Raw genomic sequence first — 57,533 nt, forward strand, 5'->3', positions numbered from 1 at the left:
CCACCGCTTCGATTGGAAGCCGCGGACGAAGATGATCCTCAAGCGGATCGACCACGCCAACATCTTCCTGCTGATCGCCGGCACCTACACGCCGCTGGCTCATGCCGGACAGACTACGACGCCGCCCCGGGCCGACGCCGAGCGTCGCCGGGCTTCGAGGAGCGCCCCGGGTCGACTACCGTGTCACTGTGCCGAAGCCGAGACTGCCTGTGGGAAGGGACCTCCTCTACGGCGTCTACAAGAAGCGCCTCCGCTCGAGCCTTCCCCCCGACTCCCTGCCGAACCACGTCGCGATGATCATCGACGGCAACCGGCGCTGGGCGCGGCAGCGGGCCCTCGAGACCGCCGCGCACGGCCACCGGGCCGGCGCCGCCAAGGTGCACGAGTTCCTGCAGTGGTGCGACGAGCTCGGCGTGCGCCACGTCACCCTCTACCTGCTCTCGCAGGACAACCTCGTCGGGCGGGACAGCAGCGAGCTGACCGAGCTGATCGAGATCATCGCCGACCTCGCCGAGGAGGTCTCCCAGCAGCCCGACTGGCGCGTGCAGCACGTCGGCTCCGACGAGGGCCTCCCTCCGTCGCTCGTGGCCGCGCTCGACACGGCGGAGGCGCGCACCGCTTCCCACACGGGCCTGCACGTCAACCTCGCGGTCGGCTACGGCGGCCGGCACGAGATCGCCCAGGCCGTGCGGAGCATCCTGGAGGAGCACGGCAAGCGCGGGTCCTCCATCGAGGACGTCGCGGGCCTGCTGACCCCGGAGCTCATCGGCGAGCACCTGTACACCAGCGGGCAGCCCGACCCGGATCTGGTCATCCGCACCTCGGGGGAGCAGCGCCTCTCCGACTTCATGCTCTGGCAGAGCGCGCACAGCGAGTTCTACTTCATGGAGGCGCTCGGCCCCGACATCCGCGAGGTCGACTTCCTCCGCGCGCTCCGCGACTACGCCGGACGGCACCGCCGCTTCGGCAGCTGACCTCGCGGCTCCCGCCGCACCACCGACCGGAAGGGCCGGCATGAGCTCGAACGAGGCCACCTCCACCACGACCGAGGACTACCTCGCCGGCTTCGGCGAGGAGACCGGGTACCTCGACTTCGGCCGGGTGGGCCCGCTCTCGGCGACCGTCGCCGCCGAGCAGGAGGCGGCCGTCGAGCTGCTGGTGCGCGCGCGCAGCGGCACCCTCGACGAGCTGTTCCGGCAGGACGAGCGCGTCCGGGAGGCCGCGGCGGTGCTCGTGCGCGTCCCCGCCGACCGCGTCGTCTTCCAGCCCAACACCTCGACCGGCCTCCTGCACGCGCTGTTCGGCGCCTCGGGCGCGGTGCTGCTGTCGGCCGCCGAGTTCCCGAGCCTGCCGTTCGCGGCGGTGCGCTCAGCGCAGGCCCTCGGCTCGATGGAGCCCCGGTGGCTGCGGACCGAGCAGGGTCGGGTGACGCCGGACGCGGTCCGCGAGCAGCTGACGGACGACGTGACGACCGTCGCGGTGAGCCTGGTCGACTCCCGCACGGGCTACCTCGCGGACGTCGCAGCGATCCGCGACGTGATCGGCGACCGGATGCTCGTCCTCGACGCCATCCAGGGCTTCGGCGTCGTCGACGCGCCCTACGAGCTGGCGGACGTGGTCGTCACCGGCGGCCAGAAGTGGCTCCGCGCCGGCTGGGGGACGGGCTTCCTCGCGCTCAGCGAGCGGGCGCTGTCGCGGCTGACGCCGGTGCTCTCCGGCTGGACCGGATCGGAGCAGGCGGAGCCGTGGGACGAGGTCGCTCCGCCGCGCGGCGACGCCCGCGCGTTCAGCATCAGCAACCCGGACCCGATCGCCCAGGCCCGGCTCGCGTCGGCGCTGGAGGAGGTCGCCGCGGTCGGGCAGCCGACGATCGCCGCGCTCGTGGCGGAGCGGGTCAGCGCGATCGTCGATCTGGCGGACGAGTTCGGGCTGGCGGTCGTGGGCTCCCGCGGCGAGCACGAGCGCGCCGGCATCGTGGTCGTCGAGCCGGAGCCGGAGGAGCTGGCCCCGCTGGCCGCCTCCCTCGCCGCGCACGGGGTCACCGCGCGCCTGCGTCTGAGCACCGTCCGCTTCAGCGCGCACGCCGGCACCACCGACGAGACCCTCGCGCTGCTCCGCGCCGCCCTGATCTCGTCGGCCACGAGCATCGACTACTAGGCCCGATTCCGCGCGTTCACACACTGGTTACACATTCGTAGCGGTGAGAAGCACACGGATGTCATTCGCCGGGTTAGGTTCGAGTCATCAGGTACAGCGCCTGGTCGAGACGGCCACAGAAGTACGGCTCGACATCGCGCAGACGCCGAAGGGACACTGCGCGGTGCACGACACGCACCGATGAGACCGGCTCGAGGACATGAGCCGGGGGCTCCGGCCCCCGGAGTGTGGAGAGTCGTCGTGACAGTTCCCCAGGGCATGGATCCGCAGACCGGGACGCAGGGCGGCGTCCACCGCCGTGTCCAGCACGGCTCCTCGGATCCGGCCGATCAGCTCCTCCGCACCTACGTCCTGGACACCTCAGTGCTCCTGTCGGATCCCTCCTCGATGTTCCGGTTCGCCGAGCACGCCGTCGTGCTGCCGATCGTCGTCATCAGCGAGCTCGAGGGCAAGCGCAACGATCCCGAGATCGGCTACTTCGCCCGGCAGGCCCTGCGCCGCCTCGACGAGCTGCGCGTGCAGCACGAGCGCCTCGACTTCCCCATCGCCGTCGGCCGGGGCGGCACTCTCCGGGTCGAGCTCAACCACTCGAACATGTCGGTGCTGCCGAGCGGGCTCCAGATGGGGGACAACGACGCGAGGATCCTCGCCGTCGCGCTCAACCTGCAGAGCGAGGGCGCCGCGGTCACCGTCGTGTCCAAGGACATGCCGATGCGTGTGAAGGCCGCCTCCATCGGCCTCGCCGCGGAGGAGTACCTGGCTGAGCAGGCCCCGGAGTCCGGCTGGACCGGCATGGACGATGTGACGCTCGGCGGCGACGCGATGAGCGAGCTCTACGACCGCGAGCGGCTCTTCACGGACGTCGTGGCCGACATCCCGGTCAACACCGGACTCGTCGTCCACTCCGACCGCGGCTCCGCTCTCGCGAGGGTCACCGGCAAGCGGCAGATCACGCTGGTCCGTGGCGACAAGGACGTGTTCGGCCTGCACGGGCGCTCGGCGGAGCAGCGGCTCGCGATCGACCTGCTGCTCGACCCGGAGGTCGGCATCGTCTCGCTCGGCGGCCGGGCCGGCACCGGCAAGTCGGCGCTGGCGCTCTGCGCAGGGCTGGAGGCGGTGCTGGAGAAGCGCCAGCACAAGAAGATCATGGTCTTCCGGCCGCTCTACGCGGTGGGCGGCCAGGACCTCGGCTTCCTGCCCGGCGACGCGGCCGAGAAGATGAACCCCTGGGCGCAGGCGGTCTTCGACACGCTCGGGGCGCTGGTGTCGCAGAACGTGCTCGACGAGGTGATCGAGCGCGGGATGCTCGAGGTGCTGCCGCTCACGCACATCCGCGGGCGCTCGCTGCACGACGCGTTCGTGATCGTCGACGAGGCGCAGTCCCTGGAGCGGAACGTCCTGCTCACGGTGCTCTCGCGCGTCGGCCAGAACTCCCGGGTGGTGCTGACCCACGACGTGGCGCAGCGCGACAACCTCCGGGTCGGCCGGCACGACGGGGTCGCCTCCGTGATCGAGACGCTGAAGGGCCACCCGCTGTTCGCGCACGTCACGCTCACCCGTTCCGAGCGCTCCGCGATCGCCGCGCTGGTCACCGAGATGCTGGAGTCGAACGAGCTCGCCTGACGGGCACCCGGCGCGTCCGGCCCGCGGGATCCGAGGATCCCGGGGCCGGACGCGTCCCTCCCGGGCGCCGGGGCGTAGCGTGGACGGGTGAGCATCCTCGACGACGCGCTCCTCGAGCGCTTCCGCACCCGCGCGGCCGACTACGACGAGCGCAACGCGTTCTGCGCGGACGACCTGGAGGAGCTGCGCTCGATCGGGTACCTGGCGCTGCTCGTCCCCGAGGAGCTCGGCGGTGCCGGCCTCGGCCTGGAGCAGGCGGCCGCCGAGCAGACGCGCCTGGCGACCGCCGCGCCCGCGACCGCGCTCGCCGTCAACATGCACCTGGTGTGGACCGGGATCGCACGGCTCCTGCTCGAGCGGGGCGACGACTCCCTCCGCACGGTGCTCGTCGACGCCGCGGCGGGCCACGTCTTCGCCTTCGGCAACAGCGAGGCGGGCAACGACCTGGTGCTCTCGGACTCGCTGACGCGGGCGGAGCCGCTCGGCGACGGCGGCTACCGCTTCACCGGGACGAAGGTCTTCACCTCCCTCGCGCCCGCATGGACGCGCCTCGGCGTGTTCGGCCGCGACGACACCGGGACGGAGCCGCGCCTCGTGCACGGCTTCGTGCACCGCGAGAGCCCGGAGGCGCCGGTCGCCGGGCTCGAGGTCCGCGACGACTGGGACACGCTCGGCATGCGGGCGACCCAGAGCCGCACGACGGTGCTCGACGGCGTCGTCGTCCCTCGCGAGCGGATGATCCGCTCGCTGCCCGTCGGACCGACCGCCGACCCCTTCGTCTTCGCCGTCTTCGCGGCCTTCGAGCTGCTGATCTCCTCGGTCTACCTCGGTGTCGCGCAGCGCGCGCTCGAGCTCGCCGTCGCCTCGGTGGGCCGTCGGACGTCCCTCCGGGCGGGCGGGCGGCCCCTGGCGGAGGATTCCGAGGTGCGGCACCGGGTGGCGGAGGCCGGGATGCTGCTCGACGGGCTCGAGGCGCCCCTGCGCTCGGCGGCGGCCGACGTGGACGCGCTCGTCGACCGCGGTGCGCGCTGGTTCCCCTCGCTGGTCGGGGTGAAGATCCGCACCACGGAGGGAGCGCTGCACGTGGTCGAGAGCGCCGTCCGGATCGCGGGCGGCTCGGCGTACCAGCGCAGGTCGGAGCTCGGCCGCCTCTACCGCGACGTGCTGGCCGGGCAGTTCCACCCCTCCGACGACGCGTCGGCGCACGGTGCCTGGGCGTCGCTCCTGCTGGGACCGCTGCCTCCGCGCGACTGAGGCCGGGGGTCGGACCCACCGCTGCCTGAGCACTCCGGCGGGCCGCCCTGTGGAGAACTCCGACGCGCCCGTGGCGGTGCGCTCTAGTCTCGGCGGATGCTCCGCGGACCTCTGCTCGACCGGGCCGCCCTGCTCCTGGGCGCCCTGGTGCTCCTCCTGGTCGCCGCCCCGCACCTCGATCGGGCGCCCGGCCTCGTCCCGGTCGCACTCGCGAGCGTGCCGCTGGTGCTGGCGGACGTGCGCGGGCACCGGCTCCCGAACGCGATCACGCTCCCGCTGCTGGCGGTCGGAACCGCACTCGCGCCCACGGTGGGGACGCTTCTCGCCGTCCTCGCGACGGTGCTGTGCCTGGGCCTGCTGCACGCGGTGGGCGGTCTGGGCCTCGGCGACGTGAAGCTCCAGGCGGCCCTCGCGCCGCCGCTCGCGGCTCTCGGACCCGAGCAGGTCGCCGCCGCGCCCGCCGTCGGCTTCGCGATGGCCGGACTGGGGGTGCTCGTGCTGCGCGTCCGCGGGCGGGTCGCGTTCGGGCCGTTCCTGCTCGCGGGGTTCTGGCTGGTGCTCTGACGGCCCGCCCCCGCGCCGAGCGCAGGGACGGGCCGTCGGAGATCCGGACTCAGCCGGGGTGCGTCATCGACATGACGTCGAGGGCGCTGTCGAGCTGCTCCTCCGTCACCTCGCCGCGCTCGACGAAGCCGAGGTCGACGACGGACTCGCGGACCGTGATGCCCTTCGCCACCGAGTTCTTGGCGACCTTGGCGGCGGCCTCGTAACCGATCACCTTGTTCAGCGGGGTGACGATCGAGGGCGACGACTCGGCGAGCGCGCGGGCGTGCTCGACGTCGGCCTCGAGGCCGTCGACGGTCTTGTCGGCGAGCAGCACGGCCGAGTTCGAGAGCAGGCGGATCGACTCCAGCAGCGCCGTCCCCATGACCGGGATCGCGACGTTGAGCTCGAAGGCGCCGGAGGCGCCGGCCCAGGCGATGGTGGCGTCGTTGCCGATCACGCGCGCGCAGACCATGAGGACGGCCTCCGGGATCACCGGGTTCACCTTGCCGGGCATGATCGAGGATCCGGGCTGCAGGTCGGGGATCCGCAGCTCTCCGAGGCCGGTGTTGGGGCCGGAGCCCATCCAGCGGAGGTCGTTGTTGATCTTGGTCAGGCTCACCGCGAGCACGCGCAGCGCTCCGGAGGCCTCGACCAGCGAGTCCCGCGCGCCCTGGGCCTCGAAGTGGTTGCGGGCCTCGGTGACGGGCAGGCCCGTCTCCTCCGCGAGGCGCGCGATGACCTTCTGCGGGAAGCCGGCGGGGGTGTTGATCCCGGTGCCGACCGCGGTGCCGCCGAGCGGGACCTCGGCGACGCGGGGGAGCGCCGACTGCACGCGCTCGATGCCGAGGCGGATCTGCGCGGCGTAGCCGCCGAACTCCTGGCCGAGCGTGACCGGGGTGGCGTCCATCAGGTGCGTGCGGCCGGCCTTGACGACCTCGGCCCACTGCTCCGCCTTGACCTCGAGCGACTCGGCGAGCTGCTCGAGAGACGGGATCAGCGACTCGATCAGCGCGCCGGTGACGGCGACGTGGACCGAGGTGGGGAACACGTCGTTGGAGGACTGCGAGGCGTTGACGTGGTCGTTCGGGTGCACGGTGCGGCCGAGGGCCGTGGTCGCCAGTGAGCCCAGCACCTCGTTCATGTTCATGTTCGAGGACGTGCCCGAGCCGGTCTGGTAGACGTCGATCGGGAAGTGCGCGTCGTAGCCGCCCCCGACGACGAGGTCGGCCGCATCGGCGATGGCGGTGGCGATGTCGGCGTCGAGCACGCCCAGCTCGGCGTTGGCCAGCGCCGCCGCCTTCTTGATGCGGGCGAGGGCCGCGATCTGGGCCGGCTCGAGGCCCGCCCCCGAGATCGGGAAGTTCTCGACCGCCCGCTGCGTCTGCGCGGCGTAGAGGGCGTCGCGGGGGACCCGCACCTCGCCCATCGTGTCGTGCTCGATGCGGAAGTCGCCGGAGTCGTCGGTCGGGGAGTGATCCACCACGCTGTGTTCGTCCTTGTCTGATCGGTTGGTGCTGTGCTGTCCGGAGCCGCTCACGCGGGATCCGATCCCACCGCGCTCGGAGCGGCGGCGGAGGAGGCCGAGCCGGAGTCGCGCTCCAGCTCGGAGACGTAGGGGCTGAGCTCGGGCGGATCGATGCCGAGCACGACATCGGACATCACGGTGCCGTCCGAGAGCCGGTAGTTGGCGCCCACGAGGGCGAGCCGCCCGGTCGCGACCGCGTCCGCGATCAGCGGGGAGCGCTGGAGCAGCTCGGCGACCGTGTCGCGCAGGTGCTCTCGGCCGACGGCCAGCGCGTCCGTCGCCGACGGGTCGACGAGGACGCGGCCGTCCGGCTGAGCGCCCACGAGGCGGCGCACCGCGGGGATGATCGGCTCGATCAGGTGCTCGATGTGCGGGGGGAGCCGCTCGGCGCCGGGCGCCTGCGACTGGATCGCCGCCCGGACCGCTCCGCACTCGTCGTGGCCGAGCACGAGCAGGACCTTCACGCCGAGGACGGCGACGCCGTACTCCAGCGAGCCGATGATGGAGTCGGCGATCACCTGGCCGGCGTTGCGGACGACGAAGAGGTCGCCGAGACCCAGGTCGAAGATGATCTCGGCCGCGAGGCGGGAGTCGCTGCAGCCGAAGAGCGCGGCGAGCGGGGCCTGCGCGGCGGCGAGCTCGGCGCGGCGCTCGACGTCCTGGCGGGGGTGGCGGGGCTCGCCGGCGACGAAGCGCTGGTTGCCGCGGAGCATCTCCTTCCACACCCACGCCGGCGGGCGGGACTCGCGGGGGACGGTGCTGCTGGTTCCGAGACTCATCGGGACTCCTCCTGGCCGATCTGCGGGGTGATGGCGTCCACGACCCGGCGGATCTCGTCCGTCGGGGCCGTGCCGTAGACGAGGTAGGTGCTGGAGCCCTCCGTCGTCTCGAGTGCGTAGGGCGTGTTGCCGGTGTCGTCGCCGGAGTCGCGGTGGTCGTAGACGGTCCAGTCGCGGCCGTCGATCGTCTCGACGCCGGTCGCCGCCCGGCGGTCGAGCTGCGTCGCGACCCAGGCCGCGTCCGCGTCGAGCCCCTGGCTCAGGCCGATGTAGCCCGCCTTCGGGGTGATCAGGCCGACGTACCAGTAGTCGGTGCCGTTCTCCCGGCGGAGCTCGGCCGCGTTGGCCTTCCAGCCCTCGGGCAGGGAGGGCACGGCGAGCGTCTGCTCCTCGCCCAGCTGGACCTGCGCGGCGACGCGGGGGACGTCGACCGAGGAGAGCTCCACGGTGTCGCCGCGGGGGACGAGCAGGACGATGAGCGCCACGGCGCCCACGGTCGCGAGCAGCGAGAAGACGAGGTTGTTGACCGTCTTGCGCTGACGGTAGAGCCGGGAGTTCTCGGCCTTGCGGGCGGCCGTCTCGGCGGCGGTCTCCGGGCGCCCGAGCTCGGCGACGACCCGCGCCGGCTTGCCGCGGCTCATCCGGCGGCCGCCCCTCCGGAGCGGGCCGCGTCCAGTCGGGCGCGTGCTCCGATCAGCCACTCCTCGCAGCGGGCGGCGAGGGCCTCGCCCCGCTCCCAGAGGGCGAGCGAGCGCTCGAGGGTGGAGCTGCCCTGCTCGAGCTCGGAGACGACGCGGACGAGCTCGTCGCGCGCCTGCTCGTAGGAGAATCCCGAGACGTCGGAGTCGGTCGCCGGGGCGTCGGGGGAGTCGGGCATGGGTCTGATCCTATCGATCGGGGCTGAGGGGGGACGGGTGCCGCGACGGGCTCAGGACCGGCCGGCGGGATCGCCGGTGGGCCCCTCGGAGCGGGCGCCGACGGCCCCCTCCGCGAGCGTGAGGACGAGCGCGCCGCCGGACGGCGCGTCGCCGGGCGCCCGGACGACGTGACCGGCCGCGTTCTGGACGATCGCGTAGCCGCGGTCGAGGGTGTGCTGTGGGGAGAGGGCGCGCAGGTGGCCGTGCAGGCGCTCGACCTCGAGGTGCGCGCGTTCGAGGCGGCGGTCCACCAGCTCGGCGCCGCGCGCCACCCACCGGGTCAGCTCCTCGGAGTGCCGGTCGACCAGCACGTGCGGCTGGGCGAGCACCGGCCGCGAGCGCAGCTGCGAGAGCCGGTCGATCTCGTGCGAGACGAGGCCGCTCACGCGGCCGGTCATCCGCAGCCGGGCCTGCTGCACCCGCAGCAGCTCGTCGGAGACGTCGGGCACGACCCTCTTCGCGGCGTCGGTGGGAGTGGAGGCGCGCAGGTCGGCGACGTCGTCGAGCAGCGGGCGGTCGGCCTCGTGGCCGATCGCGCTGACGACCGGAGTGGAGCAGGCGGCGACGGCGCGCACGAGCGCCTCGTCGCTGAAGCCGAGCAGGTTCTGGAAGTCGCCGCCTCCACGGGCGATCACGATCACGTCGATGCTCTCGTCGGCCTCGAGGGTCCGCAGCGCCGAGAGCACCTCCGGGACCGTCCGGTCGCCCTGCACGGCCGAGTGGACGACCCGGAAGCGCACGGCCGGCCAGCGCAGCTGCGCGTTCCGCAGCACGTCCTTCTCGGCGTCCGAGTCCTTGCCGGTGATGAGGCCCACACCGTGCGGGAGGAACGGCAGCGGCTTCTTGCGGGAGGCGTCGAACAGGCCCTCCGACGCGAGCTGCCGGCGGAGCCGCTCGAGCTTCTCGAGCAGATCGCCCAGGCCGACGTGGCGCATCTCGAAGACCTGCATCGAGAGCGTGCCGCCCTTGACCCAGTAGTTGGGCTTCACCAGCGCGATGACCCGGTCGCCCTGCTTGAGGTCGGCCGGGAGGCGGCTCCGCACCGACGACCAGACGGTGAAGCCGACCGTCGCGTCTCCGGACAGGTCCTTGAGCTTCCCGTAGACGTTGCCGCCGGACGCGCCCCACTGGGTGATCTCGCCCTCGACCCACGCCGTGCCGAGCCGCTCGATCCAGCCCTTGATCTTGCTCGCGAGCAGGCCGACCGGCCAGGGGGCGTCGGCGGTGGGTGGGGCGTCGGTCATCGCTGCCTCTGCTCGGGGGACGGGGGAGGCGGGAGTGCCCTCCCGCGACGACAACGGTACGGGACGGGTCCGACACCGGGACGGCCCGGGCACAGGATGCACCGCGTAGAATCAGGGGGTGAGCCAAGTCCCGATCAGCCTGCCCATGCCGCGCATGCCCCGCGCCACAGGGCGTCTGCGCGACGTCCCCGTCGAGGGCCGCAAGCGCGTCCTCCTCGCCGCGCCCCGCGGCTACTGCGCCGGAGTCGACCGCGCGGTCGTCGCCGTCGAGAAGGCCATCGAGCACTACGGTGCCCCCGTCTACGTGCGCAAGCAGATCGTGCACAACGTGCACGTCGTCTCCACGCTCGAGAGCCAGGGCGCGATCTTCGTCGACGAGGTCGACGAGGTGCCCGAGGGATCCCACATCGTCTTCAGCGCGCACGGCGTCTCGCCGGCCGTCGTCCAGGGGGCGGCCGACCGGAACCTCCAGGCGATCGACGCGACCTGCCCGCTGGTGACGAAGGTGCACCGCGAGGCCGTCCGCTTCGCGCGCGACGACTTCGAGATCCTCCTCATCGGCCACGAGGGCCACGAGGAGGTCGAGGGCACCGCGGGCGAGGCCCCCGATCACGTCACCCTCGTCGGCAGCCCCGACGACGTGCCGAACATCGTCGTGAAGGACCCGGACAAGGTCGTCTGGCTCTCGCAGACGACGCTCTCGGTCGACGAGACGATGGAGACGGTCCGCCGCCTCCGCGAGCGCTTCCCCAACCTGCAGGACCCGCCGAGCGACGACATCTGCTACGCCACCCAGAACCGCCAGGTCGCGATCAAGAAGGTCGCCGCGGGCGCCGAGCTGGTCATCGTCGTCGGCTCCGCGAACTCCTCGAACTCCGTGCGCCTCGTCGAGGTCGCCCTCGAGTACGGCGCGAAGGCCGCCTACCGGGTCGACTACGCGAGCGAGATCAGGCAGGAGTGGCTCGAGGGCATCCGCACCGTCGGCGTCACCAGCGGCGCCTCGGTGCCCGAGGTGCTCGTCCAGGAGGTCCTCGACGACCTCGCCGCCGCCGGGTACGGCGACGTCGAGGAGGTCAAGACCGCGGAGGAGGACCTGATGTTCTCGCTCCCCAAGGAGCTGCGCAAGGACGTCGCCGGCAAGCGCGACGCCCGCGGCGTCGGGGGACGCATCAGCGCGGGAGCGGGCGCCTAGAGCGTTCCGGCCCGGACGCGGAAGAGGCCGCCCTCCCTCGGGAGCGGCGGCCTCTTCCGTGTCCGGTCGACCGGGGATCGACGCTAGACGTCGGTGCCCGCGCCGCCCTGCGAGCCCGACATGCGCGTGACGTACTCCGCGAACGTCGGGTCGCCCAGGATGGCGATCGCCGCGACGATAAGGGAGAGCAGAACGGTCGCCGCGATCCCGAGGATCGGGACGAGCACGGCGCGCTTGCCGGCGCGGAGCCGACGGATCGAGATCCACACCGCGAAGGAGACGATCAGCGACTGCGCGAGCGCCACCACGACGCCGAGGATCCGCGCGAGCTCCGGCGACGCGTAGGTGCCGATGCCCTGGGAGCGGTAGAGCTCCTGGAGGGTCGTCGCGAAGCTCGAGGGATCGAGCAGCGTCGGCACGGCGAAGAACACGCCGAGCGCGAGCAGCACGATCGTGAGCAGGCGGTCGACGGGATGCGCGACGGGCTTCGCGGCCGGAGCGGTCGCGGGCCTCGGATCGGTCTCCGACCCCCGCGGGTCGGGGACGACCACGGCGTCCTCCGGCGGCTGCCACGACCAGCCGGGCGGCGCGTACTCGCCGTACTGCGGCTCCGGACGCCCGGCGCCCGGCTGATCGTGTGCGTTCGTCACGGAGTGGTGCCCTACTTCCCGGAGTTCCCGGCCGAGCCGAGCTGACGGGTCGCCTCGGCGACGCGCGCGGCCATGGCGGTCTCGGCGATCTTGCCCCACGAGCGCGGGTCGTAGACCTTCTTGTTGCCGACCTCGCCGTCGACCTTGAGGAAGCCGTCGTAGTTCTTCAGCACGGTGTCCGCGACGGAGCGGCTGAACGCGTACTGCGTGTCGGTGTCGATGTTCATCTTGACGACGCCGTTGCGGACCGCCTCGGCGATCTCCTCGTCGGTCGAGCCCGACCCGCCGTGGAAGACGAGGTCGAGGGGGAGCGCGCCGGTGCCGTACTTCGCCTGCAGGCCGTCCTGGATCTCGCGGAGCAGCTCCGGGCGCAGGCGGACGTTGCCCGGCTTGTAGACGCCGTGGACGTTGCCGAAAGTGAGCGCGGCCATGTAGCGGCCCTGCTCGCCGAAGCCGAGGGCCTCGACGGTCGCGATCGCGTCGTCGAGCGTGGTGTAGAGGTGCTCGTTGATGTCGTGCGAGACGCCGTCCTCCTCGCCGCCGACGACGCCGATCTCGACCTCGAGGATGGCGTTGATGTTCTTGACGCGCGGGAGGATCTCCTTCGCGATGGCGAGGTTCTCGTCGAGCGGGATCGCGGAGCCGTCCCACATGTGCGACTGGAACAGCGGCTCACGACCGGCCTTGACCTCCTCCTCGGAGGCGGCGATCAGCGGGTAGACGAAGCCCTCGAGCGCGTTCTGCGGGCAGTGGTCGGTGTGGAGCGCGACCGTGACCGGGTAGTTCTTGGCGACCTCGGTCGCGAACTTCGCGAAGGCGATCGCGCCGGCCGCGCGGTTCTTCACCGTGTGGCCGGCGAAGTAGTCCGCGCCTCCGGTGGTGACCTGGATGATGCCGTCCGAGCCCGCCTCGGTGAGGCCCTGGAGGACCGCGTTGATCGTCTGCGACGACGAGACGTTGAACGCCGGGTAGGCGAAGCCGCCCGCCTTCGCCTTGTCGAGCATCTCTGCGTACTGGTCCGGGGTAGCGACGGGCATGGCATCTCCTTTGACGGATGAACGAGGGGGGGTCGGGCGAGGCCCGCGTCGCGGACGAGTCTAGCGAGGCGCCCCTCCGCGGTCCCTCCGCCCGTGGAGGGCCCTGGACTAGGCTTCCGACAGGGATGGGGATCCGCTCCGCGGGTCCTGCGACGACGTGCACGAACTCGACGACGAAGGACTCCGCTCTGTGATCGACAACGACTCGCTCTACCTCCACCCCGACCGCAACCTCGGCATGGAGCTCGTCCGAGCCACCGAGGCCGCCGCGATCCGGGCCGTGCCCTTCATCGGCAAGGGCGACAAGAACGCCGCCGACGGCGCCGCGGTCGACGCCATGCGCACCTTCCTCGGGACCGTGAACTTCGACGGCGTCGTCGTGATCGGCGAGGGCGAGAAGGACAACGCTCCCATGCTCTTCAACGGCGAGCACGTCGGCAACGGCTCGGGGCCCGCCGCCGACATCGCCGTCGACCCGATCGACGGCACCTCGCTGACCGCCGCCGGGCGCCAGAACGCGCTCTCGATGATCGCCGTGGCCGACCGCGGCGCGATGTTCGACCCCTCCGCCGTGTTCTACATGGAGAAGATCGTCACCGGGCCCGAGGGCGTCGGGATCATCGACATCCAGCGCCCGATCGGCGAGAACATCCGCGCCCTGGCCCGCGCGAAGCGCAAGCCCGTCGAGGAGATGCGCATCGCGGTGCTGGACCGCCCCCGCCACGCTCAGCTGATCGAGGACATCCGCGCGGCAGGAGCCGGCACGCGGCTCCTGCTCGACGGCGACGTCGCGGGCGGCATCAACGCGGCTCGCCACGACTCCCGCCTCGACATGTGCGTCGGCACCGGAGGCACGCCCGAGGGCATCATCACGGCGTGCGCCATCCGGGCGCTCGGCGGTGTGATCCAGGGCATCCTCCGTCCGAAGGACGACGACGAGCGCCAGCGCGCCATCGACGCCGGGCACGACCTCGACCGCGTGCTCCACGCCAACGACCTCGTCCGCAGCGACAACACCTACTTCGTCGCGACCGGAGTGACGAACGGCGGGCTCGTGAAGGGCGTGCGCAAGGAGGGCCACGTCATCACGACGGAGTCCATCGTGCTGCGCTCCCGCTCGGGCACCATCCGCCGCGTGACCGCCCAGCACCTCGCGGAGAAGTGGGTCTAGGCAGGCACCGTGTCTCCGAGGCGCCGCTCCGCCGCTGAGACGGCGCCGTGCTGACGGCGCCTCGGCGACTGCGCGCGGCGTCTCGGCGCGGAGGCGGACCGAGCCTCCCTACGCGCTCCGCTCGGACTCGTCCTCCGCGGCGAGCAGCTCGACGGCGGTGAGGCGGCGCGGCGAGGAGGCGACTCCTCCGACCGGGGCGATGACGCGCGTCTCGTCGAGGGAGTCGAACTGGCGCGCCGTGACGAGCACGCGGCTCTCGAGGGAGCCGGCGAAGGCGTTGTAGGAGTCGACCGTCTTCTCGAGCGAGCGGCGCAGGCCCTCGGCGTGGTCGGCGAGGGTGCCGAGACGGGCGTAGAGCGTCTTGCCGAGGTCGAGCAGGCGCTTGGCGTCGTCGGTGAGCACGTCCTGCTGCCAGGTGTACGCGACGGTCTTCAGCACCGACCAGAGCGTCACGGGCGAGGCGAGGGCGACGCGCTTGCGGAACGCGTACTCGAGCAGGCTCGGGTCGGCGTCGAGCGCGCTCGCGAGCAGCGGCTCGCTCGGCACGAACGCGATGACGAACTCGGGGCTCGCCGGGAGGCCGGTCCAGTAGGAGCGGGCGGCCAGCGCGTCCACGTGCCCGCGGAGGGCGCGGACGTGCGCGCGCAGGAGCCCCGCGCGCCGCGCCTCCTCCTCGCCGCCGGCGCCCGCGGGGATCGCGCTCGCCTCGAGGTACGCGTCGAACGGCACCTTGGCGTCCACCGCGATCGCCTTGCCGCCGGGCAGACGGACCACCATGTCGGCGCGGCCTCGGCCCGCCTCGCCCTCGAGGCCGAACTGCACGTCGAAGTCGACCCGCTGGGTGAGCCCCGCGGCCTCGACGACGTTCCGCAGCTGCGTCTCGCCCCAGGCGCCCCGGCTCGTGGTGGAGCGGAGCGCGGAGGCGAGGGTCTCGGTGGTCGAGCGCAGCTGCTCGCCCGCGGCCCGCTGCCCCTCGAGCTGCTCGGTGATCGCCCCGAACTGGGCGGCGCGCTCGCGCTCGAGCCGGCCGACCGCCTCCTGCATGCCGCGCAGGCTCTCGGCGACGGGGGAGAGGGTCTGCAGGATGCGCGCGTCGTGCCGCTCGCGCTCGGCGACGACGCGCAGCTGCTCCTGGAGCTCGCGGATCTGGTCGCGGGCGGAGCCGAGGTGCTCGCGGTGCTGCTCGACGACGGCCTCGTGGCGCTCCTCCAGGCCCTCCGCGCGCGCGCGGGCCGTCGCGAGGTCGAGGGCGAGGGCGGCGTCGGGCGTGCGGGAGCGGGCGAGGAGGACGGCCACGACTCCCGCGAGGAGCGCGCCGACCACCAGGCCGAGGACGAAGGAGAGATCCATGCCGCCGATGACACCACGCACCTCCGACATCGACCGGTCGACGCGACACGACCACCGAACGAGGGCCAGGACGCCCCGCGACCGCCTCGTAGACTTCGCGATCATGGGGAATCACCACCGCTCATCGCGCCTGCTCACGGCCGCGCTCGCTCTCGCCGTCGGGCTCGGCACCGCCCTCGTCCCGATCACCGCCGCCTCCGCCGCCGAGGACGCGCCGTCGACCCTCTCGGTCGAGACCGGCGCTCTCGACGCGTCCCTCGACCGCGCCGACCTCGGCGTCCCGGACCAGTCGACGCAGTACAGCGCCGATCAGACCAAGAGCTTCCGCGCGGGTTTCATCGTCAGCGACGCCCAGTTCTTCGACGGGGACGCGCTGAGCCGGGGCCAGGTGCAGTCGCTCCTGGACGACAAGGGCGACGACTGCACCACGGGCAGCGGCACGCCCTGCCTGAAGGACTTCTCGCAGGCGACGCCGTCCAAGGCGGCGGACCCGATGTGCAGCGCCTACCAGGGCTCCGGCAGCGAGTCCTCGGCCTCGATCTTCACCCGCGTGGGCCTGGCCTGCGGCATCAATCCGCTCGCCCTGGTCGTGCTCGTGCAGAAGGAGCGGAGCCTCGTCACCGACACGTCGCCGAGCCCCGAGGACTACGCCAAGGCGACCGGCTACGACTGCCCGGACACGGCCGCGTGCGACCCCGGCTCCGCCGGATTCTTCACCCAGGTCTACAGCGCGGCCCGCCAGTTCAAGCGCTACGCCAACCCGCCCGGCTCGGGCTCGAACTTCACCGCATTCGCTCCGGGAACCACCCGGAACATCCGGTACTACCCGAGCACCGCGTGCGGATCCTCACCGGTCACGATCCGCAACCAGGCGACCGCCGATCTGTACTACTACACGCCGTACCAGCCCAACGACTTCGCCCTCACGAACTCCGGCGACTCGGCCTGCGCGACCTACGGCAACATCAACTTCTGGTACCTCTTCAGCGACTGGAACCCGAACGGCACCCTGGCCAACGCCGGCATCGCCCCCGCGGGACGTGTCGACGCCCCGCGCATCTCGGGCAGCACGCTGAGCGTGTCCGGCTGGGCCGTCGACCCGACGACGCAGCAGGCCGCGCTGACCACGACGGTCACGGTGACCGGACCCGACGGCACCCGGACGGTCCGCACGCAGACCGCGAACGGCGACCGCGGCGACATCCCGGGCGAGTACCCCGTCGCCGGCCGCGCCCACGGCTTCGGCGCCACCACGCCCGTCTCGGCACCCGGCACGTACCAGGTCTGCGTCTCCGCCGACTCCGTCGACTGGAACCGCTGGGTCGGCTCGGGCGACTCCCGGGGCCCCGGCCGGAAGGATCTCGGCTGCTCGACCGTGAGCACGTCGGCCGGGATCGACGTCGCGCGCCTGGCGGGCACGGACCGCCAGGGCACCGCCGTCGAGATCTCGAAGGCCGTCTTCGGCCCGAACGTCCCCGTCGTCTACATCGCGACCGGCGCGAACTTCCCCGACGCGCTGAGCGCCGCCCCGGCCGCGGCCAAGCAGAAGGGCCCGCTGCTCCTGGTCGACCGCGACGGCATGTCGCAGCCCGTCCGCGACGAGCTCGCTCGTCTCAAGCCCGCGAAGATCGTCGTCGTCGGATCGGAGCTCAGCGTCGGCAAGGGCGTGTACGACCAGCTCAAGGGCTACACCCCGGCGATCCAGCGACTCGGCGGGACCGACCGCTACGACACCTCGAGGAAGATCATCCAGTACGCCTTCTCCGGCGGATCCTCGCGCGCCTGGCTGGCGACCGGGGAGAAGTTCCCGGACGCGCTCGGCGCGAGCGCGGCAGCCGGCTCGGTGAACGCTCCCGTCGTCCTCGTCAACGGCACCGGGAGCACGGCGGACGCCGTGACGACGAGCATCCTCTCGAAGCTCAAGGTGCAGAACCTCACCATCGCGGGCAGCCCCCTGTCGGTGAGCGAGGGGATCAAGAACTCGCTTCCGGTGCCGACGATCACCCGCATCGGCGGAGTCGACCGCTACGACACCTCGGAGCAGCTCAACCGCGCCGCATTCTCGAGCGCCAAGACCGTGTTCCTGGCGACGGGCGAGAACTTCCCCGACGCCCTCGCCGGAGCCACGGCGGCGGGATACTCGAACAGCCCGCTGTTCGCCGTGCCGACGAACTGCGTGCCCCGCGCCGTCCTGACCGACATCGCGAAGTCGGGAGCGCAGCGGGTCGTCCTCCTCGGCGGTCCCACCACCCTCTCGGAGGACGTCGCACGCCTCACCCCCTGCGGCTGATCACCCGCGGGCCCGCCACTAGCGTGGAGGGATGACCCCGACCGCACCGTCCCCGACCGGCATCCGACGCCGGCGGGGCGGTGCGGTCGTCGTCATCGCGGCGCTGGTGGCGCTCCTGCTGGGAGGCTCCGTCGACGGCACGCGCCTCGCCGCGGTGCCGTCCGAGCCGCAGACCGTCCGGATGTGGACCTTCCTCCAGCCGGGCCCCGTCGCGGCCGACTTCGACCCGGGCGACCTGATCTCCGACGAGGTCTTCTTCGACGGCGACGCGCTCGGACCGCTCACCGTGCAGGCGTTCCTGGACGCCCGCGTCCCCGACTGCGCGGGCGGCCCCGTGCCGTGCCTGCGCGACTACGCCGAGGACACCGCGGCGATCACGGCCGACGAGCAGTGCGACGCGCTGCCCGCCGGACGCGACGTCCCGGCCGCGGAGATCGTCACCTCGGTCGCCGGCGCGTGCGGCGTGAATCCGGCCGTCCTCCTGGTGCTGCTGCAGAAGGAGCAGTCGCTCGTGACCGATCCGGAGCCGAGCGAGCGGCAGTTCCGCAGTGCCACGGGCTACGGCTGCCCCGACACCGCCGACTGCGACACGGACTCCTACGGCTTCGCCGCGCAGGTGTACGGAGCGGCGTGGCAGTTCCAGCGCTACCGGAACCCGGACAGCAGCTTCGACTGGTACCCGGTCGGCGCGGCCAGCGACGTCCGCTACTCCCCGGACGAGTCGTGCGGGACCGCCCCGGTGACGATCGCCAACGCGGCCACGGCGGGCCTCTACTATTACACGCCGTACCAGCCGAATCCGGCGGCGCTCGAGAACCTCTACGGCGAGGGTGACGACTGCTCCGCCTACGGGAACCGCAACTTCTGGCGCATCTTCAGCACCTGGTTCGGCGACCCCCAGGGCTGAGCCTTGGGGTCCCCTTCAGCTTCCAGCGACGGCCGTCCGTGACGCCTGGTTCGGACGATGGGTCGCGAATGGTCGCCATCCGGCTCCCATGAGGACCGTTCGCGACGCCCCGCACGCGCTCACCCGTCCCAGCGGATCGAGCTCGCGCGCGTCGCTCGTCCTCAGCAGGGATCACGCTGCCCCGGCCGCTGCCGTCGCTCCGCCGCATTCCCAGCGGATCCGGAAGTCGGCCGCCGCTTTCGCGACCTCAAGGGCTGGGCCGGACAGCAGTCCTCCACCGCGTCGCTCACCATCGTGGTCGGAGAGCCCGAGCCGCGTCGCGAGTCGCTGAGCCAATCGTCTCGAGCCGGCTCGGCGTGACGGACGTCAGGCGGCGACGGGAGCCTTCGGGCGCAGGCGCTTCACGGAGACGCCGGCCAGCTCGCCGAGCTCGGCCATGCTCGCGGCGCCGTGCCGCCGGGCCGCGTGCACGACGATCGCGGCGCAGGCCTCGGCGTCGGCCGACGCGTCGTGGTGGCGGAAGTCCTCGAAGCCCGCGGCCAGGGCGACGACGGGGAGGCGGTAGGAGTCGAGCTCGTACGTCTTGCGGGCGAGCTGCAGCGAGCACAGGTAGTCGTACTCGGGGTGCTCGAGGGAGGTCGCGGCGCAGGCCGCGCGGATGACGCCCATGTCGAAGCCGGCGTTGTGCGCGACGAACACGTCGTCGCCGGCGAAGGCCGCCAGGTCGGCGAACTGGTCGACCCACGTGGCGGCGGCGTGCACGTCGTGCTTGCGGATCCCGTGGATCCGGGTGTTCCAGTCGAGGAAGTCGTCGAAGCCCAGCGGCGGGCGGATGAGCCAGCCGGCGCGGTCGACGACGCGGCCGTCGCGGACCTTCACGAGCCCGACGGAGCAGGCGGAGGCTCCGTGCGAGTTGGCGGTCTCGAAGTCGATGGCGGTGAAGTCGATGGGCACGCTCCAGCCTCTCACGCACCTCCGACGCCGCCGGGAGGATCGCGCGCGCGTCGCCCGGGGCGGCCTCCGCCCGCTCCGCACGCCGGCCGTGCGGCTCCCGTTCCTCCACTCCGTCGCCGCCCGGCCCCGCCGCCGCCACGCCGTAGGATGGATGCCCGTGGCTCTCACTATCGCAATCGTCGGTCTCCCCAACGTCGGCAAGTCGACGCTCTTCAACGCACTGACCAAGAACACGGTGCTCGCGGCGAACTACCCGTTCGCGACGATCGAGCCGAACGTGGGCGTGGTGAACCTGCCCGACTCCCGCCTCGAGGTGCTCGCCGGGATCTTCGGCTCCGAGCGCGTCCTCCCGGCGCCCGTCTCCTTCGTCGACATCGCCGGCATCGTGCGCGGCGCGTCCGAGGGTGAGGGCCTGGGCAACAAGTTCCTCGCGAACATCCGCGAGGCCGACGCCATCGCGCAGGTCATCCGCGGCTTCGAGGACTCCGACGTCGTCCACGTCGACGGCAGGGTCGACGCCGCCAGCGATATGGAGACGATCAACACCGAGCTGGTCCTCGCCGACCTCCAGACCCTCGAGAAGGCCGAGGCCCGCTACGAGAAGGAGCTCAAGGGCAGGAAGATCGAGCCGATCGTGGTCGAGACCGCGAAGAAGGCGCGCGAGTTCCTCGACCAGGGCAAGCCGCTGTCGGCGTCCTCGATCGACCTGGAGCCGATCCGCGAGCTGGGCCTGCTGACCGCCAAGCCCTTCATCTACGTCTTCAACGTCGATGAGGCCGTGCTGACCGACGACGCCCGCAAGGCCGAGCTCGCGGCACTGGTCGCGCCGGCGAAGGCGATCTTCCTCGACGCGAAGATCGAGTCCGAGCTGATCGATCTCGACGAGGCCGACGCCGCCGAGATGCTCGAGTCGACCGGCCAGACGGAGTCCGGCCTCAACCAGCTCGCGACGATCGGCTTCGACACCCTGGGCCTCCAGACCTACCTCACGGCCGGACCGAAGGAGACGCGCGCCTGGACCATCGGGAAGGGCTGGACCGCGCCCCAGGCCGCCGGTGTCATCCACACCGACTTCCAGAAGGGCTTCATCAAGGCCGAGATCATCTCGTTCGACGACCTCGTCGAGACCGGCTCCATCGCCGAGGCCCGCGCGAAGGGGAAGGCCCGCATCGAGGGCAAGGACTACGTCATGCAGGACGGCGACGTCGTGGAGTTCCGCTTCAACGTGTAGGACGGCCGCGCTGGGGTCGAGGCGCCCGGTCCTCTCGGATCTCCGGATCCGAGAGCCGGGCGCTCTCTCGTGGACGGGCGGGACCACCGACCCCCGGGATGCGAGGCGAGGTCGGACACATCCCCGGTCGTCCGACCGCCCGTCAGTTCAGCACGCCCCCGATGATCCAGCTCGACAGCCCCACGAGGGCGCAGACGCCGACGACCACCCAGGCGATCGTCCGGCGGACCGAGCGGGCGGCCGCCTCCGAGCTGCGGGGAGTGGGACGCAGCGGCGCGGTGTAGGCGGGCGGGACCGAGTAGGTGCGGGCCGGCGGGAGGAGCCGGGGGAGCGTGACCGGCCGACCGTCGACCCACGCGGCCGGCAGGTCCGCTGCCTTCGCGGCCTGCAGGGTGAGCTCGACCTTCAGCGGGGAGCCGCGGAGGGAGGCGTAGGCGGCGGCGGTGAGGCCGAGGCCGGCGAGATGGCGGAGCGTCGGAGTGAAGTCCGCGGAGAGCGTCGGGGAGAGCTCGCCGACCCGCTCGCCGTCGAGGCGGAGCTCAACGAGGTCGCCGGCCGGGTGCAGGGTCACCAGCAGCAGCCCGCGGCCGCTCGCCGGGACCACCGCGGACAGCCGGGCGAAGTGCTCGTCCTCGCGGAGGACCGGCAGGCCGCGCGACCACGGGAGGATCGAGTGGCGCTCGACGGGCGGCTCGTTGAGCGCCACCAGCAGCTCCGGAGCGACGAGGGCGACGCGGAGGACGGCCCGCAGGCCCTGGTCCCCGCGCTCGACGCGGAGGCGCGCGGTCGTGACCGGGACGGCTCCGCTCGCCACGACGCGATCGAGGGCGGTGCGGTAGGCAGTGGCGTTCGGCAGGTACCCGAGGACGCGGCCGTCGGCCCGGACCGAGACGGCGTCGAGGCCGGTGGGGTGATCGGGCTCGGGGACGAGGTCGACCTCGAGGGTCCGCTCGTCGATCTCGCCGGGCTCGAGCGTGCGGTCGATCAGATCGGCGATCTCCTCGATCCGCTCGGCCTCGGCGAGGGCGTCGACGCTCGGGGTGCCGTCGGAGTTCGGGAGGCGGTAGACGACGCGCTCAGGCGAGGAGGCCGCGTCCCGCACGACCTCGGCTCCGTCCTGCGCGGAGCGGCGCACCCCGGTGAACCGCCTGCCGTCCCACCAGCGCATCGACGCCGCATCGGCCTCGTCGCGGTACCAGCCCGCCGGCGCACCCTCGTTCATCGGACCCCCGTTCCTCCGGCGAACGAGTCTACGAGCGAGGGTCAGACACCCGGGTCCGTCGCGGCGGGATCCTCGGGGGCGAACGCGGCGGCGGGCTCGCCGGAGGAGGGTCCGGACCAGGCGCCGGACTCGTGCGTCCGAGAGCCGGCGATCCGCTCCAGGATCTCCCGGACGAGCATCCGGAGATGGCGGGCGTGGCCGGGGGTGATGGGGGCCGGATCCTCGAGGACCTCGAGCAGGCCGTGCAGCGCGGCACGGCTCTGCAGTCGTGTCATGGGCCTCACGGTAGGGGTCCGGCGGTGCGGACGGTAGTGCTGATCCGCGACAGCGCACCCGTCTAGGCTCGCCACATGACTCGTCTCGACGGTGCCGTCGTCCTCGTCCTCGGAGCCTCGGGCGGCCTCGGCAGCCTCCTGGCCGATGCGCTGGAGGCGCGCGGTGCCGTCGCGGTGCGGTCGGGCCGCGACTCCGCAGCGCTCGGCGACGCCCCCCTGGTCGCCGATCTGCGCGGGGAGGACGAGCCCCGGCGCGTGGTCGCCGAGGTGCTCGAGCGGCACGGGCGCCTCGACGGCGTCGTCGTGGCCGCGGGCGTCGTGGCCTTCGGGCCGTCCGCCGAGCTCGACCCGGCCGTTCTGGAGGAGCTCGTCGAGGTGAACGCTCTGGCGCCGATCCGGGTGCTGACCGCCGCGCTGCCGTCGCTCGTCGCGTCGGCGGGCGAGGGGCGCGAGCCGTTCGCGCTGACCATCAGCGGCGTGGTGGCGGAGGCGCCGACCGCGGGCCTCGCCGCGTACTCCGCCTCGAAGGCGGCACTGCACGCGTTCGTGAAGGCCTCGGCCCGCGAGTACAAGCGGGCGGGCGTCCTTCTGCTCGACGCGCGTCCCGGCCACACCGAGACCGAGCTGTCCCGGCACCCGCTCGCCGGAGACGCGCCCCGCTTCGGCGCGGGTCTGGCGCCGCAGGACGTGGTCGACCGGCTGCTCGACGCGATCGAGGGCGGCGAGACCGACCTGCCTCCTGCGGCGTTCACCGGCTGACGCCGTCCCGAGACGAGGCGGAGCCGGTCGATTCTCGCGAAAACGCCCCGGATCGAGCACTGCAGCCTCGGTTGCGGACAGCCGTCGTGATCAGCCTGCGCACCCGGCGGCCGGGACCGCGATCGGCGCGGCGACCCGTCCGACCGACCTCCCCGCAGACGCGGGGATACCCGCCGTTCACCGGAGCGTCGCACGGCCGCACTAGCGTCCCTCCGTGCCCGACACCGCCGATGACGCCCTCCGTCCCACTCCCGAGCTGCTCCGCACGCTCACACCCGCCGACGCGCGGGACCTCGTCGTACTGGACGAGGACGACGACGATCCGGTTCTCCTGCGCCGCGACGGCACGCAGGTCGACACCTGGCGCGAGGGCTACCCCTACGACGAGCGGATGTCGCGCGAGGAGTACGAGGCGGGCAAGCGCCTCCTCCAGATCGAGCTGCTGAAGCTGCAGAACTGGATCAAGAAGCACGGGCGCCGACTCGTGGTCGTGTTCGAGGGGCGCGACGCCGCGGGCAAGGGCGGCACCATCAAGCGCTTCACCGAGCACCTCAACCCGCGCGGAGCCCGCGTGGTCGCGCTCGAGAAGCCGACCGAGCGCGAGGCCGGTCAGTGGTACTTCCAGCGCTACGTCTCGCACCTGCCGGCCGCCGGCGAGATCGTCCTCTTCGACCGCTCCTGGTACAACCGCGCCGGCGTGGAGCGCGTGATGGGCTTCTGCACGCCGGCGCAGTACGACGAGTTCATCCGGCAGACGCCGCTGTTCGAGCGGATGCTCGTCGGCGACGGCATCGACCTGGTGAAGCTGTGGTTCTCTGTCTCGGCGGAGGAGCAGCGCACCCGGTTCACGATCCGCATGATCGACCCCGTGCGCCAGTGGAAGCTCTCGCCGATGGACCTCGCCTCGCTCGACAAGTGGGGCGACTACACCGCGGCCAAGGAGGCGATGATGGCGGCGACCGACACCGCCGACGCCCCCTGGACCATCGTGAAGAGCAACGACAAGAAGCGCGCCCGGCTCGAGGCCATGCGCTACGTGCTGAGCCTCTACGACTACGACGGACGCGACGAGGAGGTCGTGGGCCCGCTGGGTCCTGACCCGCTGATCGTCGGATCGGCCGCCGACGTGTACGAGCGCGGCGAGCACGCCGCGACGAGCTGACCGGGGGGACGGACATGGGGGAGTCGGGGATCGGCGCGGAGCTGCCGGGGGTGCACCTGCGCTGGCTGGCGCTGGACGAGCAGACGCTGGACGCCGAGCGGCTGCTGCCGCTGCTGAGCGACGAGGAGCGCGAGCGGTACGTCGGCACGGTCGCGGCGGCGGCGGCCGAGCGCTTCGTCTTCGGGCGAGTGCTGCTCCGGATGCTCGCGGCCGAGCTCACGGGCACGCGCGCGTCGGAGGTCCGGGTCGTCGCCTGCTGCCCACGCTGCGGGGGCGCGCACGGCCGGCCACGGCTGGAGGGACGAGGGACCGCGCTGGAGCTGCTGTCGGTGAGCATCGCGCACTGCGCCGGCGCCGTCGTCGTCGCGGCCAGCAGCGCCGGTGCGGTCGGCGTCGACGTGGAGCCGACGCTGGGCACGCCTGAGCGCGGGGAGCGGATCACGCGCATCGCGGGGGCGCCCTTCGCCACCGGCGGGATGCGCCCCGCCGACCCCGTCCTGCACTGGACCCGGATCGAGGCCGCGCTGAAGGCGGACGGCCGCGGGCTCGAGCTCGACCCGCGCCGGGTGCACGTGCACGAGTCGCACCACGCGGCGGAGGCGCGGATCGACGGCGTCCGTTTCCGGCTGGCCGAGCCGCAGCTGGACCCCGCGCTGCGGGTCAGCGTCGCCCTCGGGCCGATGGGCGACACGGGCGCCGGGCCCATCATCGGCTGGCGGCGCGAGCACGGCGACGCGCTCGCGGACTCGCTGGTGTCAGCGCCCGGGCGGTAGCGGCGGCAGCTCCTCGTCGAGGAGCCACGCGTCGAGCAGGTCGTCCACTCCCTCGCCGAGGATCTCGGTGCAGAGCTCGCGGAACTCCTCGTCGGTAGCGGCGGCGGAGGCGTAGCGGGACGTCCACTCCCGCAGCAGCCGGAGGAAGGGCTCATCGCCGACGGTGAGCCGCAGCGCGTGCAGGGTGAGCGCGCCGCGCTTGTAGACCCGGTCGTCGAAGAGCGCGACCGGCCCCGGATCGGCGAGCACGAGATCCTGCGCCGCACCCCGCAGCACCGCGTGGTGGCGGCGGGCGCAGGCGTCGGATGTGGCGCGGCCCGACTCCTCCGACCACAGCCACTCCGCGTAGCAGGCGAACCCCTCGTTGAGCCAGATGTGGCGCCACCGGGCGATGCCCACGCTGTTGCCGAACCACTGGTGCGCGAGCTCGTGAGCGATCAGGCGCTCCGAGCCGCCGCGGCCGTCGGCGTGGTTGGCGCCGAACACCGCCATCGCCTGCGCCTCGAGCGGGATCTCCAGCTCGTCCGCCGTGACGACGACGCAGTAGCGGGCGAACGGGTAGGGCCCGAACAGCCGCGTGAACAGGGCGAGCATGCGCTCGAGCGGAGCGAAGTCGTGCGCGACCCGTGCGGCCAGGGCGGCGGGGCGGGCGAGGGTCACCGCGACTCCGGCGAGCACGCGCTCCTCGATCGCGTAGCGGCCGATCTGCACCGACGCGAGGTAGGCGGCGCTGGGCTCGCGCTGCTCGTAGAGCCAGGTGCGGCGGCCCGAGCGGGCGCTCGAGTCGACGAGCACCCCGTTCGCGAGCACGGCGTAGCCCTCCTCGGCGGTGACGCGGAGGCGGTACGGGGCCTTCTCGGCGACGTCGTCGTTGCAGGGGAACCAGGTGGAGGAGCCGGAGGGCTGCGAGGCGACGAGCACCCCGTCCTCCAGCTCCTCCCAGCCGAGCTCGCCCCAGTGGCTGGCGCGGGGCGCCGGGTGTCCGCTGTACTCGATCTCGACCTCGACGCTCTCGCCGGCGGCCAGCGGCTCGGCCGGGGTCACCCGCAGTTTGTGCGGCGCCTGCTCGTGGCGGACGCGGCGCCCGTCGATCCTGACCCGGGCCACGCGGAGCCGGGAGAGGTCGAGCGAGAACCGCCGGAGCGGCTGCAGCGCGACGATCCTCAGCACGGCCCGGCCGGCCAGGCGGTTCGAGGCGACGCGGTAGTCGAGGTCGAGGTCGTAGGACTCGACGCGGTATCCGGTGTTCCCGATGCCGGGGACGTAGGGGTCGCCGGCGGTCTCGAGCCCGGTCAGCGCGGGGCTCACGCGACGGGCGCGTGGTAGTCGGCGACGCGCACTTCGCGCCACGGGCCGATCGGGTTGCCGCTCCAGCGGCTGCCCGCGGGCACGAGCTCCCCGCGCATGACCAGCGAGGCCGGGCCGACCGTCCCGTGCTCGGCGATCCGCGCGGCGGGGAGGATCACGCTGTGCGGGCCCAGGGTGGCACCGGCGTCGAGGCTCACGAGATCCATGCTCATGATTCGATCATGGAACAGGTGCGTCTGCACGACGCAGCCCCGGTTCACGGTCGCTCCGTCGCCGAGCGAGATCAGATCGGCCTCGGGGAGCCAGTAGCTCTCGCACCAGACGCCGCGTCCGATCCGGGCGCCGAGGCTCCGCAGCCACCACACCAGCGCCGGAGTGCCCGCGGCGGCATGGGCGAACCAGGGCGCGGCGACCATCTCGGTGAACGTGTCGGCCAACTCGCTCCGCCAGACGAACGAGGACCACAGCGGCTGCTCGCTCGGCTCGACGCGCTGGATCAGCACCCACTTCGCGGCGGTGGAGACGGCCGCGGCGACCGCCCCGGCGGCCAGCAGCACGACGCCTCCGACGAGCGCGGCGAGCACCGCCCCGAGCGTCTGGATCAGCGCCAGCAGTCCCGCGACCACGCCGAGGCCGATCGCGACCGAGACGACCACCGGGACGAAGCGGCCGAGCTCCCACGCGATGCGGGCCGCGCGGAGCCGGCGGGCCGGGCCGAAGGTGCGCGCGGACTCCGCCTCGACGACGGTCCGTCGCAGCCGCACGGGCGGCGAGCCCAGCCACGACGAGCCCGCCTTCGACTTCCGGGGCGCGGAGGAGAGGACGGCGACGAGTCCGCCGGCGGGAACGGTGTGCCCGGGCGCGGCCATGCCGGAGTTGCCGAGGAACGCGCGCTCGCCGATCTCGGCGCGGGCGAGCCGCATCCAGCCGCCGCCGAGCGCGTAGGAGGCGACGAGGGTGTCGTCGGCGAGGAACGCGCCGTCGCGGATGGTCGTCATGGCGGGCAGGAGCAGCACCGTCGAGGCCTCGACGTCGCGCCCGACCTTCGCGCCGAGGAGCCGCAGCCAGACCGGGGTGAACAGGCCCGAGTAGAGCGGGAAGAGCAGGACCCGCGCGGAGTCGAGCAGCCGCTCCGTCGACCAGACCTGCCAGCCGATACGCCCGCGCACGGGGTGGGTGCCGGGCTCGACGCCCCGGCCGAGCAGGCGCACCAGGACGACGACGAGGGCGGCGAGGACGACTCCGGAGACGGCGACGGCGGGCACGAGCGCGGCCAGAGCGGGCCCGAGCGCGGCGCCGAGGCCGGCGGAGCTCTGCACGGCGGCGGCCACGACGGCGAGCCCGGCCGCGAGGGCGAGGACCGGGACCGCCGCGAGGCCGACCGCGGACGCTCCGTACGCCCAGACCCAGCCCGGGCGGCGCGCCGGGCGCTCCGCGGGGAATCCGGCGTTCGCCCTGCCGAGCCGCTGGGCGGGGGAGCCGCCCCAGCGCTGCCCGGCCGGCACCCGTCCGAAGACGGCGGATCCCGGCTCGATCTGCGCGTGCTTGCCGATCCGGGCGCCGGGGAGGAGCGTGCTGCGCGCGCCCACGGTGCTGCCGGCGCCGACCCGGACGGCGCCGACGCGCAGCACGTCGCCGTCGATCCAGTAGCCGGAGAGGTCGACCTCGGGCTCGATCGCCGCGCCGCGCCCGAGCGTCAGCATCCCGGTCAGCGGAGGGAGGGAGTGGAGATCGACGTCGTCGGCGATCCGGGCGCCGAGCGCGCGGGCGTAGTAGGCGACCCAGGGGGCGCCCGCCAGGCTCACGGCCTTGAGCTGGAACGCGATCTGCTCGGCCAGCCAGAGCCGCAGGTGCACGCGGCCGCCGCGCGGGTGGTCTCCGGCGCGGATCCCGCGCAGCAGGGTGCGCGCGGCGAGGACGGTGAGCCCCATCCGCCCGAACGGCGTGAGGAAGAGCGCGAACGCGGGGATCAGGGCCGCGAGCGGCGCGGTGGGCAGCCACCCGAAGCCGGGCACCAGATCGAGCACCGCGGTGGCGGTGAGGATCGCGGTGACCCAGCGGGCGCTGCCGAGCACGAGCAGCGGCGCGCCGAGGAGGGTCTGCAGCACGCGCATCCGGAGCGGGACCGGAGCGATCCGGTGCGCGGACGCCTCCGGGGCCTCGGTCGAGCGGCCCTGGATCTCGGCGGCCATCGCCGCCAGGCGCGGGTGGGCGTAGACGTCGGCGACGGTGAACTCCGGGTCGCGCTCGCGGATGCGCGCCACGAGCTGCGCGGCGGCGAGGGAGCCGCCGCCGAGGTCGAAGAAGTTCGCGCGCTCGTCGACCGGCACGCCGAGCACGTCGCGCCAGAGGGCGGCGAGCCACGCCTCCTCGGGGTCGAGGGAGGCGTCCTCGGTCGTGCCCACGGCGAGCGGCCAGGGGAGGGCGGCACGGTCGACCTTGCCGGAGACGCGGGTCGGCAGCTCCTCGACCACCGCCAGCAGCGGCACGAGGGACGCGGGCAGCTCCTCGCGCAGGCGGGCGAGCGCCGCGTCCCGGTCGAGCTCCCGCCCGCCGGCGAGGGCCAGGTAGCCGACGAGGACCTGGTTGCCGGCCGCCGTGGTGCGGACCGCGGCCGCTGCCCCCGAGACTCCGGGGAGCGCCTGCAGCGCGGCCTCGACCTCGCCGAGCTCGATGCGCCGTCCGCCGAGCTTCACCTGGTCGTCCGCGCGCCCCTGGAAGACCAGGCCGGCGCTCTCGAAGCGCACCAGGTCGCCGGAGCGGTAGGCCCGCTCCCAGCCCAGGAGCGGCGCGGGAGCGTACTTCTCGGCGTCCTTGACCGGGTCGAGGTAGCGCGCGAGCCCGACTCCGCCGATGACCAGCTCGCCGACCTCGCCCTCGCCGACCCGCCGCCCCTCCGCGTCGACGACCGCGAGCCGCCAGCCGTCGAGGGGCAGGCCGATGCGCACCGGGGGCGGGCCGCCGAGCGGCGCGGCGCAGGCGACGACGGTCGCCTCGGTCGGCCCGTACGTGTTCCAGACCTCGCGACCCTCGACCGCCAGGCGGTCGCCGAGCTCCGGAGGGCACGCCTCGCCGCCGAAGATCAGCAGGCGGACGTTCTCGAGCGACTCCGCAGGCCAGAGCGCGGCGAGCGTCGGCACCGTCGAGACCACCGTGATGCCGTGCGTGGTCAGCCACGGGCCGAGGTCCATGCCGCTGCGGACCAGCGAGCGGGGCGCGGGGACGAGGCAGGCGCCGTGCCGCCAGGCGAGCCACATCTCCTCGCAGGACGCGTCGAAGGCGACGGAGAGACCCGCCAGCACGCGGTCCCCGGGGCCGAGCGGCTCCGCCTGGAGGAACAGGCGCGCCTCGGCGTCGACGAACGCGGCGGCGGAGCGGTGGCTGACCGCCACGCCCTTGGGCGTTCCGGTGGACCCGGAGGTGAAGATGATCCAGGCGTCGTCCTCGAGCGAGGGCGGCTGCAGAAGCGGGATCGACGCCGTGCTCGGGTGCGGCGCGCTCGCGGTGAACAGGCGCGCGGCCGGCTCGTCACCGCCGGTGCGCTCGAAGCGGCCGGAGCCGGTGATCACGCCGCGGACGGCGGCCTCGCCGAAGACGAGGCGCGCCCGCTCCTCGGGATCGTCCGCGTCGACCGGGACGTAGGCGGCGCCCGCGGCGAGGACGGCCAGGATCGCGAGGTAGAGCTCGCGGGAGCCGCTGGGCATGCGGATCCCGACGCGGTCGCCCCGTCGGACGCCGGCGGCGGTGAGCTCGCCCGCGAGCTGCACCGTGCGGGCGAGCAGCTCCCGGTAGCTGAGCGCTCCGGCCGGGTCCTCCAGGGCGGAGGCGTCCGGGTGGCGCTCCGCGGTGTCGCGGAGGACGTCGACCAGCGTGCGCGCCGGAGGGGCAGCGGCTCCGGCGTCGAGCACGTCCTGGGGTCCGGCGGTCTCGGTCACTGTCGTCTCCGTCCCGGCCGCGCGATCCGTCTGCGCGGCGGCCGGGGCGACACCGTAGGGAGGCGGGGTGACGCGGAGGTGAACAGGCGGGGTCGGCCCGACCGGCTCAGTGCGCCATCGGGAGCGGTGCGTCCGACTCCGCAGGGCGGCGGACGAAGAACGCGGCCACGATCGCGACGGTCGCGATCGACGCGCCCCACAGGAACGCGGAGTGGATGCCGCCGGCGTAGGAGGCGGCCTGGTCGGCGCCGCCCTGCGCGAGCTCCGCCGACCGGATCGAGAGGACGGTGACGAACAGCGCCGTGCCGGCCGCGCCGCCCAGCTGCTGCACGGTGCCGATGATCGCGCTGCCGTGCGAGTAGAGCGCGGGGCGCACCGAGCCGAGGCCGGCGGTGAACAGCGGCGTGAAGACGAAGGCGAGGCCCAGGCTGAGGGTCACGTGCAGCGAGAGCACGAACCAGGGCGACGAGTCCGCCGCGAGCAGGGTGTACCCCCACAGTGCGCCGGCGACGACGATCGAGCCGGGCACGAGCAGCACCCGCGGGCCGAAGCGGTCGTACCCGCGGCCGACGAACGGCGCGAGCAGGCCCATCAGCAGGCCGCCGGGGAGCAGGAGCAGACCGGTCTCCAGCGGAGTGAGGCCCAGCACGTTCTGCGTGTAGAGGGGCAGCAGGATCAGCGTGCCGAAGAGCGCGGACATGCTGACCGCCATCATCGCGATGACGATGGTGAAGTTGGCGGAGGAGAAGGTCCGGAGGTCCAGCAGGGCCCGGTCGGTGCGCTGCAGCAGGAGCTGGCGCGCGATGAAGCCCGCGAGGCCGAGGCCCGCGACGACGAACGGGATCCACGGCGCGACGACCGCGGCTCCGCCCTCGCCGAGGCTCGACAGGCCGTAGACCAGGCCGCCGAAGCCGAAGACCGAGAGGACCACCGACAGCGAGTCGATCGGGATGGAGCGCGGCTCGGTGACGTTCTCGACCTTGCGCAGGCCCAGGAGCAGCGCGCCGATCGCGATCGGGAGCACGATCCAGAACATCCAGCGCCAGCCGAGGAAGTTGAGGATGACGCCCGAGATCGTCGGCCCGACCGCCGGCGCCACCGAGATGACGATCGAGATGTTGCCCATCATCCGGCCGCGGATCGCCGGCGGCACCAGCGTCATCACGGTCGTCATCAGCAGCGGCATCATGATCGCCGTGCCTCCGGCCTGCACCACGCGGGCCGCCAGCAGGACGGCGAACGTCGGCGCGAGCGCGGCGGTGAGCGTGCCGAGGCTGAAGAGGATCATCGCGGCGGCGAAGAGCGTGCGGGTGTGCAGCCGCTGGATCAGGTAGCCCGTGATCGGGATGACGACGGCCATCGTGAGCATGAAGGCGGTCGAGAGCCACTGGCCCACGTGCGCCTCGACGTCGAAGTCGCGCATGAGGTCGGGCAGCGCCACGCTCATGATCGTCTCGTTGAGGATCACGACGAACGCCGACACCAGCAGGAGGCTGATGACCAGGCGGCTGCGCGGCTCGAGGGTCGTGGCGGCGGCGGGTGCGGCGCGTCGCGTCTCGGGAAGGGTGCTGCGCTCGGTCACAGGTGTTCTCCGGTCGTGAGGGGGATCGGCGTGAGGGGCGAATCGACGGCTCGACTCGCGGGCGCGGATGCGGGGTACGGAGGGAGAACAGCGGCGGGCGCCCCGGACATTCCCGATCGACGGGGATCCGCTGCGAGAGGTCTCAGGCGAGGACCGCGGAGAGCGCGGAGGACGCGGTCTCGGCCTCCTCGAGCGTGGCGCCGTCGCCGAAGCTGAACCGCACGGCGGTCCGGGCGACGTCGGGGTCGAGACCGAGGGCGAGCAGCGCGGGCGAGGGCTCGTCGCGCCCGGCGGCGCACGCCGAGCCGCTCGAGACGACGACGCCGCGCTCCTCCAACTCGAGGAGCGTCGACTCGCCGCTGCGCCCGGGGACGGCGTACGCGGCGATCGAGGGGAGCCGGTGCGCCGCGGAGCCCAGCGGCACGGCCCGGGGCGCCAGAGCCGCGACCCGCTCGGCGAACGCGTCCCGGACCGCCCCGACCCGCACCGCTCGCTCCGGGTCGAGCAGGCGCACCGCGGTGCCGAGCGCGACCGCGAAGGCCACGTTCTCGGTGCCCGAGCGCCGCTCCCGCTCCTGGCCGCCGCCGTGCAGCAGGGGCTCGAACGGGAGCCGGCTGCGCAGCAGCAGCGCCCCCACGCCCTTCGGCGCCCCGAGCTTGTGGCCCGAGACGGAGACGGCGTCGGCGCCCCAGCCCGCGACGTCCAGCCAGCCGGCGGCCTGGACGGCGTCCACGTGCAGCGGCACGCCCCGCGACCGGCAGAGCGCCGCGATCGCCGGCACGTCCTGCACCGTCCCGATCTCGTTGCTCGCCGCGAGCACCGAGACCAGCGCGGTGTCCGGCCGGATCAGCGCGGCGAGCGCGTCGAGGTCGAGCAGGCCCGTCGCGTCGACGGGGGCCCTCGACACCTCGAAGCCGTGCAGGCGACGGAGGTGGTCGGCCGACTCCACGGTCGCCTCGTGCTCGAGCGCCGAGATCACCAGGTGCCGTCCGCGCGGCGCCCCCAGCGCGAGGCCCTTGACCGCCGTGTTGATCGACTCCGTGCCGCCGGAGGTGAAGAGCGTCTCGGAGGCGCGGCCGCCGAGGAAGCGCGCCACCTGAGCGCGGGCCGCCTCCAGCGCGCGCGCCGCGGCGTCGCCGAGCGCGTGGCTGCTCGACGGGTTGCCGTACTCCGCGGTGAGGAACGGCCACATGGCCTCCAGCACCTCGCGGCGCACGGGCGAGGTCGCGGCGTGGTCGAGGTAGATCACTCGACCGCGATGTCCAGGCCGAGGTCGAGCGAGCGGACGCTGTGGGTGAGCGCCCCGACGGAGATCACGTCGACCCCCGCCTCCGCGATCGCGCGCACGGTCGAGAGGTCGACGCCGCCGCTCGCCTCGACCACGGCCCGCCCGCCGATGAGGGCGACGCCCTGCCGGAGCAGCTCGGGGGTGAAGTTGTCGAGCATGATCGTGTCCGCGCCTCCCGCCAGCGCGGGCTCGATCTGGTCGAGCCGGTCGACCTCGACCTCGAGGTGCGCCGTGTGGGGGATCGTGGCGCGCGCCGCCCGCAGGGCCGCGGTCAGGTCGATCCCGCGCGCGGCGAGCACCGCGAGGTGGTTGTCCTTCGCCAGCACCGCGTCCGAGAGCGAGAAGCGGTGGTTGCGGCCGCCGCCGCTGCGCACGGCGTGCCTCTCGAGCGCGCGCAGGCCCGGCGTGGTCTTGCGGGTGTCGACGATGCGGGCCCGGGTCCCCTCCACCGCGGCGACGTACTGCGCCGTCAGGGTGGCGATGCCGCTCATCCGCTGCACGAGGTTGAGCGCGACCCGCTCGCCGCGGAGCACGCCGCCCGCGGGGCCCTCGATCCGGGCGAGGGTCTGCCCGGCCTCGAAGACAGCGCCGTCCTCCACGAGAACCGAGCAGCGGATCCGGGAGTCGACCTGCCGCATCGTGCCGACCAGGACGGCGCCACCGCTGAAGACGCCCGGCTCGCGGGCGACCAGGGCGGCGCTCGCGGTGGCGTCCGCGGGGAGCAGGGTGTCGGAGGTCAGGTCTCCCCAGGGCGCGTCCTCCTCGAGGGCGAGGGTGACGACGCGGTCGATGCTCTGGCGGGTCAGCACGGAAGGGCCGCCTCTCTGATGGGGGCGGCGGCGCTCGCCGTCGCGGAGTCGGGGGAGTCGGTGCGGTGGTGGGCGCCGACGGAGTGCGTGCGCGCGAGCGCGGCGTCGATCAGAGCGAGGGCGCAGGTGCGCAGGTTCGCGTCCTCGAGCGTCCGCAGTCCGAGCGGAGCGGGAGAAGCGGAGGCGACGAGCGCGTCGCGCGCCGCCGTGAGCCCCGCCGCGTCCCGGGAGAGGCCGGCGCCCGCCCACATCGCGTCCTGCAGAGCGGTGCGGTCGAGCGTCATCGGCAGGACGGCGCGGGGAGGGGCGACCGGTCCGCCGCTCCACGGGAGGGAGTCGAGAGCGAGCGCCGCGCGGCGCGCGAACACGACGCCCTCGAGCAGGCTGTTGGAGGCGAGGCGGTTCGCGCCGTGGACGCCGGTGCGGGCGACCTCGCCCACCGCGAGCAGTCCGGGAAGACTCGTGCGCCCGTCCAGGTCGGTCGCGATCCCGCCCATCCAGTAGTGCGCGGCCGGAGTCACGGGCAGCAGGTCGTCGGCGAGCGAGAGCCCGTTCTCGCGGCACACCGCCGAGATCGTCGGGAACCTCCGCGCCAGCACCTCGGGGTCGATCGCCCGGGCGTCCAGGTGCACGGGCAGTCCGCCCTGCAGCCGCATCCGCTCCGCGATCGCGCGCGCCACGACGTCGCGCGGCGCCAGCTCGGCCTCGGGGTGCACGCCGGTCAGGAACCGCTCGCCCGCGGCGTCCCGCAGCACCGCGCCCTCGCCGCGCACCGCCTCCGAGACGAGGAAGCCGCCCGGCAGCGCGAGTGTGGTCGGGTGGAACTGGTAGAACTCCAGATCCGCCGTCTCCGCTCCCGCCCGCAGGGCCGCAGCGAGCCCGTCCCCGGTCGCGACGGACGGATTGGTGGTGTACCGGTACAGCTGCCCGGCGCCTCCGGTGGCCAGCACGACCGCGTCGGCCGCCAGGCGCTCGAGCACGCCGTCGTGCAGGACGTCGGCGCCCGTGACCGAGCCGCCTTCCCTCACCAGGTCGACCAGGGCGACGTGCTCGCGCACCTCGACGGAGGAGGCCCGCACCGCCGCCACGAGCGCGGCCTCGATCGCGGCGCCCGTCGCGTCACCGCCGGCGTGCAGGATCCGAGGACGCGAGTGGGCGCCCTCGAGTCCCCGTGCCAGCTCGCCGCCCTCGTGGTCGAAGCCGACGCCCCACTCCTGCAGCGCCGCGACCGCCTCCGGCCCCTCGGCGCAGAGCACCTCGACCGCCGAGCGCACGGCGAGGCCCGCGCCCGCGGACAGCGTGTCCTCCACGTGCAGCGCCACCGAGTCGCCCGGCGCCGTGACCGCGGCGATCCCGCCCTGCGCGGCGAGCGTCGACGACTCCGCGAGCGCGCCCTTGGTGACGAGCAGCACCTCGTGGCGGCGCTCGGCCGTCAGCGCGGCGACCAGCCCGGCGACACCGCTGCCGACGACGACGACCCGCGCCATGTCAGACCCCCGCCGGCCCGGCGGGCGGAACGGCCGCGAGCATCCGCTCGAGGGCGATGCGCGCCTCGGCCTGCACCGACTCCGCGACCTCGATGCGGTTGAGCACCGTCCCCGCCACCAGGCCCTCGAGCACCCAGGCGAGGTAGCCGGGGTGGATGCGGTACATGGTCGAGCACGGGCAGACCACGTCGTCGAGGCAGAAGATCGTGTGCTGCGGGTACTGGACGGCGAGGCGCTGCACCAGGTTGATCTCGGTGCCGATCGCGAAGGTCGATCCCGCGGGCGCCGCCTGGATCGCCTTCACGATGTAGTCGGTCGAGCCGTACTCGTCGGCCGCGTCGACGACCGCCATCGGGCACTCCGGGTGCACGATCACGCGCACGCCCGGGTGCTCGGCGCGCGCCTTCGCGATCTGGGCCGTCGTGAAGCGCTTGTGCACCGAGCAGAAGCCGTGCCAGAGGATCACCTGCGCGTCCAGGAGCGTCGCGGTGTCGGAGCCGCCCTGCGGCTTCCGCGGGTTCCACATCGGCATCCGCTCGAGCGGCACGCCCATCGCCTTCGCGGTGTTGCGGCCGAGGTGCTGATCGGGGAAGAAGAGCACCCGCTGCCCGCGCGCGAACGCGTCCTCGAGCACGGTCGCCGCGTTCGAGGAGGTGCAGACCACGCCGCCGTTGCGTCCGCAGAACGCCTTCAGCGCGGCGGAGGAGTTCATGTACGTGACAGGGACGAGCGGCACGCGGCCGTCGGCGTCCGGCTCGGTGCCGTAGAGCTCGATGAGCTCGGCCCACGCGTCCTCCACCGAGTCGTTGTCGGCCATGTCGGCCATCGAGCAGCCGGCCGCCAGGTTCGGCAGGATCACGGCCTGCTCCGGTCCGGAGAGGATGTCGGCGGTCTCCGCCATGAAGTGCACGCCGCAGAAGACGATCGCCTCGGCGTCCGGCCGGCTCGTCGCCGCCTTCGCCAGCTGGAACGAGTCGCCCACGTAGTCGGCGTACTGCACCACCTCGTCCCGCTGGTAGAAGTGGCCGAGCACCACGACCCGCTCGCCGAGGGTCTCCTTGGCCGCGAGGATGCGGTGGTGCAGCTCGTCGGCGCTCGCCGTGGTGTACTCCTCCGGCAGACGGCCCTGGACCGGGGCGTCGGCCGGGATCGGGTCGGCCTGGGAGGCGCCGGGCCCGTACGCGGGCAGGCCGAGGTCGAACGACCAGGGGGCCTCCGCGAGCTCGGGCGCGCAGGTGGCGCCGGGCGCGGAGCCGCCCTCGATGAGCCGGATGGTGCTGTCGACGGATGTCACGGTGTTCTCCTCGTGAGGCGGGTGGGGGAGTCGGGCGGCGCGCTCAGACGGGCAGCGGGCCGTTGTCGACGAGCGCCGCCGACTCGTCGTAGCGGTAGAGGCGCGGGGGACGGTGGCGGGTGCCCGTCAGGCGCTCCCCGGTGGGCACCACGGTGCCGGAGCTCTCGATCGTCCGGCGGAAGTTGGCCGGGTCGAGGGGCTTCTGCAGGACGGCCTCGTGGACCTCCCGCAGCTGGGACAGGGTGAAGGCGCCGCCGAGGAAGGCCTGCGCGATGCGGGAGTACTCCATCTTGTTGCGCAGGCGCCAGAGGGCGTAGTCGACGATCAGGCCGTGGTCGAAGGCGAGCTCGAGCGGCAGATCGGTGCAGAGCCAGGCGACGTTCTCTCCCACGATGGCCTCGTCGGCCTCGGCGGAGCGCACGAGCGCCCAGTAGACGATCGACACGACGCGGTCCTCGCCGGGGGAGCGGTCGGTGCCGCCGACGGCGTAGAGCTGCTCGAGGTAGCGCGGAGCCAGGCCCGTGGTCTCGCGGAGAGTGCGGCGGGCCGACTCGGCGAGGTCCTCGTCCGGATGCAGCGGTCCGCCGGGCAGCGCCCAGAGTCCCTCGAACGGGTCGCGGATGCGTCGGACGACGGGGATCCAGACGGTGCTCGCTCCGGTCTCCGGGTGCGGCCGCAGCGCGAAGATCACCGTCGACACGGCGAGCTGCACGTCCGGCATCCAGTGCTCCCTACTAAGAGTCGCACCGACTGTAAGTGCTGCAGCCACCTTAGTGTCACCGCCACCCGAACACCTAGCGGAAGGAGCGACACGCCGCGACGAGTCCCCCCCGCCGCTAGGCTGACCGCACAACCGAATACCGGGCCGCAATACGCGACGCGGGAGAGCCGACTCCGGTCGGCACCGAAGGAGCAAGCCTCCCCGCCAATCTCTCAGGTCTCTGTACCGCGTCGAACTGGCCACTCTGGAAAGCGATCCGCTCGGATCCGCCCATGGTGAAAGCGCACGACCCCTCGGGGCGGCGCGAATCTCTCAGGCTCCACGACAGAGGGGGAGTTCCCACGGCACTGCTGTGCTCTGCCGCGAACGCGGCGCGAGTCCAGCACTGCGACGAAATGGAGAACTCATGTCCGAGACCCCGACGACGGCCCCCGAAGCCCGCTACTCGCCCCTGCACGACGTGCACGTGGCCGCCGGCGCGTCCTTCACCGACTTCGCGGGGTGGCAGATGCCGGTCCGGTACTCCGGCGACCTCGCCGAGCACCACGCCGTGCGCACCGCCGCCGGCCTCTTCGACCTCTCGCACATGGCCGAGATCCTCGTCGTCGGGCCCGAGGCGGTCGACGCCCTCGACTACGCGCTGGCGAGCGACATCTCGGCCGTCGCCGCGGGCCGCGCGAAGTACACCCTCCTCCTGGAGCGCACGGGCGGTGTGATCGACGACCTCGTCGTCTACCGCACGGGCGAGGACCGCTTCATGGTCGTCGCGAACGCGGCCAACCGTCACATCGTCGTCGAGACGCTCCGCGACCGCACCGCGATGTTCGAGTGCGAGCTGTTCGACGAGAGCGACGACGTCGCCCTGATCGCGCTGCAGGGCCCGCGCTCGCTCGAGATCCTGCAGAACGTCCAGGGCCTCGCCGTCGAGACCGAGCGGGGAGCGGAATCGGTGCTCGACACGGACGACGCCGCGCGGCTGCTCGCGGAGCTGCGGTACTACCGCGCCGTGCCCGCCACCTTCGAGGCGCACCCGATCCTGATCGCGCGCACCGGGTACACGGGCGAGGACGGCTTCGAGATCTACGTCTCGCCCGACTCCGCGCCCGCGCTCTGGCAGGCGCTCGCCGAGACCGGCGCCGGAGCGGGCCTCGTCCCCGCCGGCCTCGCCGCCCGCGACACCCTCCGCCTCGAGGCGGGCATGCCGCTCTACGGCCACGAGCTCTCCCGCGACGTCTTCCCCGCGCAGGCCGGCCTCGGCCGCGTCGTCGCCCTCGGGAAGCCGATCGACTTCGTCGGCCGCGCGGCGAGCGAGGAGGGTCCCTCCGGAGACGCTCCCGTGCTCGTCGGGCTCGTCGGCGAGGGCCGCCGCGCCGCCCGCGCCGACTACACCGTCCTCTCCGGCGACGACGCGGTGGGAGTGGTCACCAGCGGCGTCCTCTCGCCGACCCTGGGCGTTCCGATCGCGATGGCCTACGTCGCCCCCGCCTCCGCACAGCCCGGGACGGCGCTCGCCGTCGACATCCGCGGCACGCGCCTCCCGATGACCGTCACAGAGCTCCCCTTCTACTCGAGAAAGAAGAACTGACATGGCCGTGCCCACCGAGCTGCAGTACACCTCCGACCACGAGTGGATCCGGGTCGACGGTGAGGTCGCGACCGTCGGCATCACCGCCTACGCCGCCGACAAGCTGGGCGACGTCGTCTTCGTCGAGCTCCCCGAGGCGGGAGCCCGCGTCGAGGGCGGCAGCGTCGTCGGCGAGATCGAGTCGACGAAGTCGGTGGGCGAGCTGTTCGCCCCCGTCGACGGCGAGGTCCTCGAGGCCAACACCGCCGTCGTCGACAGCCCCGAGCTCGTGAACTCCGACCCGTTCGGCGAGGGGTGGCTGATCCGGGTCCGCTTCGACGCCCTGCCCGACGGCCTCCTCGACGCCGCCGCCTACACCGAGCTGGTCGGCGAGTAGATGGCGGCCACCAGGACCCCCGGCGCCTTCGAGTCCCGCCACATCGGGACCGACGCCGACGCGCAGCGCACCATGCTCGCGGCTCTCGGCTACGACTCCGTCGAGGAGCTCGTCACCGCCGCCGTCCCCGAGTCGATCCAGGTCCGCGACCTCCCGCGGGTGCTGCCCGCTCCGGCCACCGAGACCGAGGCGCTCGCCGAGCTGCGCGCCCTCGCCGCGCGCAACACGGTGCGACGGCCGATGATCGGCCTCGGCTACTACGGCACGCACACCCCCGCCGTGATCACGCGCAACGTGCTCGAGAACCCCAGCTGGTACACGGCCTACACGCCGTACCAGCCCGAGATCTCGCAGGGACGCCTGGAGGCGCTGATCAACTTCCAGACGATGGTCTCCGACCTCACCGGCCTCGACACGGCCGGCGCATCGATGCTGGACGAGGGCACCGCCGTCGTCGAGGCGATGCTGCTCACCCGCCGCGCCTCGAAGGCGCGCACCGACGTCTTCGTCGTCGACTCCGACGCCCTCCCGCAGACCCTCGCGCTGCTGCGCGGCCGCGCGGAGGCCGTCGGCATCCGCATCGTCGAGCTCCCGCTCTCGCGCACCGCCGCGGAGGAGGTGCCGGAGTGCTTCGGCGCCCTCGTGCAGTACCCCGGCGCATCCGGGCACCTCTGGGACCCGTCCGCCGTGCTCGCCGCGGTGAAGGCCCACGGCGGGCTGGCGGTCGTCGCCGCCGACCTGCTCGCGCTGACCCTGGTGCGCTCGCCGGGCGAGCTCGGCGCGGACGTCGCGGTCGGCACCACGCAGCGCTTCGGCGTCCCGCTGGGCTTCGGGGGACCGCACGCCGGCTACCTCGCCGTCCGCAAGGGACTCGAGCGCCAGCTTCCCGGCCGCCTCGTCGGCGTCAGCCAGGACGCGGACGGCCACCCCGCCTACCGCCTGTCCCTCCAGGCCCGCGAGCAGCACATCCGCCGCGAGAAGGCGACCTCGAACATCTGCACCGCCCAGGTCCTGCTGGCCGTCATGGCCGCGATGTACGCGGTCTACCACGGGCCGGACGGGCTCGCCGCGATCGCCGAGCGCGTGCACGGCCGGGCCGCGCTCCTCGCGCGCCTCCTCCTCGACCGGGGCCACTCCCTCCGGCACGCCGACTTCTTCGACACCGTCTCGGTCGTCGTGCCCGGCGGCGCGGAGGCGGCGGTCGCCCGCGCCCGCGAGGCCGGCTTCGACGTGCGCCTGGTCGACGCCGACACGGTCTCGGTCTCGATCGACGAGACGGTCACCGACCTCGAGGTGATCGCCGTCGCGACCGCCGTCGGGCAGCTGGACTCGTCGTTCGGCTTCCTCGGCGGCTCCGCGCGGAGCATCCCCGCCGAGCTCGACCGCCGCACGCCCTTCCTCGTGCACCCGGTCTTCAGCAGCCACCACAGCGAGACCTCGATGATGCGCTACCTCAAGCGCCTCGCCGACTCGGACTACGCGCTCGACCGCGGCATGATCCCGCTCGGCTCCTGCACCATGAAGCTCAACGCCGCCACCGAGATGGAGGCGGTCAGCTGGCCCGAGTTCGCGGATCTGCACCCGTTCGCCCCCGAGGCGGACGTGCAGGGATCGCTGGCGCTGATCGACCAGCTGGAGGGGTGGCTCGCCCACCTCACCGGCTACGACTCCGTGTCGCTCCAGCCCAACGCCGGCTCGCAGGGCGAGCTCGCGGGCCTGCTGGCGATCCGCGGCTGGCACCGCTCCAACGGCGACGAGGACCGCACGGTCTGCCTGATCCCCTCGAGCGCACACGGCACCAACGCCGCGAGCGCGGTCCTCGCCGGCATGCGCGTCGTCGTCGTGGCCTGCGACGAGCTCGGCAACGTCGACCTGGACGACCTCCGGGCGAAGATCGCCGAGCACGCGGGCTCCCTCGCCGCGCTGATGATCACCTACCCGTCGACCCACGGCGTCTACGAGCACGAGGTCGCCGAGATCTGCCGCCTCGTCCACGAGGCGGGCGGACAGGTGTACGTGGACGGCGCGAACCTCAACGCGCTCCTCGGCTTCGCCCGCTTCGGCGACTTCGGCGGCGACGTCTCGCACCTCAACCTGCACAAGACGTTCTGCATCCCGCACGGCGGAGGCGGTCCCGGCGTCGGGCCCGTCGCCGCGAAGGCGCACCTCGCGCCGTTCCTGCCCGGCCACCCGCTCGCGCAGCGGCTCGAGCACGGCGTGGGCACGAAGGGCGAGCGGATCGTCCACGGCGGCGCGCCGGTGTCGGCGGCGCCCTACGGCAGCCCCGGCATCCTGCCGATCTCGTGGGCGTACGCCCGGATGATGGGCGAGGAGGGCCTGCGGGCCGCGACCGGGGCGGCCGTCCTCTCGGCCAACTACGTCGCCGCGCGCCTGCGCGAGCACTACCCGGTGCTCTACAAGGGGGACAACGGGCTCGTCGCGCACGAGTGCATCCTCGACATCCGCCCGCTGACCGCGGCGACCGGAGTGACCGTGGACGACGTCGCCAAGCGCCTCGTCGACTACGGCTTCCACGCGCCGACCATGAGCTTCCCCGTCGCCGGGACCCTGATGGTCGAGCCGACGGAGAGCGAGGACCTCGCCGAGATCGACCGCTTCATCGACGCGATGATCGGGATCAAGCGGGAGGCCGACCGGGTCGGCGCGGGGGAGTGGCCGGTGGACGACAACCCGCTGCGCGGTGCCCCGCACACGGCCGAGTGCCTGACGGCCGAGGAGTGGACGCACCCCTACAGCCGCGAGGAGGCCGTCTACCCGGTCCGCTCGCTGGTGCGCGGCAAGTACTGGCCGCCGGTCCGCCGGATCGACCAGGCCTACGGCGACCGCAACCTCGTCTGCGCCTGCCCGCCCATCGAGGCCTTCGCCTGATCCGCCCGCACGCGCTCGTCGCGACCGAGGGTGAGAGAGCAGGAACGGAGCCTCGACCCCGTTCTCGGCTCTCCCACCCTCGGTTGCGGACACCGTCGGTCCCTCACAGGGGCGCAGTGGGGCGCCGTTCACCCGATCCGGGGGGAACGGCCCACGGCGACTCCGATGCACGAGGGAGCCTGACCGTGTGGAACGCGTGGTGCAGGTGCTGGCAGGGCTCGACGGAGTCGCGACGAGCGAGCAGCTCCGACGTGCGGGCGTCACGCCGCGGCAGCTGAGGGCCGCCGTCGAGCGCGGCGCGGTCCTGCGGCTCAGGCGCGGGTGGTACGCCGTTCCGGCCGTTCCGTCCGCCCAGCGCCGCGCCGTCGCTGCGGGCGGCGTGCTCACGTGCGCCTCCGCGCTCTCCTCCCGCGGCCTCTGGGTCCTCGAGTCGGAGCAGCTGCACGTCGCCGTCCCGCCACACGCCTCCGAGCGTCGAGGGGGCAACGGCGTCCTGCTCCACAGGCGCCGGTGGGAGGGGTGCGGGCACGAGACCTCCTCCCTCGACGGACTCCGCTCCTCTCTGCTGCACCTGCTCGCGTGCGTCGACGGGGAGGACGCGCTGATGACGTTCGACAGCGCCGTGAACTCCGGAGCCGTCGATCTCGACGATCTCCTCGGGCTTCGCGCTCTCGCCCCGGCCGGGAAGCGATGGGTGTTCGACGAGATCGAGCCGCGTGCGCAGTCCGGACTCGAGACGAGGGTCCGCCGGTGCGGACGCCGACTGCGCGTCCGCGTGCGGTCGCAGGTCGATGTCCCGCGGGTCGGGCGGGTCGACGTCGTCCTCGGAGACCGACTCGTGCTCGAGCCGGACGGGCGCGCTTTCCACTCCGGTTCGCACCAGCTGGAGGAGGACTACAGGCGCAGCCTCGAGCTCGCGGCGCAGGGCTACCTCTGCCTCCGGCTCTCGACTCGTCAGATCGTCGGCTCCTGGGACCGGACCGAGGCGGTCATCCGTGGTCTCGTCCGACGTCGCGAGCACCTCTGGTCGGCTCTCCGGCCTGCAGACCGTCCGTGATCGAGGTGGGATCGGCGCCACGGGCCGCGAGGGGCGCGCCTGTGCCTCCTGACCTCGGTTGCGAACAGTCCGAGGTCACGTCTGCGGGGACGGCGGCGCGAACAGCTCGGGCCAGAGGGCGACAGCGAGCGGGTAGCCGACGAACGAGACGATGTCGATGATCGAGTGGGCGATCACGAGCGGCAGCGTCCGGCCGAAGCGCTGGTAGAACAGCCCGAACACCACTCCCATGACCACGTTCCCGATGAAGGGCCCGATGCCCTGGTACAGGTGGTAGCTGCCCCGCAGCAGTGCGCTGGTCACGAGGATCCGCCACCGGCCCCAGCCCAGGTCGCCGAGCCGCGCGTAGAGGTAGCCGATCACGACGACCTCCTCCTGCACCCCCGCGCGGATCGCGGACAGCACGAGCACCGGCACCGTCCACCAGTACGCGTCGAGCGGGGAGGCCACGACCGCCACGGTGATCCCCAGCGCGCGGCCGACGGCGTAGAGGGCGATGCCCGGCGCGCCGATCGCCACCGCCAGGATCGTCCCGGTCCCCAGGTCCGCCAGGGGCCGGCGCAGGTCGAGTCCCAGCCGCCCGAGCGGCCGGCCCGTGCTCTGCCAGAGCAGGAACGCGCAGAGGGCGACCGGCACGAGATCGAAGAAGAGCGCGAGCAGCTGGTACACGAGGTCGAAGCCCGGGCGGTCGCTGAGGGCGCCGTTGATCGTCGCGGTCTGGTCGGCCAGGGCGGTCGAGCGGGTGAGCCGGTTGGCGATCGAGACCACCGAGTAGACCGCGGAGGCGCCCAGCGAGAGCCCGAGGACCAGCAGGATCTCGACGCGGATCCGGCGCGGCGAGACCGCGGATCCTGACAGGTCGGTGGACACTTCGTGCGTCTCCTCTGAAGTCGATGTGTTGCGCGGCGGCCGCCCTGTGCGCACGTTTCGTGCAGAAAGACGCAAGGATTCCACCTCCCGGTTACCGCTGTGTAACGGTTGCCACATGCTTTTGTGCAGATAGCGAGCGAATACATAGTCTCGTTCCAGGCATCCGCGCGACGGCCACCAGTCTCGTGCGCCGCCGCCGTCGCCACGCGCACGGCACTCCACGCGTCAGGGAAACCACTTCTCGCGCGCCCCCACACCACTGGAGGAATAGTGAACATCAGACGTTACGGATTCGGGGCTCTGGCGCTCGTCGCCGCGAGCACGCTGGTCCTGGCCGGCTGCAGCAGCTCGAACGACTCGGGCGGAGGTGCATCGGGAGGCGACGCCGCCGCGATCATCTCCACGAACGGCTCCGAGCCGCAGAACCCGCTGATCCCGACGAACACCAACGAGGTGGGCGGCGGCAAGATCCTCGACGAGATCTTCGCGGGCCTGGTCTACTACGACGCCAAGGGCGCCCCCGAGAACGACGTCGCCGAGTCCATCGAGTCGGACGACGCGCAGAACTACACCATCACGATCAAGTCGGGCCTGACCTTCACCAACGGCGACCCGGTCACCTCCAGCTCGTTCATCGATGCGTGGAACTACGGCGCCAAGCTGTCGAACAACCAGCTCAGCGCGTCGTTCTTCTCGAACTTCGAGGGCTTCAGCGACACCGAGGACAGCGAGCTCACCGGCCTCAAGGCCGTGGACGACACCACCTTCACCGTGGCGCTCAAGTCCCCGCAGTCGGACTTCCCGATCAGCCTCGGCTACTCGGCGTACTACCCGCTGCCGGCCGCCGCGTTCGACGACATGGCCGCCTTCGGTGAGAACCCGATCGGCAACGGCCCGTACAAGCTCGACGGCGACGACGCGTGGCAGCACGACGTCCAGATCGAGCTCGTCAAGAACGACGAGTACACCGGCCCCCGCGAGGCCCAGAACGGCGGCCTGAAGATCGTCTTCTACGCCACGCAGGACGCCTCCTACGCCGACCTCCTCGGCGGCAACGTCGACGTGATCGACCAGATCCCGGACTCCGCCTTCGGCACCTTCGAGAGCGACCTCGGCGACCGCGCCGTGAACCAGCCCTCGGCCGTGTTCCAGTCCTTCACCATCCCGGGCCGTCTCCCGCACTTCGACGGCGAGGAGGGCAAGCTCCGCCGCCAGGCGATCTCGATGTCCTTCGACCGCAAGGAGATCACCGACGTGATCTTCGAGGGCACCCGCACCCCGGCCTCCGACTTCACCTCCCCGGTGATCGACGGCTACAGCGACGCCCTCTCCGGCGCGGACGTGCTCGAGTACAACCCCGACGAGGCCAAGGCGCTGTGGGCTCAGGCCGACGCGATCAGCCCCTGGGACGGCACCTTCAAGATCGCCTACAACGCTGACGGCGGCCACCAGGGCTGGGTCGACGCGGTGACCAACTCGATCAAGAACACGCTGGGCATCGACGCCGAGGGCGACGCGTACCCGACCTTCGCCGAGGCGCGCACCAAGATCGTCGACCGCTCGATCGAGACCGCGTTCCGCACCGGATGGCAGGCCGACTACCCGAGCCTCTACAACTTCCTCGGACCGCTCTACGTGACCGGCGCCTCGTCCAACGACGGCGACTACTCCAACCCCGAGTTCGACACCCTGCTCCAGCAGGGCCTGTCGGACGCCGACGCCGACGCTGCGAACAAGACGTTCCAGCAGGCCCAGGAGATCCTCCTGCAGGACCTCCCGTCGCTGCCCCTGTGGTACGCGAACGTGACCGGCGGCTACGGCGAGGGCGTGTCGAACGTCGAGTTCGGCTGGAACTCGGTGCCGCTCTACTACGAGATCACCAAGAACTAAGCTCGAACCACTGGGGCGCTTCGCCCGTGCCGTCGGCCACCCGGTCACGGCACGGGCGGAGCGCCCTGTTTCGGTCACAATCGAATGAGGTCCCCATCCATGCGACTCCGGAACCGGCTGGGCTGACATGCTCGCCTACATCGTCCGACGCATCCTGCAAGCCGTCCCCGTGCTCATCGGCACCACGTTCCTCATCTACTTCATGGTCTTCTCCATGCCGGGGAACCCGCTCCTGTCGCTCTTCGGCGACAAGACGCCGAGCCCCGCGCTCCTCGCCCGCCTCGAGGAGCAGTACCACCTGAACGAGCCCTTCTTCGTCCAGTACCTGTACTACCTGGGAGGCGTCGTCCGCGGCGACTTCGGCATCTCGTTCTCCGGCCAGTCCGTCAACGAGATCCTCGCCCGCACCTTCCCGGTCACTCTGACGCTGGCCATGATGGCGATCGTCATCGAGATCGTCGTCGCGCTGACCATCGGCCTCATCAGCGGCCTGCGCAAGGGCAGCTTCTTCGACGCGAGCGCGCTGGTCGTCAGCCTCCTGCTCGTCTCGGTGCCGATCTTCGTGCTCTGCTTCATCGCGCAGTCCTTCTTCGCGATCCAGCTGGGGTGGTTCCCCCCGACCGTCGGAGCCGACGCGTCGTTCCAGAGGCTGCTGCTGCCCGCGATCGTGCTCGCCCTGTTCGTCGTCGCCTCCGCCATCCGCCTCACGCGCGGCTCGGTCATCGAGACGGCCGGCTCGGACTTCGTGCGCACCGCGTACAGCAAGGGGCTCTCGCGACGCCGCGTCATCCCCGTGCACGTCCTGCGCAACTCGCTCATCCCGGTCACGACGCAGTTCGGAGCCGACTTCGGCCTCCTGATCGTCGGCGCGACCGTGACCGAGGGCATCTTCAACGTTCCCGGAGTCGGGAACACGCTCTATCAGGCGATCATTCGAGGGGAGCGGCCGACCGTCGTCTCCTTCGTCACGGTCATGGTGCTGTTCTACCTCGTGGTGAACATCCTCGTCGACCTGCTCTACGCCGTACTCGACCCGAGGATCCGCTATGCCAAATGAGTCCACCGGCGGCGTGCAGAAGTCCCGCCGCATCGACCACTTCGTGGCCCCGCTCGAGGAGACGCCGATCGCGTCGGTCGACGCCGTCAGCCTCGACGAGAAGCCCAGCAACCTCTGGACCGACGCGTGGCGCGACCTGCGCAAGCGCCCCATGTTCTGGATCTCGGGCGTCCTGATCCTCGTCATCATCGCCGTCGCGCTGTTCCCGGGCCTGTTCACCTCGGTGGACCCCCGCCAGTGCGCGCTCTCGTTCAGCAACCAGGGCCCCGGCGACGGCAGCGTGCTCGGCTACACCAAGCAGGGCTGCGACGTGTTCTCGCGGATCATCCACGGCACGTCCACGTCGCTGACCGTCGGCCTCATCGTGATCGTGATCACGACGGTGTCCGGCGTCATCGGCGGCGCGCTGGCCGGCTTCTTCGGCGGCTGGGTCGACACCGTGATTATGCGCCTCGGCGACATCTTCTTCTCGATCCCCTACATCCTCGCCGCGGTCGTCATCATGTCCGTCTTCTCGGCCCACCGGAACGTGTTCGTCATCGCCCTGGCGATCGGCGCGTTCGCGTGGCCGACGACGGCGCGCGTCCTGCGCTCCGAGGTCCTCCGCGTGAAGCAGTCCGACTTCGTCGGCGCCGCCACCGCGACGGGCCTCTCGCGCATGGCGATCCTGTTCCGGCACGTGCTGCCGAACTCGATCGCGCCCGTCATCGTCGTCACGACGATCTCGCTCGGCGCGGCCATCACCGCGGAGGCGACGCTGTCGTTCCTCGGCGTCGGCCTGCCCGGCTCGGTCATGTCGTGGGGCAACGACATCAGCCAGGCCCAGCGCGACCTGCGCACCAACCCGCAGACGCTGATCTACCCGTCGATCGCCCTGACGGTCACGGTGCTGAGCTTCATCCTCCTCGGCGAGTCGCTCCGCGACGCGCTCGACCCGAAGGCGAGGGCCCTCCGATGACCGCCACGACACCGAACGCACCGCGGGGGCCGCTGCTCGAGGTCACCGACCTCGAGGTCGGCTTCCAGACCGGCAGCGGACTGGTCCCCGCCCTCCGCGGCGTGAGCCTCACGATCGAGCACGGCCAGACCGTCGCGATCGTGGGGGAGTCGGGCTCCGGCAAGTCGACGACCGCCGCCGCGATCATCGGCCTGCTCCCCGGCACCGGCCAGGTCACCGCCGGCTCCGTGCTCTTCGACGGCAAGGACCTCGCGAAGGCCACGAGGACCGAGCTCGAGGACATCCGGGGCCGCCGCATCGGCTACGTCCCGCAGGACCCGATGTCGAACCTCAACCCCGTGTGGTCGGTCGGCTTCCAGGTCGAGGAGACCATCAAGGCCAACGGCCTGGCGACCGGTCGCAAGGAGGTGCGCGCCAAGGCGATCGAGGTCCTGCAGAACGCGGGCCTCGCCGACGCGGAGAAGCGCCTCAAGCAGTTCCCGCACCAGTTCTCCGGCGGCATGCGCCAGCGCGTGCTGATCGGCATCGGCCTGGCCGCGGCTCCCCAGCTGCTGATCGCCGACGAGCCCACCTCGGCGCTCGACGTCACGGTCCAGCGCCGGATCCTCGACCACCTCGAGACGCTGACGAAGACCGACGGCACCGCGCTGCTCTTCATCACGCACGACCTGGGCCTCGCCGCCGAGCGCGCCGAAAAGCTCATCGTCATGTACAAGGGCCGCATCGTCGAGTCCGGCGCGTCGGTGGAAGTGCTGCAGAACCCGCAGCACCCCTACACGCAGCGCCTGATCGCGGCGGCGCCCAGCCTCGCGTCGCGCCGCATCCAGTCGACGGCCGGGCGGGCCGTGGAGTCGGTCCCCGGCGAGTCGGAGGCCGTCCGCGAGGTCGACCTGGTCGGCGCGGGTGCCGCGCACCACGCCGGCGCCGTCGCCTCCGGCGCGCCGATGATCGAGGTCGACGGCCTCACCAAGGTCTTCAAGATCCGCCGCGGCGGCCTGAAGGCCGAGGACTTCACGGCCGTCGACAACGTGTCGTTCTCGATCCCGAAGGGCACCACCACGGCGCTCGTGGGCGAGTCCGGCTCGGGCAAGTCGACCATCGCCCGCCTGGTGCTGGGCCTCGAGACGGCGACCTCCGGTGCGATCTCGATCGCCGGCCGCCGGACCGAGAAGCTCAAGGGCCGCGACATGCTGGCGCTCCGGCGCTCCATGCAGCCGGTGTTCCAGGACCCGTACGGCTCGCTCGACCCGCTGCACAACATCGGCAACACCATCTCGGAGCCGCTGCGGGTGCACAAGGTCGGCGACCGGACGTCGCAGCGCGAGCGCGTCCTCGAGCTGCTCGACCAGGTGTCCCTCCCGCGCGTGATCGCGAGCCGGTACCCGAACGAGCTCTCCGGCGGCCAGCGCCAGCGCGTGGCGATCGCCCGCGCGCTCGCGCTGAAGCCGGAGATCGTGGTGCTCGACGAGGCCGTGTCGGCTCTGGACGTCCTCGTCCAGGCGCAGATCCTCCGCCTCCTCGCCGATCTGCAGGCCGAGCTCGGGCTCACCTACCTGTTCATCACGCACGACCTGGCGGTGGTGCGCGTGATCGCCGACGACGTCTGCGTGATGCAGAAGGGCCGGATCGTCGAGCACGCGCCGACGGACACCGTGTTCGACTCGCCGCAGCAGGAGTACACCCGCGAGCTGCTCGACGCCATCCCCGGCGCCGGCATCGAGTTCGCGGTCTGACCGACGGTCACCAGGGCCCCGGCCCCGCCTGGAGCGCTCCTCGGAGCCCTCCGGAGCGGGGATCCGGGGCCCTTCGCCGTGCGGACGCCTCGCTGCGGTACGATGGATGGTCCCCCTTTTGCACGAGAACACGAGACGAGTCCGTATCCATGGCAAGTGCCACCCGCTCCGACCTGCGCAACGTCGCGATCGTCGCCCACGTCGACCATGGCAAGACCACGCTGGTCGACGCCATGCTCAAGCAGACGAACTCCTTCGACGCGCACGCCCACGTGGACGAGCGCGCGATGGACTCCAACGAGCTCGAGCGCGAGAAGGGCATCACGATCCTCGCGAAGAACACCGCTGTCTCGTACAGCGGCAAGCACGCGAGCGACGGTCCCATCACCATCAACGTCATCGACACCCCGGGCCACGCCGACTTCGGAGGCGAGGTCGAGCGCGGCCTGTCGATGGTCGACGGCGTCTGCCTCCTCGTCGACGCGTCCGAGGGCCCGCTGCCCCAGACCCGCTTCGTGCTGCGCAAGGCGCTCGAGGCGAAGCTCCCCGTCATCCTGCTGGTCAACAAGACCGACCGCCCCGACGCGCGCATCGACGAGGTCGTCGCCGAGAGCCAGGACCTGCTCCTCGGCCTCGCCTCCGACATGGCCGACGACGTGCCGGACCTCGACCTCGACGCGATCCTCGACGTCCCCGTGGTCTACGCCTCCGGCAAGGCCGGCCGCGCCTCGGCGAACAAGCCCGAGGACGGCACGCTGCCGGACGCCGAGGACCTGGAGCCGCTGTTCGAGGCGATCCTCAAGCACATCCCGGCGCCGACCTACGACGACGACGCGCCCCTCCAGGCCCACGTCACCAACCTCGACGCGTCGCCGTTCCTCGGCCGCCTCGCCCTCCTCCGCGTCTTCAACGGCACGATCAAGAAGGGGCAGACGGTCGCCTGGGTCCACCACGACGGCACCCACACCAACGCGCGCATCACCGAACTGCTGATCACCAAGGCGCTCGACCGCTACCCGGCCGAGTCCGCGGGCCCCGGCGACATCGTCGCGATCGCGGGCTTCCCTGAGATCACCATCGGCGAGACCATCGCCGACCCCGAGGACATCCGCCCGCTGCCGGCCATCACGGTCGACGACCCGGCGATCTCGATGACCATCGGCACCAACACCTCGCCGCTCGTCGGCAAGGTCAAGGGCCACAAGCTCACGGCGCGCATGGTCAAGGACCGCCTCGACCGCGAGCTCATCGGAAACGTGTCGCTCAAGATCGTCGACATCGGACGCCCCGACTCGTGGGAGGTCCAGGGGCGCGGCGAGCTCGCGCTGGCCATCCTCGTCGAGCAGATGCGCCGCGAGGGCTACGAGCTGACCGTCGGCAAGCCCCAGGTGGTCACCCGCCAGGTCGACGGCAAGACGCACGAGCCCTTCGAGCACCTCACGATCGACGCGCCGGAGGAGTACCTCGGCGCGATCACGCAGCTCCTCGCCGCCCGCAAGGGCCGCATGGACGGCATGTCGAACCACGGCACCGGCTGGGTCCGCATGGAGTTCATCGTCCCGTCGCGCGGCCTGATCGGCTTCCGCACCGAATTCCTCACCACCACGCGCGGCACCGGCATCGCGAACGCGATCCTGCACGGCTACGAGCCGTGGGCGGGCGCGATCGTCACCCGCAACAACGGATCGATCGTCGCGGACCGCAACGGCGTCGTGACCCCGTTCGCCATCATCGCGCTCCAGGAGCGGATGACCTTCTTCGTGAACCCCACCGAGGAGGTCTACGAGGGCATGGTGATCGGCGAGAACTCGCGCAACGACGACATGGACGTCAACATCACCAAGGAGAAGAAGCTGACCAACATGCGTCAGTCCACCTCCGACACCTTCGAGTCGATGACGCCGTCGCGTCAGCTGACGCTCGAGGAGTGCCTCGAGTTCGCTCGCGAGGACGAGTGCGTCGAGGTCACCCCCGAGGTCGTCCGCATCCGCAAGGTGGAGCTCGACGCGAACGCCCGCGCGCGCATGACGAGCCGCCTCAAGAAGCAGGGCTGAGCCCCGGGCGCCTCGGCGCCCGCCCACGACGAGACCGGCCGGAGCGATGCTCCGGCCGGTCTCGTCGTCTCCGCGCGGTCCTGCAGCGCGTGCCGCAGGATCTCCTCCCTGCGGGTCGGATCACCCCGCCGGGCTCGGAGAGGGAGAGGGAGTCGCGGACTCCGCCTCGAGCGTCGAGGTGACGAAGGAGACGAACGCCGCCGCGTCGTCCGGCTTCCCCGTGTACTGCTCGCCGTTCACCAGCACGGTCGGCGTCGACTCCAGCTTCTCGAGGGACGAGTTCGCCAGCGGCTGCGTGGTGGCCCGCTGGGTCGCGGCCTTCACCCAGGGCCGGAACTCGCCCGCCGTCATGCAGGCGAGGACGTCGTCGTCGGTGACGCCCGCTCCGGTCACCAGCGCCCGCAGCGCGTCGTCGTCCAGGCCCGTCGTCCCCTCCGCCGGCTGCTGCGCGAAGAGCGCCGCGTTCACGGCGAGGAAGCTGTCCGGATCCTCGTCGGCGACGCACGCAGCGGCGTTCGCGGCCCGGCTGGAGTACTCGGAGCCGGCCGAGGAGGAGTCGAGGATCGCGATCGGGTGGATTTCGAGCGTGATCGCCCCCTTCGTCAGCCACGACTGCAGCTGTTCGGCGTTCGCCTTCTCGAACTGCCCGCAGTACGGGCAGAGGTAGTCGACGTAGAGGTCGACGGCGACGACTCCGCCCGCCCGCGTGGCGCTCTCGTCGGTCGGGACGGGGGAGGCCCCCGGAGCGATCGCCGCGGTCGTCGTCGCCGTCACGGCCGAGCCGTCGCCCGCGAGGACGATGCCGTCGCTGAGCATGTTCGCCGGGCCGGCGCTCGCGACCTCCTGCTGCGACCAGACGTTCCAGCAGACCAGGGCCACGACCGCGAGGAGCCCGACGACCGCTCCGCCCTGCCCGAGCAGCCGGTTCCGACGCCGCCGGCGCCTCTCTGCTTCGCGGCGCTCCCGCGCCTGCGCTCGGGCGAGCTCCTGGCGCTCGCGCTTGGTCAGGCCGCTTCTCGCACTGTTCCCGGACATCGCCGACGACGCTACGGGCGCAGGCTTCGGCGCTCCGTGGAGTGCGCCCGCCGGATCCTGGGACGGAGTGCGGGTCCTCTCAGGGATCAGGCGAAGAGGCCGGAGCCGAGGAAGTCGCTCTCGTCGCGGGCGCCGGGCGGCACGGCGAACACGGCCGAGCCGACGTGCTTCACGTACTCGTTCAGTGCATCCGTCGCGAGGTTCCGCTGCACGGTGACGAACTGCTCGGGGGAGCGCTGGAACGAGAGGAAGAACAGTCCCGCGTTCAGGCGTCCGAGCTCGTCGTTGCCGTCGACGAAGTTGTAGCCGCGCCGCAGGAGCCGCACTCCGTCGTTCGCGCTCGGGTGCGCGAGGCGCACGTGCGACTCCTGATCGATCAGCGGGGCACCGGTGGCGCCGGCGGCCGCGAAATCGGGCTCGGTGGACTCCGTGCCGCCCGAGAGCGGCGCGCCGGACCCCTTGCTGCGGCCGATGACCCGCTCCTGCTCGCCCAGCTGGCTGCGGTCCCAGGTCTCGATGATCATCCGGATCTTCCGCGCGACCAGGTAGCTGCCGCCGACCATCCACGCGGGGCCGTCGGAGGACGGGACCCAGACGTGCTCCTGGACCGCGTCGGCCTCCTCGGACTTCACGTTCGCCGTGCCGTCCTTGAAGCCGAAGAGGTTGCGCGGAGTCGCCTGGGCGGTGGACGTCGAGGAGGTGCGGCCGAACCCGAGCTGCGACCAGCGGAGCGAGGCCCGGCCGAACGCGATCCGGCTCAGATTGCGGATGGCGTGCACGGCGACCTGGGGGTCGTCCGCGCAGGCCTGGATGCAGAGGTCGCCGCCGCCGGCCGAGGGGACGAGCGCGTCGCCGCGGAAGCGGGGCAGGGCCTGCAGCTCCGGAGGCCGGCGGTCGGCGAGGCCGAAGCGGTCGGCGCCGGACTCGTCCGTGAAGAGCGTGGGTCCGAAGCCGACCGTGACGGTCAGGGACGCGGCGTCGAGCCCGAGCGCCTCCCCGGTGTCCTCCGGGGGAGCCGTGTCCGGCCCGTCCACCGCGCCGGTCTCGCCGACCTCGAGGCCCTGGGTCATCCGCGAGGCGGCGAGCGTCCAGTCCTTCAGGAGCTCGACGAGGTCCTCGCGCGTGGTACCCGCGGCGAGGTCGAACGCGGCGAAGTGCAGCCGGTCCTGCGCGGCGGTGGTGATCCCCGCCTGGTTCGCGCCGAAGAACGGCACGGTGCGCGTGGCGGAGGAGGCCGTCGCGCTCGCGGAGGAGGTGACGGCCACCGTGCCGCCCACTCCGGCGGCCAGTCCGGCGGTCCCCGCCGAGACGAGGCCGAGCAGCCCGCGCCGCGAGAGGCGGCGGGGCTCGTCGGCGGACTGCTCCGGATCCGCGGGCAGGGCTCCCTCGTGCTGCGCGGCGTCCACTACGCGGCCGGCTCCTCGACGCCGAGCACCGTGTGCGTCAGCTGCGAGAGCGGCTCCGAGAGGGCGTTGACCGCGTCCGAGAGCTCCTTCTTCTGATCCGCGGTGAGGGTGGAGTACGCGGCGAAGCCGGAGTCGATCGAGCCGTACTGGGCGAGCAGAGCGTCGAGCTCCGAGAAGCGCTGCGTGATCCGCCCGGTGAGGTCGGCGCCCTCGTCGCCGCTGGCGGTCGCGATCGGCTCGACGTTGCCGAACGCCACCTCCGCGCCCTGGACGTTGGCCGCGAAGTCCGTGAGGTCGGTGCTCGACCACCAGTCCTCCTCGCCCGTGATCTTCCCGGCCGCGACCTCGTCGAGCAGGCCGATGGCGCCGTTGGAGATGTCGCCCACCGACACGGTGAAGCCGGGGGCGTTCACGAGGTCGGCCAGGCTCTGCACGTCGTCGACGAGGCCCTGGCCGAACTGCGTGCGCTGCTCGGCGGTGGAGGGCGCCCAGTCGAGGAGCGCGCTCGTGCCGTCGGAGTTGAGCGCACCGTCCGCGGGGGCCCACAGGTCCTTCTCGATGCGGTGGAAGCCGGTCCAGTCCAGGCCCTCGGCGACCGCGTCGACCTCGCGGTAGTCGATGCGCGGGTCGAGGTCGCCGAACGCCTCCGCGGTCGGCTCGATCCGCTCGTAGAAGACGCGGGTCGACGCGAAGAGGCCGCGCGCCGACTCGTCGTCGCCGGCCTCGTAGGCCTGCGCGAACTCGGCGACCGCGGGGAGCAGCTCGCCCACCTGCGACTTCACGTACGCCACGTAGTTGGTGACCGCCGCCTCCGTCGCCGCCTTCTCGTCCGCCGACTGCGCGGTGGCCTCACCGGTGACGGTGAACTCGCTCAGCCCGACCGGGGCGCCCACCTGCTGGAACTTGCAGGCGGTGTAGTAGGTGCCCGGCTCGAGCTGAGCGACGTAGGAGACGCTCTGGCCCGGGGTCACGTTCTCCTTCTCGCCCACGATCCGCAGCTTGTCCTCGGCCAGGATCTCGAACTCGTTGACGTCCGAGCCGCCGTTGGTCAGCGAGAACGTCACCGCTCCCGCCTCGGCGGTCGCCGTCGACACCTCGCAGGCGTCGTCGCTGATCGCGACGTCGAGCGCGGCGGAGGAGGAGGACGCGGGGGTGTTCGGCACGCAGCCCGTGAGGATCAGCGCCAGGGCGCCGGCGCCGGCGAGGCCGAGGGTGACGCGGGGGAGGGTGGGACGAGCGCGCGAGGACATGCTTCTCCTGGATCGGGGCGAGTGCGCCGGCGGGGCCGGAGCGGGTCAGACGGAGGTGGGAGCGGGAGCGGCGATCGGGGCCGCGCTGCCCCGTCGCGGGCCGCGCAGGCGGACCTGGCGGACGAACAGGGCGCCGACGACGACGAGGTAGAGCAGCCAGGCGGCGAACTGCAGCGCGGTCGGCTCGGGCGTGTAGTTGAAGAGGCCGCCGACCACGGCGGTCACGGGCGGCGGGAGGATCGGGCCGAGCGAGAACAGCGGGGTCCCCCAGCCGGGCAGGAGCGACGCCTCCTGCAGGTCGCCGACGCCGTAGGAGAGGACGCCGGCCGCGACCAGGATGAGGAAGCCGCCCGTCCAGGTGAAGAAGCGCCCGAGGTCGATCCGGACGAAGCCCCGGAAGATCAGGTACGCGATGACCACCGAGCTGAGGATGCCCAGCAGTGCGCCGATCGTGCCGACCCAGGCGCTGGATCCCGACCCCGCACTGCTCGAGGACACGCTCGCCCAGACGAAGAGCGCCGTCTCGATGCCCTCGCGGCCGACGCTGATGAAGCCGAGGACCACGATCCCGAGAGCCGACCCTGCGACGGCGCCGTCGAGCCGGGACTCGAGGTCGCCCTTGAGGCTGCGGGCGTTCGCGCCCATCCAGAAGATCATCCACGTGACCAGGCCGACCGCGAGGATCGAGAGGCCGCCGCCGATGAGTTCCTGGGCCTGGAACGACAGGGTCGAGGGGCCCCAGGTGAGGATCGCACCGGTCACGAGCGAGATCGCGATCGCGGCGGCGATGCCGGTCCACAGCCGCGGCAGCACGTCGCGCCGGCCGAGCTTGGTCAGGTAGGCCACGAGGATGCCGACGACGAGGCCGGCTTCGAGGCCTTCGCGGAGGCCGATGAGGTAGTTTGCGAGCACGCGTGTTCTCTTGGTCGATGGTGGACGAGGAGGGGGCGACTCCCGCCCCGAGTCGATCCGGTCGGCGAGGCCCCCGTTGTTCGGTAAGCCTTGCCTAACCCGGGTCGACTGTAGTCCGCTGCCCGGTCGCTGTCCAGAAGCGCCCGCAGCGGAGGCCGCGCAGGACGAGAGGCGGAGAGTGGACGCGGGCCGGGACGCAGCAGCGGAGCGGGTGGTGGCGGTGCACGCCCACCCCGACGACGAGACGATCACCATGGGCGGGACCCTGGCGCGACTGGTGGCGCAGGGCGCCTCCGTCACCGTCGTCACCGCCACGCGGGGCGAGTGCGGCGAGGTCATCCCCGAGGACCTCGCTCCGCTCGAGGGCTCGGCCGAGCTGGCCGCGCACCGCACGACCGAGCTCGTCGTCGCGCTGACGGCCCTCGGCGTCGCCGATCACCTCTTCCTCGGCGAGGCGGGCGCCCGCGCACCCGGGCTCGCTCCGCGCGTCTACCGCGACTCCGGCATGCAGTGGGGTCCCGGCCGCGTCCCGGTGCCGCTCGAGCCGGTGCATCCCGCCTCCTTCACCGCCGCGTCCGAGGACGAGGAGGTGGCCGATCTCGTCGCCGTCCTCCGCCAGGTCGACGCGGGAGTCGTGCTCTCCTACGACGCGGGCGGCGGCTACGGCCACCCCGACCACGTCCGCACGGCCCGGGTCGCCGAGCGCGCCGCCGAGCTGCTGGGACTGCGCTTCCTCGCGGTGCTGCCCGAAGCTGCGCCGCCCCTGCCCGGCGACGTCGTGATCGAGCTGACAGCGGAGGACCACGCCCGCAAGCGAGCCGCTCACGAGGCGCACGCGACGCAGCTGGTGGTCCACGGCGACGAGGCGCGGCTCTCCAGCGGCCCGCCGTTCCCCATCGGCCGCATCGAGCGCTTCCGCCCGGTCGCGCAGGCGGGCCGTCCGACGCCGCTGCCGGAGGAGCACCCGACGCTCGGGTCGCGCGTGCTCTCGGGCGTCGCCGGAGTCGCGGTCGGCGCGG

General features: G+C 72.6%; 47 protein-coding genes, 1 pseudogene and 1 riboswitch (1 of these 49 running past the window's edge). Of the genes and pseudogenes, 24 read left to right on the forward strand and 24 right to left on the reverse strand.

Going from position 1 to position 57,533, the window contains the following annotated elements; translation table 11 throughout:
* From C5D08_RS17370 to C5D08_RS11835, 6 genes and pseudogenes are all read left to right on the forward strand, one after another.
* Positions 1-100 (forward strand): annotated as a pseudogene (locus C5D08_RS17370) (hemolysin III family protein); the annotation flags it as partial.
* A 109-nt stretch (positions 101-209) separates the two neighbouring features.
* Positions 210-974, forward strand: coding sequence for an isoprenyl transferase (locus C5D08_RS11815; RefSeq protein ID WP_308470806.1), 765 nt, complete (start codon positions 210-212; stop codon positions 972-974).
* Between the two features lie 40 nt (positions 975-1,014).
* Positions 1,015-2,157: an aminotransferase class V-fold PLP-dependent enzyme gene (locus C5D08_RS11820; RefSeq protein WP_104277196.1), complete on the forward strand. Its 1,143-nt coding sequence runs from the start codon at positions 1,015-1,017 to the stop codon at positions 2,155-2,157.
* A gap of 258 nt (positions 2,158-2,415) precedes the next feature.
* A complete protein-coding gene (locus C5D08_RS11825; RefSeq protein ID WP_104224423.1) occupies positions 2,416-3,780 on the forward strand; it encodes a PhoH family protein in 1,365 nt (454 codons plus the stop codon).
* An 87-nt stretch (positions 3,781-3,867) separates the two neighbouring features.
* Positions 3,868-5,034 (forward strand): acyl-CoA dehydrogenase family protein, encoded by a 1,167-nt coding sequence (locus C5D08_RS11830; RefSeq protein ID WP_104277197.1) that lies wholly within the window; start codon positions 3,868-3,870, stop codon positions 5,032-5,034.
* Positions 5,035-5,130: 96 nt separating this feature from the next.
* Complete coding sequence (locus C5D08_RS11835) at positions 5,131-5,598, forward strand: prepilin peptidase (RefSeq protein WP_104277198.1); 468 nt, start codon at positions 5,131-5,133, stop codon at positions 5,596-5,598.
* Between the two features lie 49 nt (positions 5,599-5,647).
* On the opposite strand, the gene C5D08_RS11840 is transcribed toward C5D08_RS11835, so the two are convergent.
* Genes C5D08_RS11840 through xseA form a run of 5 tightly spaced genes read right to left on the reverse strand, consistent with a single transcriptional unit; the run spans position 5,648 to position 10,045 of the window.
* Positions 5,648-7,063, reverse strand: a complete 1,416-nt coding sequence (locus C5D08_RS11840; protein WP_104277199.1) for an aspartate ammonia-lyase — start codon at positions 7,061-7,063, stop codon at positions 5,648-5,650.
* Between the two features lie 50 nt (positions 7,064-7,113).
* Positions 7,114-7,884 (reverse strand): carbonic anhydrase, encoded by a 771-nt coding sequence (locus C5D08_RS11845; protein WP_208543312.1) that lies wholly within the window; start codon positions 7,882-7,884, stop codon positions 7,114-7,116.
* Positions 7,881-8,525 (reverse strand): DUF4245 domain-containing protein, encoded by a 645-nt coding sequence (locus tag C5D08_RS11850; RefSeq protein WP_104277200.1) that lies wholly within the window; start codon positions 8,523-8,525, stop codon positions 7,881-7,883. The genes C5D08_RS11845 and C5D08_RS11850 overlap by 4 nt, the downstream gene beginning before the upstream one ends.
* Entirely contained in the window at positions 8,522-8,761 is a 240-nt protein-coding gene (locus C5D08_RS11855) for an exodeoxyribonuclease VII small subunit (RefSeq protein ID WP_104224418.1), read from the reverse strand. Before C5D08_RS11855 ends, C5D08_RS11850 begins: the two co-directional genes overlap by 4 nt.
* A 51-nt stretch (positions 8,762-8,812) precedes the next feature.
* Entirely contained in the window at positions 8,813-10,045 is a 1,233-nt protein-coding gene (gene xseA / locus C5D08_RS11860) for an exodeoxyribonuclease VII large subunit (protein WP_104277201.1), read from the reverse strand.
* A gap of 145 nt (positions 10,046-10,190) precedes the next feature.
* Between xseA and C5D08_RS11865 the strand changes: the two genes are divergently transcribed.
* A complete protein-coding gene (locus C5D08_RS11865) occupies positions 10,191-11,237 on the forward strand; it encodes a 4-hydroxy-3-methylbut-2-enyl diphosphate reductase (protein ID WP_104277202.1) in 1,047 nt (348 codons plus the stop codon).
* An 83-nt stretch (positions 11,238-11,320) separates the two neighbouring features.
* Here the strand turns inward: C5D08_RS11865 and C5D08_RS11870 are convergent, their stop codons facing one another.
* Together C5D08_RS11870 and fbaA are read right to left on the reverse strand one after the other, a co-directional pair.
* Positions 11,321-11,887, reverse strand: coding sequence for a DUF6264 family protein (locus C5D08_RS11870; RefSeq protein ID WP_104277203.1), 567 nt, complete (start codon positions 11,885-11,887; stop codon positions 11,321-11,323).
* 11 nt (positions 11,888-11,898) lie between these two features.
* Positions 11,899-12,924, reverse strand: coding sequence for a class II fructose-bisphosphate aldolase (gene fbaA, locus C5D08_RS11875; RefSeq protein WP_104277204.1), 1,026 nt, complete (start codon positions 12,922-12,924; stop codon positions 11,899-11,901).
* A 238-nt stretch (positions 12,925-13,162) separates the two neighbouring features.
* Here fbaA and glpX point away from each other — a divergent pair, with 238 nt between their 5' ends.
* On the forward strand, positions 13,163-14,095 hold the full coding sequence (glpX, locus tag C5D08_RS11880; RefSeq protein WP_097165697.1) for a class II fructose-bisphosphatase: 933 nt from the start codon (positions 13,163-13,165) through the stop codon (positions 14,093-14,095).
* 108 nt (positions 14,096-14,203) lie between these two features.
* On the opposite strand, the gene C5D08_RS11885 is transcribed toward glpX, so the two are convergent.
* The gene (locus C5D08_RS11885) at positions 14,204-15,445 is read right to left on the reverse strand and encodes a DNA recombination protein RmuC (RefSeq protein ID WP_219815174.1); all 1,242 of its coding nucleotides are present in this window, start codon (positions 15,443-15,445) and stop codon (positions 14,204-14,206) included.
* A 103-nt stretch (positions 15,446-15,548) separates the two neighbouring features.
* Between C5D08_RS11885 and C5D08_RS11890 the strand changes: the two genes are divergently transcribed.
* Positions 15,549-17,735, forward strand: coding sequence for a cell wall-binding repeat-containing protein (locus C5D08_RS11890; RefSeq protein ID WP_181109918.1), 2,187 nt, complete (start codon positions 15,549-15,551; stop codon positions 17,733-17,735).
* 31 nt (positions 17,736-17,766) lie between these two features.
* A complete protein-coding gene (locus C5D08_RS11895) occupies positions 17,767-18,642 on the forward strand; it encodes a hemagglutinin (RefSeq protein ID WP_104277206.1) in 876 nt (291 codons plus the stop codon).
* Between the two features lie 366 nt (positions 18,643-19,008).
* On the opposite strand, the gene C5D08_RS11900 is transcribed toward C5D08_RS11895, so the two are convergent.
* Entirely contained in the window at positions 19,009-19,596 is a 588-nt protein-coding gene (locus tag C5D08_RS11900; protein ID WP_104277207.1) for an exonuclease domain-containing protein, read from the reverse strand.
* A gap of 157 nt (positions 19,597-19,753) precedes the next feature.
* Between C5D08_RS11900 and ychF the strand changes: the two genes are divergently transcribed.
* Positions 19,754-20,827: a redox-regulated ATPase YchF gene (gene ychF, locus C5D08_RS11905; RefSeq protein WP_104277244.1), complete on the forward strand. Its 1,074-nt coding sequence runs from the start codon at positions 19,754-19,756 to the stop codon at positions 20,825-20,827.
* 142 nt (positions 20,828-20,969) lie between these two features.
* On the opposite strand, the gene C5D08_RS11910 is transcribed toward ychF, so the two are convergent.
* Positions 20,970-22,049, reverse strand: a complete 1,080-nt coding sequence (locus tag C5D08_RS11910; protein WP_104277208.1) for a DUF2510 domain-containing protein — start codon at positions 22,047-22,049, stop codon at positions 20,970-20,972.
* Positions 22,050-22,090: 41 nt separating this feature from the next.
* Entirely contained in the window at positions 22,091-22,324 is a 234-nt protein-coding gene (locus tag C5D08_RS11915; protein ID WP_104277209.1) for a hypothetical protein, read from the reverse strand.
* 75 nt (positions 22,325-22,399) lie between these two features.
* Between C5D08_RS11915 and C5D08_RS11920 the strand changes: the two genes are divergently transcribed.
* The 3 genes from C5D08_RS11920 (at position 22,400) to C5D08_RS11930 (ending at position 25,018) form a co-directional block, all read left to right on the forward strand.
* Entirely contained in the window at positions 22,400-23,083 is a 684-nt protein-coding gene (locus tag C5D08_RS11920; RefSeq protein ID WP_104277210.1) for an SDR family oxidoreductase, read from the forward strand.
* A 301-nt stretch (positions 23,084-23,384) separates the two neighbouring features.
* On the forward strand, positions 23,385-24,245 hold the full coding sequence (ppk2, locus tag C5D08_RS11925) for a polyphosphate kinase 2 (RefSeq protein WP_244230712.1): 861 nt from the start codon (positions 23,385-23,387) through the stop codon (positions 24,243-24,245).
* A 14-nt stretch (positions 24,246-24,259) separates the two neighbouring features.
* Complete coding sequence (locus C5D08_RS11930) at positions 24,260-25,018, forward strand: 4'-phosphopantetheinyl transferase superfamily protein (protein WP_104277211.1); 759 nt, start codon at positions 24,260-24,262, stop codon at positions 25,016-25,018.
* Here the strand turns inward: C5D08_RS11930 and C5D08_RS11935 are convergent.
* From C5D08_RS11935 to C5D08_RS11970, 8 genes are all read right to left on the reverse strand, one after another.
* Complete coding sequence (locus C5D08_RS11935) at positions 25,001-26,326, reverse strand: M1 family metallopeptidase (RefSeq protein WP_258067395.1); 1,326 nt, start codon at positions 26,324-26,326, stop codon at positions 25,001-25,003. The genes C5D08_RS11930 and C5D08_RS11935 overlap by 18 nt on opposite strands.
* Positions 26,323-30,261 carry a Pls/PosA family non-ribosomal peptide synthetase gene (locus C5D08_RS11940; protein ID WP_104277212.1) on the reverse strand — a complete coding sequence of 1,313 codons (3,939 nt, stop codon included), beginning with the start codon at positions 30,259-30,261 and terminating at the stop codon, positions 26,323-26,325. The genes C5D08_RS11935 and C5D08_RS11940 overlap by 4 nt, the downstream gene beginning before the upstream one ends.
* 106 nt (positions 30,262-30,367) lie before the next feature.
* Positions 30,368-31,843: a DHA2 family efflux MFS transporter permease subunit gene (locus C5D08_RS11945; RefSeq protein ID WP_104277213.1), complete on the reverse strand. Its 1,476-nt coding sequence runs from the start codon at positions 31,841-31,843 to the stop codon at positions 30,368-30,370.
* 142 nt (positions 31,844-31,985) lie between these two features.
* The gene (locus C5D08_RS11950; RefSeq protein WP_104277214.1) at positions 31,986-33,092 is read right to left on the reverse strand and encodes a cysteine desulfurase family protein; all 1,107 of its coding nucleotides are present in this window, start codon (positions 33,090-33,092) and stop codon (positions 31,986-31,988) included.
* Entirely contained in the window at positions 33,089-33,940 is an 852-nt protein-coding gene (gene nadC / locus C5D08_RS11955; RefSeq protein ID WP_104277215.1) for a carboxylating nicotinate-nucleotide diphosphorylase, read from the reverse strand. The genes C5D08_RS11950 and nadC overlap by 4 nt, the downstream gene beginning before the upstream one ends.
* Positions 33,934-35,427: an L-aspartate oxidase gene (nadB, locus tag C5D08_RS11960; protein ID WP_104277216.1), complete on the reverse strand. Its 1,494-nt coding sequence runs from the start codon at positions 35,425-35,427 to the stop codon at positions 33,934-33,936. The genes nadC and nadB overlap by 7 nt, the downstream gene beginning before the upstream one ends.
* A 1-nt stretch (position 35,428) precedes the next feature.
* Positions 35,429-36,721, reverse strand: a complete 1,293-nt coding sequence (gene nadA / locus C5D08_RS11965; protein WP_104277217.1) for a quinolinate synthase NadA — start codon at positions 36,719-36,721, stop codon at positions 35,429-35,431.
* Positions 36,722-36,764: 43 nt separating this feature from the next.
* Positions 36,765-37,442, reverse strand: a complete 678-nt coding sequence (locus tag C5D08_RS11970; RefSeq protein WP_104277218.1) for an NUDIX domain-containing protein — start codon at positions 37,440-37,442, stop codon at positions 36,765-36,767.
* Between the two features lie 149 nt (positions 37,443-37,591).
* A riboswitch (glycine riboswitch) is annotated at positions 37,592-37,680 on the forward strand.
* 168 nt (positions 37,681-37,848) lie between these two features.
* Between C5D08_RS11970 and gcvT the strand changes: the two genes are divergently transcribed.
* The 4 genes from gcvT (at position 37,849) to C5D08_RS11990 (ending at position 43,349) form a co-directional block, all read left to right on the forward strand.
* Positions 37,849-39,027: a glycine cleavage system aminomethyltransferase GcvT gene (gene gcvT, locus C5D08_RS11975; RefSeq protein ID WP_104277219.1), complete on the forward strand. Its 1,179-nt coding sequence runs from the start codon at positions 37,849-37,851 to the stop codon at positions 39,025-39,027.
* A 1-nt stretch (position 39,028) separates the two neighbouring features.
* Entirely contained in the window at positions 39,029-39,403 is a 375-nt protein-coding gene (gene gcvH, locus C5D08_RS11980; RefSeq protein WP_104277220.1) for a glycine cleavage system protein GcvH, read from the forward strand.
* Positions 39,404-42,292, forward strand: coding sequence for an aminomethyl-transferring glycine dehydrogenase (gene gcvP, locus C5D08_RS11985; RefSeq protein ID WP_104277221.1), 2,889 nt, complete (start codon positions 39,404-39,406; stop codon positions 42,290-42,292).
* Positions 42,293-42,479: 187 nt separating this feature from the next.
* On the forward strand, positions 42,480-43,349 hold the full coding sequence (locus C5D08_RS11990; RefSeq protein ID WP_104277222.1) for a type IV toxin-antitoxin system AbiEi family antitoxin domain-containing protein: 870 nt from the start codon (positions 42,480-42,482) through the stop codon (positions 43,347-43,349).
* 75 nt (positions 43,350-43,424) lie between these two features.
* Here the strand turns inward: C5D08_RS11990 and C5D08_RS11995 are convergent, their stop codons facing one another.
* A complete protein-coding gene (locus C5D08_RS11995; protein ID WP_258064997.1) occupies positions 43,425-44,219 on the reverse strand; it encodes a CPBP family intramembrane glutamic endopeptidase in 795 nt (264 codons plus the stop codon).
* A gap of 270 nt (positions 44,220-44,489) precedes the next feature.
* On the opposite strand from C5D08_RS11995, the gene C5D08_RS12000 reads away from it, so the two are divergent.
* The 5 genes from C5D08_RS12000 (at position 44,490) to typA (ending at position 51,911) form a co-directional block, all read left to right on the forward strand.
* Positions 44,490-46,109, forward strand: a complete 1,620-nt coding sequence (locus C5D08_RS12000) for an ABC transporter substrate-binding protein (protein WP_104277224.1) — start codon at positions 44,490-44,492, stop codon at positions 46,107-46,109.
* A gap of 127 nt (positions 46,110-46,236) precedes the next feature.
* Positions 46,237-47,166, forward strand: a complete 930-nt coding sequence (locus C5D08_RS12005; RefSeq protein ID WP_104222975.1) for an ABC transporter permease — start codon at positions 46,237-46,239, stop codon at positions 47,164-47,166.
* Positions 47,156-48,124, forward strand: a complete 969-nt coding sequence (locus C5D08_RS12010; RefSeq protein WP_104277225.1) for an ABC transporter permease — start codon at positions 47,156-47,158, stop codon at positions 48,122-48,124. Before C5D08_RS12005 ends, C5D08_RS12010 begins: the two co-directional genes overlap by 11 nt.
* Positions 48,121-49,857: an ABC transporter ATP-binding protein gene (locus C5D08_RS12015; protein ID WP_104277226.1), complete on the forward strand. Its 1,737-nt coding sequence runs from the start codon at positions 48,121-48,123 to the stop codon at positions 49,855-49,857. Before C5D08_RS12010 ends, C5D08_RS12015 begins: the two co-directional genes overlap by 4 nt.
* Before the next feature lie 149 nt (positions 49,858-50,006).
* Positions 50,007-51,911: a translational GTPase TypA gene (gene typA, locus C5D08_RS12020; protein WP_104222978.1), complete on the forward strand. Its 1,905-nt coding sequence runs from the start codon at positions 50,007-50,009 to the stop codon at positions 51,909-51,911.
* Positions 51,912-52,031: 120 nt separating this feature from the next.
* Here typA and C5D08_RS12025 read toward each other — a convergent pair whose 3' ends face one another.
* The 4 genes from C5D08_RS12025 to efeU form a co-directional block, all read right to left on the reverse strand.
* On the reverse strand, positions 52,032-52,946 hold the full coding sequence (locus C5D08_RS12025) for a thioredoxin domain-containing protein (RefSeq protein WP_104277227.1): 915 nt from the start codon (positions 52,944-52,946) through the stop codon (positions 52,032-52,034).
* An 86-nt stretch (positions 52,947-53,032) separates the two neighbouring features.
* Positions 53,033-54,352, reverse strand: coding sequence for an iron uptake transporter deferrochelatase/peroxidase subunit (efeB, locus tag C5D08_RS12030; RefSeq protein WP_374953929.1), 1,320 nt, complete (start codon positions 54,350-54,352; stop codon positions 53,033-53,035).
* Positions 54,352-55,602, reverse strand: coding sequence for an iron uptake system protein EfeO (gene efeO / locus C5D08_RS12035; RefSeq protein ID WP_104277228.1), 1,251 nt, complete (start codon positions 55,600-55,602; stop codon positions 54,352-54,354). The genes efeB and efeO overlap by 1 nt, the downstream gene beginning before the upstream one ends.
* A 45-nt stretch (positions 55,603-55,647) precedes the next feature.
* A complete protein-coding gene (efeU, locus tag C5D08_RS12040; RefSeq protein WP_104277229.1) occupies positions 55,648-56,514 on the reverse strand; it encodes an iron uptake transporter permease EfeU in 867 nt (288 codons plus the stop codon).
* A 178-nt stretch (positions 56,515-56,692) separates the two neighbouring features.
* Here efeU and C5D08_RS12045 point away from each other — a divergent pair, with 178 nt between their 5' ends.
* A protein-coding gene (locus tag C5D08_RS12045) for a PIG-L family deacetylase (protein WP_146086038.1) crosses the window boundary here: on the forward strand, positions 56,693-57,533 show its 5' portion. Its footprint extends 368 nt past the window's final position; the window shows 841 of its 1,209 coding nt (coding positions 1-841); its start codon is at positions 56,693-56,695; its stop codon lies off the right edge, out of view.

This window comes from Rathayibacter sp. AY1B6 (genome assembly GCF_002932755.1).
In the GTDB taxonomy this organism is placed as follows: Bacteria; Actinomycetota; Actinomycetes; order Actinomycetales; family Microbacteriaceae; genus Rathayibacter.

Excerpts from the sequence above, each read along its gene's own strand:
- C5D08_RS11890 (WP_181109918.1), top strand. The coding sequence starts at position 15,549 with ATGGGGAATCACCACCGCTCATCGCGCCTGCTCACGGCCGCGCTCGCT.
- C5D08_RS11820 (WP_104277196.1), top strand. The coding sequence starts at position 1,015 with ATGAGCTCGAACGAGGCCACCTCCACCACGACCGAGGACTACCTCGCC.
- fbaA (WP_104277204.1), bottom strand. The coding sequence starts at position 12,924 with ATGCCCGTCGCTACCCCGGACCAGTACGCAGAGATGCTCGACAAGGCG.
- C5D08_RS12010 (WP_104277225.1), top strand. The coding sequence starts at position 47,156 with ATGCCAAATGAGTCCACCGGCGGCGTGCAGAAGTCCCGCCGCATCGAC.
- C5D08_RS11850 (WP_104277200.1), bottom strand. The coding sequence starts at position 8,525 with ATGAGCCGCGGCAAGCCGGCGCGGGTCGTCGCCGAGCTCGGGCGCCCG.
- nadB (WP_104277216.1), bottom strand. The coding sequence starts at position 35,427 with ATGGCGCGGGTCGTCGTCGTCGGCAGCGGTGTCGCCGGGCTGGTCGCC.
- C5D08_RS11865 (WP_104277202.1), top strand. The coding sequence starts at position 10,191 with ATGCCGCGCATGCCCCGCGCCACAGGGCGTCTGCGCGACGTCCCCGTC.
- C5D08_RS11930 (WP_104277211.1), top strand. The coding sequence starts at position 24,260 with ATGGGGGAGTCGGGGATCGGCGCGGAGCTGCCGGGGGTGCACCTGCGC.
- C5D08_RS12025 (WP_104277227.1), bottom strand. The coding sequence starts at position 52,946 with ATGTCCGGGAACAGTGCGAGAAGCGGCCTGACCAAGCGCGAGCGCCAG.
- gcvP (WP_104277221.1), top strand. The coding sequence starts at position 39,404 with ATGGCGGCCACCAGGACCCCCGGCGCCTTCGAGTCCCGCCACATCGGG.
- C5D08_RS12015 (WP_104277226.1), top strand. The coding sequence starts at position 48,121 with ATGACCGCCACGACACCGAACGCACCGCGGGGGCCGCTGCTCGAGGTC.
- C5D08_RS11845 (WP_208543312.1), bottom strand. The coding sequence starts at position 7,884 with ATGAGTCTCGGAACCAGCAGCACCGTCCCCCGCGAGTCCCGCCCGCCG.
- C5D08_RS11920 (WP_104277210.1), top strand. The coding sequence starts at position 22,400 with ATGACTCGTCTCGACGGTGCCGTCGTCCTCGTCCTCGGAGCCTCGGGC.
- efeO (WP_104277228.1), bottom strand. The coding sequence starts at position 55,602 with ATGTCCTCGCGCGCTCGTCCCACCCTCCCCCGCGTCACCCTCGGCCTC.
- gcvT (WP_104277219.1), top strand. The coding sequence starts at position 37,849 with ATGTCCGAGACCCCGACGACGGCCCCCGAAGCCCGCTACTCGCCCCTG.
- C5D08_RS12005 (WP_104222975.1), top strand. The coding sequence starts at position 46,237 with ATGCTCGCCTACATCGTCCGACGCATCCTGCAAGCCGTCCCCGTGCTC.
- C5D08_RS11915 (WP_104277209.1), bottom strand. The coding sequence starts at position 22,324 with ATGACACGACTGCAGAGCCGTGCCGCGCTGCACGGCCTGCTCGAGGTC.
- typA (WP_104222978.1), top strand. The coding sequence starts at position 50,007 with ATGGCAAGTGCCACCCGCTCCGACCTGCGCAACGTCGCGATCGTCGCC.
- xseA (WP_104277201.1), bottom strand. The coding sequence starts at position 10,045 with ATGACCGACGCCCCACCCACCGCCGACGCCCCCTGGCCGGTCGGCCTG.
- C5D08_RS11855 (WP_104224418.1), bottom strand. The coding sequence starts at position 8,761 with ATGCCCGACTCCCCCGACGCCCCGGCGACCGACTCCGACGTCTCGGGA.
- C5D08_RS11910 (WP_104277208.1), bottom strand. The coding sequence starts at position 22,049 with ATGAACGAGGGTGCGCCGGCGGGCTGGTACCGCGACGAGGCCGATGCG.
- C5D08_RS11885 (WP_219815174.1), bottom strand. The coding sequence starts at position 15,445 with ATGGATCTCTCCTTCGTCCTCGGCCTGGTGGTCGGCGCGCTCCTCGCG.
- glpX (WP_097165697.1), top strand. The coding sequence starts at position 13,163 with ATGGAGCTCGTCCGAGCCACCGAGGCCGCCGCGATCCGGGCCGTGCCC.
- C5D08_RS11970 (WP_104277218.1), bottom strand. The coding sequence starts at position 37,442 with ATGCCGGACGTGCAGCTCGCCGTGTCGACGGTGATCTTCGCGCTGCGG.
- C5D08_RS11895 (WP_104277206.1), top strand. The coding sequence starts at position 17,767 with ATGACCCCGACCGCACCGTCCCCGACCGGCATCCGACGCCGGCGGGGC.
- C5D08_RS11835 (WP_104277198.1), top strand. The coding sequence starts at position 5,131 with ATGCTCCGCGGACCTCTGCTCGACCGGGCCGCCCTGCTCCTGGGCGCC.
- gcvH (WP_104277220.1), top strand. The coding sequence starts at position 39,029 with ATGGCCGTGCCCACCGAGCTGCAGTACACCTCCGACCACGAGTGGATC.
- C5D08_RS11825 (WP_104224423.1), top strand. The coding sequence starts at position 2,416 with ATGGATCCGCAGACCGGGACGCAGGGCGGCGTCCACCGCCGTGTCCAG.